This window comes from Pseudomonas nitroreducens, from assembly GCF_014204515.1.
GTDB lineage: Bacteria > Pseudomonadota > Gammaproteobacteria > Pseudomonadales > Pseudomonadaceae > Pseudomonas > Pseudomonas nitritireducens_A.
The window spans coordinates 374,216-429,896 of sequence record NZ_JACHLI010000001.1 but is presented as its reverse complement, the minus strand read 5'-3'; the positions used below and the strand labels follow the sequence as shown (position 1 = coordinate 429,896).

62 protein-coding genes (2 of these 62 cut by a window edge) are annotated in these 55,681 nt (G+C 58.2%); 5 read left to right on the top strand and 57 right to left on the bottom strand.

All coding sequences use genetic code 11. The features are described 5' to 3' along the window. The 16 genes from HNP46_RS02665 to HNP46_RS02590 all read right to left on the bottom strand — a co-directional run. A protein-coding gene (locus tag HNP46_RS02665) for a hypothetical protein (protein WP_184585965.1) crosses the window boundary here: on the bottom strand, positions 1 to 340 show its 5' portion. 29 nt of this gene lie to the left of the window's left edge; 340 of the gene's 369 nt are visible here — the first part of the coding sequence; its start codon is at positions 338 to 340; the stop codon falls past the left edge of the window. 245 nt (positions 341 to 585) lie between these two features. Continuing rightward, positions 586 to 1,236: a hypothetical protein gene (locus tag HNP46_RS02660; protein ID WP_184585964.1), complete on the bottom strand. Its 651-nt coding sequence runs from the start codon at positions 1,234 to 1,236 to the stop codon at positions 586 to 588. Between the two features lie 114 nt (positions 1,237 to 1,350). Then, complete coding sequence (locus HNP46_RS02655; RefSeq protein ID WP_184585963.1) at positions 1,351 to 1,995, bottom strand: hypothetical protein; 645 nt, start codon at positions 1,993 to 1,995, stop codon at positions 1,351 to 1,353. A gap of 157 nt (positions 1,996 to 2,152) precedes the next feature. Then, positions 2,153 to 3,895: a hypothetical protein gene (locus HNP46_RS02650; protein WP_184585962.1), complete on the bottom strand. Its 1,743-nt coding sequence runs from the start codon at positions 3,893 to 3,895 to the stop codon at positions 2,153 to 2,155. A 31-nt stretch (positions 3,896 to 3,926) separates the two neighbouring features. Beyond that, entirely contained in the window at positions 3,927 to 5,633 is a 1,707-nt protein-coding gene (locus HNP46_RS02645; protein WP_184585961.1) for a hypothetical protein, read from the bottom strand. 50 nt (positions 5,634 to 5,683) lie between these two features. Then, positions 5,684 to 7,384, bottom strand: coding sequence for a hypothetical protein (locus HNP46_RS02640; RefSeq protein WP_184585960.1), 1,701 nt, complete (start codon positions 7,382 to 7,384; stop codon positions 5,684 to 5,686). A 35-nt stretch (positions 7,385 to 7,419) separates the two neighbouring features. Continuing rightward, positions 7,420 to 7,707: a hypothetical protein gene (locus tag HNP46_RS02635; protein ID WP_184585959.1), complete on the bottom strand. Its 288-nt coding sequence runs from the start codon at positions 7,705 to 7,707 to the stop codon at positions 7,420 to 7,422. 36 nt (positions 7,708 to 7,743) lie between these two features. Then, on the bottom strand, positions 7,744 to 8,196 hold the full coding sequence (locus tag HNP46_RS02630) for a helix-turn-helix domain-containing protein (RefSeq protein ID WP_184585958.1): 453 nt from the start codon (positions 8,194 to 8,196) through the stop codon (positions 7,744 to 7,746). Further along, complete coding sequence (locus tag HNP46_RS02625) at positions 8,193 to 9,500, bottom strand: type II toxin-antitoxin system HipA family toxin (protein WP_184585957.1); 1,308 nt, start codon at positions 9,498 to 9,500, stop codon at positions 8,193 to 8,195. Before HNP46_RS02625 ends, HNP46_RS02630 begins: the two co-directional genes overlap by 4 nt. 76 nt (positions 9,501 to 9,576) lie before the next feature. Beyond that, positions 9,577 to 9,975, bottom strand: a complete 399-nt coding sequence (locus tag HNP46_RS02620) for a hypothetical protein (RefSeq protein ID WP_184585956.1) — start codon at positions 9,973 to 9,975, stop codon at positions 9,577 to 9,579. 72 nt (positions 9,976 to 10,047) lie between these two features. Then, the gene (locus tag HNP46_RS02615; protein WP_184585955.1) at positions 10,048 to 10,350 is read right to left on the bottom strand and encodes a hypothetical protein; all 303 of its coding nucleotides are present in this window, start codon (positions 10,348 to 10,350) and stop codon (positions 10,048 to 10,050) included. Next, a complete protein-coding gene (locus HNP46_RS02610) occupies positions 10,347 to 10,736 on the bottom strand; it encodes a hypothetical protein (protein WP_184585954.1) in 390 nt (129 codons plus the stop codon). Before HNP46_RS02610 ends, HNP46_RS02615 begins: the two co-directional genes overlap by 4 nt. After that, entirely contained in the window at positions 10,733 to 11,143 is a 411-nt protein-coding gene (locus tag HNP46_RS02605) for a hypothetical protein (RefSeq protein WP_184585953.1), read from the bottom strand. The genes HNP46_RS02610 and HNP46_RS02605 overlap by 4 nt, the downstream gene beginning before the upstream one ends. 488 nt (positions 11,144 to 11,631) lie before the next feature. After that, on the bottom strand, positions 11,632 to 12,063 hold the full coding sequence (locus tag HNP46_RS02600) for a hypothetical protein (RefSeq protein ID WP_184585952.1): 432 nt from the start codon (positions 12,061 to 12,063) through the stop codon (positions 11,632 to 11,634). A gap of 420 nt (positions 12,064 to 12,483) precedes the next feature. Continuing rightward, positions 12,484 to 12,900 carry a hypothetical protein gene (locus HNP46_RS02595; protein WP_184585951.1) on the bottom strand — a complete coding sequence of 139 codons (417 nt, stop codon included), beginning with the start codon at positions 12,898 to 12,900 and terminating at the stop codon, positions 12,484 to 12,486. Positions 12,901 to 13,534: 634 nt separating this feature from the next. Further along, positions 13,535 to 13,756: a hypothetical protein gene (locus tag HNP46_RS02590; RefSeq protein WP_221454578.1), complete on the bottom strand. Its 222-nt coding sequence runs from the start codon at positions 13,754 to 13,756 to the stop codon at positions 13,535 to 13,537. Between the two features lie 242 nt (positions 13,757 to 13,998). Between HNP46_RS02590 and HNP46_RS02585 the strand changes: the two genes are divergently transcribed. Beyond that, entirely contained in the window at positions 13,999 to 14,604 is a 606-nt protein-coding gene (locus tag HNP46_RS02585; RefSeq protein ID WP_184585949.1) for a hypothetical protein, read from the top strand. On the opposite strand, the gene HNP46_RS02580 is transcribed toward HNP46_RS02585, so the two are convergent. From HNP46_RS02580 to HNP46_RS02560, 5 genes are read right to left on the bottom strand one after another with little or no spacing between them, the layout of a single operon-like run. After that, positions 14,597 to 15,118 (bottom strand): hypothetical protein, encoded by a 522-nt coding sequence (locus HNP46_RS02580; protein WP_184585948.1) that lies wholly within the window; start codon positions 15,116 to 15,118, stop codon positions 14,597 to 14,599. The genes HNP46_RS02585 and HNP46_RS02580 overlap by 8 nt on opposite strands. A gap of 33 nt (positions 15,119 to 15,151) precedes the next feature. Beyond that, positions 15,152 to 15,418, bottom strand: coding sequence for a hypothetical protein (locus HNP46_RS02575; RefSeq protein ID WP_184585947.1), 267 nt, complete (start codon positions 15,416 to 15,418; stop codon positions 15,152 to 15,154). A 10-nt stretch (positions 15,419 to 15,428) separates the two neighbouring features. Next, positions 15,429 to 15,635, bottom strand: coding sequence for a hypothetical protein (locus tag HNP46_RS02570; RefSeq protein ID WP_184585946.1), 207 nt, complete (start codon positions 15,633 to 15,635; stop codon positions 15,429 to 15,431). 44 nt (positions 15,636 to 15,679) lie between these two features. Beyond that, positions 15,680 to 16,255 (bottom strand): hypothetical protein, encoded by a 576-nt coding sequence (locus tag HNP46_RS02565; RefSeq protein ID WP_184585945.1) that lies wholly within the window; start codon positions 16,253 to 16,255, stop codon positions 15,680 to 15,682. 39 nt (positions 16,256 to 16,294) lie between these two features. Next, on the bottom strand, positions 16,295 to 16,636 hold the full coding sequence (locus HNP46_RS02560) for a hypothetical protein (protein ID WP_184585944.1): 342 nt from the start codon (positions 16,634 to 16,636) through the stop codon (positions 16,295 to 16,297). 163 nt (positions 16,637 to 16,799) lie between these two features. On the opposite strand from HNP46_RS02560, the gene HNP46_RS02555 reads away from it, so the two are divergent. From HNP46_RS02555 to HNP46_RS02545, 3 genes are all read left to right on the top strand, one after another. Beyond that, on the top strand, positions 16,800 to 17,486 hold the full coding sequence (locus HNP46_RS02555) for a hypothetical protein (protein WP_184585943.1): 687 nt from the start codon (positions 16,800 to 16,802) through the stop codon (positions 17,484 to 17,486). Then, positions 17,483 to 17,887 (top strand): hypothetical protein, encoded by a 405-nt coding sequence (locus HNP46_RS02550; protein ID WP_184585942.1) that lies wholly within the window; start codon positions 17,483 to 17,485, stop codon positions 17,885 to 17,887. Before HNP46_RS02555 ends, HNP46_RS02550 begins: the two co-directional genes overlap by 4 nt. A 63-nt stretch (positions 17,888 to 17,950) precedes the next feature. Then, complete coding sequence (locus HNP46_RS02545) at positions 17,951 to 18,328, top strand: C2H2-type zinc finger protein (protein WP_260403058.1); 378 nt, start codon at positions 17,951 to 17,953, stop codon at positions 18,326 to 18,328. A gap of 47 nt (positions 18,329 to 18,375) precedes the next feature. Here the strand turns inward: HNP46_RS02545 and HNP46_RS02540 are convergent, their stop codons facing one another. Beyond that, a complete protein-coding gene (locus HNP46_RS02540) occupies positions 18,376 to 20,025 on the bottom strand; it encodes a hypothetical protein (RefSeq protein WP_184585940.1) in 1,650 nt (549 codons plus the stop codon). A gap of 120 nt (positions 20,026 to 20,145) precedes the next feature. Here HNP46_RS02540 and HNP46_RS02535 point away from each other — a divergent pair, with 120 nt between their 5' ends. Then, the gene (locus tag HNP46_RS02535; protein ID WP_184585939.1) at positions 20,146 to 20,583 is read left to right on the top strand and encodes a hypothetical protein; all 438 of its coding nucleotides are present in this window, start codon (positions 20,146 to 20,148) and stop codon (positions 20,581 to 20,583) included. A 4-nt stretch (positions 20,584 to 20,587) separates the two neighbouring features. Here the strand turns inward: HNP46_RS02535 and HNP46_RS02530 are convergent, their stop codons facing one another. From HNP46_RS02530 to HNP46_RS02360, 35 genes are all read right to left on the bottom strand, one after another. Continuing rightward, on the bottom strand, positions 20,588 to 20,857 hold the full coding sequence (locus tag HNP46_RS02530; protein ID WP_184585938.1) for a hypothetical protein: 270 nt from the start codon (positions 20,855 to 20,857) through the stop codon (positions 20,588 to 20,590). 26 nt (positions 20,858 to 20,883) lie between these two features. Beyond that, a complete protein-coding gene (locus tag HNP46_RS02525) occupies positions 20,884 to 22,491 on the bottom strand; it encodes a hypothetical protein (RefSeq protein ID WP_184585937.1) in 1,608 nt (535 codons plus the stop codon). 75 nt (positions 22,492 to 22,566) lie between these two features. After that, entirely contained in the window at positions 22,567 to 24,195 is a 1,629-nt protein-coding gene (locus tag HNP46_RS02520) for a hypothetical protein (RefSeq protein WP_184585936.1), read from the bottom strand. Positions 24,196 to 24,230: 35 nt separating this feature from the next. After that, the gene (locus HNP46_RS02515) at positions 24,231 to 25,826 is read right to left on the bottom strand and encodes a hypothetical protein (protein ID WP_184585935.1); all 1,596 of its coding nucleotides are present in this window, start codon (positions 25,824 to 25,826) and stop codon (positions 24,231 to 24,233) included. Positions 25,827 to 25,894: 68 nt separating this feature from the next. Next, on the bottom strand, positions 25,895 to 27,562 hold the full coding sequence (locus tag HNP46_RS02510) for a hypothetical protein (protein WP_184585934.1): 1,668 nt from the start codon (positions 27,560 to 27,562) through the stop codon (positions 25,895 to 25,897). 41 nt (positions 27,563 to 27,603) lie between these two features. Further along, the gene (locus tag HNP46_RS02505) at positions 27,604 to 29,226 is read right to left on the bottom strand and encodes a hypothetical protein (RefSeq protein WP_184585933.1); all 1,623 of its coding nucleotides are present in this window, start codon (positions 29,224 to 29,226) and stop codon (positions 27,604 to 27,606) included. Positions 29,227 to 29,327: 101 nt separating this feature from the next. Beyond that, a complete protein-coding gene (locus HNP46_RS02500) occupies positions 29,328 to 29,741 on the bottom strand; it encodes a hypothetical protein (RefSeq protein ID WP_184585932.1) in 414 nt (137 codons plus the stop codon). Positions 29,742 to 29,839: 98 nt separating this feature from the next. After that, a complete protein-coding gene (locus tag HNP46_RS02495; protein WP_184585931.1) occupies positions 29,840 to 31,384 on the bottom strand; it encodes a hypothetical protein in 1,545 nt (514 codons plus the stop codon). After that, positions 31,384 to 32,949 carry a hypothetical protein gene (locus tag HNP46_RS02490; RefSeq protein WP_184585930.1) on the bottom strand — a complete coding sequence of 522 codons (1,566 nt, stop codon included), beginning with the start codon at positions 32,947 to 32,949 and terminating at the stop codon, positions 31,384 to 31,386. The genes HNP46_RS02495 and HNP46_RS02490 overlap by 1 nt, the downstream gene beginning before the upstream one ends. 128 nt (positions 32,950 to 33,077) lie before the next feature. Next, the gene (locus HNP46_RS02485) at positions 33,078 to 34,640 is read right to left on the bottom strand and encodes a hypothetical protein (protein WP_184585929.1); all 1,563 of its coding nucleotides are present in this window, start codon (positions 34,638 to 34,640) and stop codon (positions 33,078 to 33,080) included. 65 nt (positions 34,641 to 34,705) lie between these two features. Continuing rightward, positions 34,706 to 36,328: a hypothetical protein gene (locus HNP46_RS02480; protein WP_184585928.1), complete on the bottom strand. Its 1,623-nt coding sequence runs from the start codon at positions 36,326 to 36,328 to the stop codon at positions 34,706 to 34,708. A gap of 13 nt (positions 36,329 to 36,341) precedes the next feature. Continuing rightward, positions 36,342 to 37,946 (bottom strand): hypothetical protein, encoded by a 1,605-nt coding sequence (locus HNP46_RS02475; RefSeq protein WP_184585927.1) that lies wholly within the window; start codon positions 37,944 to 37,946, stop codon positions 36,342 to 36,344. A gap of 108 nt (positions 37,947 to 38,054) precedes the next feature. Further along, positions 38,055 to 39,710, bottom strand: a complete 1,656-nt coding sequence (locus HNP46_RS02470; RefSeq protein WP_184585926.1) for a hypothetical protein — start codon at positions 39,708 to 39,710, stop codon at positions 38,055 to 38,057. Positions 39,711 to 39,760: 50 nt separating this feature from the next. Next, positions 39,761 to 41,602 carry a hypothetical protein gene (locus HNP46_RS02465; RefSeq protein WP_184585925.1) on the bottom strand — a complete coding sequence of 614 codons (1,842 nt, stop codon included), beginning with the start codon at positions 41,600 to 41,602 and terminating at the stop codon, positions 39,761 to 39,763. Positions 41,603 to 41,641: 39 nt separating this feature from the next. Then, positions 41,642 to 43,390, bottom strand: coding sequence for a hypothetical protein (locus HNP46_RS02460; RefSeq protein WP_184585924.1), 1,749 nt, complete (start codon positions 43,388 to 43,390; stop codon positions 41,642 to 41,644). Between the two features lie 63 nt (positions 43,391 to 43,453). Next, the gene (locus HNP46_RS02455; RefSeq protein WP_184585923.1) at positions 43,454 to 43,636 is read right to left on the bottom strand and encodes a hypothetical protein; all 183 of its coding nucleotides are present in this window, start codon (positions 43,634 to 43,636) and stop codon (positions 43,454 to 43,456) included. A gap of 288 nt (positions 43,637 to 43,924) precedes the next feature. Next, positions 43,925 to 44,158 (bottom strand): Arc family DNA-binding protein, encoded by a 234-nt coding sequence (locus tag HNP46_RS02450; protein ID WP_184585922.1) that lies wholly within the window; start codon positions 44,156 to 44,158, stop codon positions 43,925 to 43,927. A 21-nt stretch (positions 44,159 to 44,179) separates the two neighbouring features. Beyond that, a complete protein-coding gene (locus HNP46_RS02445) occupies positions 44,180 to 44,440 on the bottom strand; it encodes a hypothetical protein (protein WP_311771788.1) in 261 nt (86 codons plus the stop codon). Continuing rightward, positions 44,437 to 44,700: a hypothetical protein gene (locus tag HNP46_RS02440; RefSeq protein WP_184585921.1), complete on the bottom strand. Its 264-nt coding sequence runs from the start codon at positions 44,698 to 44,700 to the stop codon at positions 44,437 to 44,439. Before HNP46_RS02440 ends, HNP46_RS02445 begins: the two co-directional genes overlap by 4 nt. Positions 44,701 to 44,834: 134 nt before the next feature. After that, positions 44,835 to 45,038: a hypothetical protein gene (locus tag HNP46_RS02435; RefSeq protein ID WP_184585920.1), complete on the bottom strand. Its 204-nt coding sequence runs from the start codon at positions 45,036 to 45,038 to the stop codon at positions 44,835 to 44,837. A gap of 57 nt (positions 45,039 to 45,095) precedes the next feature. Next, on the bottom strand, positions 45,096 to 45,686 hold the full coding sequence (locus tag HNP46_RS02430; protein WP_184585919.1) for a hypothetical protein: 591 nt from the start codon (positions 45,684 to 45,686) through the stop codon (positions 45,096 to 45,098). A 94-nt stretch (positions 45,687 to 45,780) separates the two neighbouring features. Next, positions 45,781 to 46,044 (bottom strand): hypothetical protein, encoded by a 264-nt coding sequence (locus tag HNP46_RS02425; RefSeq protein ID WP_184585918.1) that lies wholly within the window; start codon positions 46,042 to 46,044, stop codon positions 45,781 to 45,783. Between the two features lie 54 nt (positions 46,045 to 46,098). Then, positions 46,099 to 46,470: a hypothetical protein gene (locus tag HNP46_RS02420; RefSeq protein WP_184585917.1), complete on the bottom strand. Its 372-nt coding sequence runs from the start codon at positions 46,468 to 46,470 to the stop codon at positions 46,099 to 46,101. Positions 46,471 to 46,504: 34 nt separating this feature from the next. After that, positions 46,505 to 47,077: a hypothetical protein gene (locus HNP46_RS02415; protein WP_184585916.1), complete on the bottom strand. Its 573-nt coding sequence runs from the start codon at positions 47,075 to 47,077 to the stop codon at positions 46,505 to 46,507. Continuing rightward, positions 47,077 to 47,280 (bottom strand): hypothetical protein, encoded by a 204-nt coding sequence (locus HNP46_RS35660; RefSeq protein WP_221454575.1) that lies wholly within the window; start codon positions 47,278 to 47,280, stop codon positions 47,077 to 47,079. The genes HNP46_RS02415 and HNP46_RS35660 overlap by 1 nt, the downstream gene beginning before the upstream one ends. Before the next feature lie 127 nt (positions 47,281 to 47,407). Beyond that, positions 47,408 to 47,929, bottom strand: a complete 522-nt coding sequence (locus HNP46_RS02405) for a hypothetical protein (protein WP_184585914.1) — start codon at positions 47,927 to 47,929, stop codon at positions 47,408 to 47,410. A 3-nt stretch (positions 47,930 to 47,932) separates the two neighbouring features. Next, positions 47,933 to 48,493, bottom strand: coding sequence for a hypothetical protein (locus tag HNP46_RS02400; protein ID WP_184585913.1), 561 nt, complete (start codon positions 48,491 to 48,493; stop codon positions 47,933 to 47,935). 72 nt (positions 48,494 to 48,565) lie between these two features. After that, the gene (locus HNP46_RS02395) at positions 48,566 to 48,763 is read right to left on the bottom strand and encodes a hypothetical protein (RefSeq protein WP_184585912.1); all 198 of its coding nucleotides are present in this window, start codon (positions 48,761 to 48,763) and stop codon (positions 48,566 to 48,568) included. A 32-nt stretch (positions 48,764 to 48,795) separates the two neighbouring features. Continuing rightward, positions 48,796 to 49,014: a hypothetical protein gene (locus tag HNP46_RS02390; protein WP_184585911.1), complete on the bottom strand. Its 219-nt coding sequence runs from the start codon at positions 49,012 to 49,014 to the stop codon at positions 48,796 to 48,798. Positions 49,015 to 49,035: 21 nt separating this feature from the next. Beyond that, a complete protein-coding gene (locus HNP46_RS02385) occupies positions 49,036 to 49,404 on the bottom strand; it encodes a VapC toxin family PIN domain ribonuclease (RefSeq protein ID WP_184585910.1) in 369 nt (122 codons plus the stop codon). Further along, positions 49,401 to 49,607, bottom strand: coding sequence for a type II toxin-antitoxin system VapB family antitoxin (locus HNP46_RS02380; protein ID WP_184585909.1), 207 nt, complete (start codon positions 49,605 to 49,607; stop codon positions 49,401 to 49,403). The genes HNP46_RS02385 and HNP46_RS02380 overlap by 4 nt, the downstream gene beginning before the upstream one ends. 67 nt (positions 49,608 to 49,674) lie before the next feature. Beyond that, positions 49,675 to 51,444, bottom strand: coding sequence for a hypothetical protein (locus HNP46_RS02375; protein WP_184585908.1), 1,770 nt, complete (start codon positions 51,442 to 51,444; stop codon positions 49,675 to 49,677). 3 nt (positions 51,445 to 51,447) lie between these two features. After that, positions 51,448 to 52,974 (bottom strand): hypothetical protein, encoded by a 1,527-nt coding sequence (locus HNP46_RS02370; protein WP_184585907.1) that lies wholly within the window; start codon positions 52,972 to 52,974, stop codon positions 51,448 to 51,450. A 3-nt stretch (positions 52,975 to 52,977) separates the two neighbouring features. Beyond that, complete coding sequence (locus HNP46_RS02365; RefSeq protein WP_184585906.1) at positions 52,978 to 54,564, bottom strand: hypothetical protein; 1,587 nt, start codon at positions 54,562 to 54,564, stop codon at positions 52,978 to 52,980. 5 nt (positions 54,565 to 54,569) lie between these two features. After that, positions 54,570 to 55,681, bottom strand: the 3' portion of a protein-coding gene (locus HNP46_RS02360) for a hypothetical protein (protein WP_184585905.1). The gene runs 523 nt beyond the window's last position; the window shows 1,112 of its 1,635 coding nt (coding positions 524–1,635); its start codon lies off the right edge, out of view — the gene reads right to left on this strand; its stop codon occupies positions 54,570 to 54,572.

Genomic DNA, 55,681 nt, shown 5'->3' with positions numbered 1-55,681 from the left:
ACCAGTCCCACCAGCGCTTGAGCTGATCGAGAGCCTCTACGTTCCTGGGAATCTTGGCCGCCGGCAACTGAGCCCTGGTCGCGGTGAAGTCCTGCTCGTGCTCGCCGGCAAGGCGCCAATGAGTCACTCCGGTGATGCCGAGCTGCAGGCTCTTGCTCCACCAGGTAGGCCCGGAATAGTCGAATCCACAGACGAACATGTCTCCGCAGTACGATGGGCTGTAGACCACATACCGGAGTTGCTCGTAGACGTCATTCCAGGGTAGCGCGTCAGTGCAGGCAACCCAGTCGGTGCCAAGCGCCAGCACCAGGGAGCCAGGCGCCACGTCTGCCATAAGCACAGGCGCACTCTTCGTCACGCGTCTCCGGCCTCTTTTCGCAGCTGCCGGCGCAGCCTCTCCATCGCCGAATCCGGTGTCGGGCCTACAAACTCTTTCCGCTGCCTGGTGGCAGCCTCGCGCTCGAGCTGCTCACGATCAAGTTCAGCTGGGCAGCGGTGAGAACGGGCAAGAGCTGAGTTCCACAGCTCAGCACAGTCTGGGCACTCTTTCAGGATTGGATCGGCCATAGACGCAGACCTCCGGTCTCAATGCACTTCGTAGGGCGGACGATGCTGAGCAATCATTGAACCACGCGCCAGCAGTACCATGTGCGCGACAGCCAGGGATGAGTTCTGACCAATTGCCAGCGGCCAGCTCTCGTCTTCGCCCTGGAATGCTTTGATGTCCTCCTGCAGCTGCTTGATCAGCGCCGAGGTGTTGCCTGTCGAGTAGGCATGATCCAGGCGCATCTGGAACATGCCGAAGCTGCTCGGTTGCTCGATGGCGCCAAAGACACTGTTCGATAGACTCCGGGCGATGGAGAAAAAGGCCACCCCCAGCCAATCGTAGATTCGGTCGCCATCCTTCAGACTCAACACGAAGTCAGTCATCTGACCTTCCGCTTCCCACGGAACGGTGTCCTCGATGAGCTCTTCGTAGCAGGCGATAGCATCATTCAGCCGAAGACTGTTGATACCCGCGAGTGCTGAACCAGCGACGAAGCTGGAAACTTCCTTTGATTGCATGCAGGCAGCGGTGATGGCCTTGGCCCAGGCCAGAGGAGTCTGACGCTCTTCTTCCTCTACGAGCGCCAGGTAGCCATCCATCAAATCAGGATGAAAAATCACAGGATGAACCAGCTCTAGCAGAGTCTGGAGCTCATCCTCATAGCACTGCAGCGTTTCGTTGTAGCTCATCCCCGTCTCCTGACATTGGACACAAACACCACGCAGGCGAATGGTCGCATACCGTTCCCGGCCGACACCACCCTCCTCTGAAATGACAATGGCACATTCATCTGAAGGCCCCGGCTACGGAATCTCGAAGTACCGCGCGTCCGGACAGAGAGCGGTCATCGTGGAGAGACCAATCGGCGCGTTCTTGCCAATGGCTTTTGCGAAGCTGTCGTGACCAGACACGTACTCCCGCACACCCTTCGTCAGAAGCTGGATGAGCCTGTCGCCATTGGCCGAGATCAGCGCCCTCTCCACCTTCCGTGTGAAGCTCACGTAGTCGTCATCGCCGTATTTTGTCGTGACGGCAAAGGAGCGCAGCAAGCAGAAGACGGCCAGGCCCAGGATCTTGACGTCGCCCTTATTTGTCTCCAGATAGTTGTTGAAGCGCACCAACAAGGTCTTGGTGGACTGGGGGAGATCGGCCCCCATGCGGTCAACATCTTCCATGTGGTGTTGGCTGATTGAGAGGGACAGCGCTGCATTGCACTCCACAACCACGTTACCCATGAACCTCGAGAGCGGCACAGAGGCGGCCAAAGCCGTGGCAAGCTTGGTCGACCATTTCTTCGGATCAGGAACAGGCAGTGGCGCCTGGGTCGAACCCGGCGGCGGGTTGAGCGAGCCATAGGTCTCGACCAACGCCCTATGGAAGATCACCTCAGCGGCCTCCTCGAGGCTCTGCTGCATCTCCTCCTTCGACCAAAGCAATACTCCAGCCATCTGCGCTCCTTCGTCTCTAGACAACAAGGGGCGGATACTCCCAGAGCCGGCGGCTTTTTGCCACGCCTGGCACCCGCGCCATAGCAAATTGCGATGATGCAAATGTAGGCCTATAGGCATACAGCCAGCGCCGATATGTCGGCCTATAGGCCGACAGTCAGAAGTCCAGCACGTCGGCAGCTAGCTGGGTCAGCACGTCCTCAGGTACCTGGTCGTGGTAGTCCAGGAGTGGCCCGGCGCCGAACACAGCCAGGAGCTGGCGCCAGTCTTCCTCAACAGCAACAACCGACAACAGCTCTTCAGGGCCAAGGTGGAGTGCCACACTCGCGTATCCAATCCATGAGCAAGCCCCTGCTAGATGAGGCTTCACGGGTCTCTCATGACTGCACAGCCCCCGGAGCACACGAAGCGGCCCAGTCGTCGAAGGCACACCGTTGATCAGGATTGGGCCATCCGCCTTTGAAACAGCCAGGCAGCCAATCTGGATCAGGTCTTGAATCCGATCCTCGGCATCATTGGTCATCACCTCCAGTGAGGCGAAAACTGGCAAGCCATCCTGGCGATTATCGAAGTCGTTGTACCCCAGGAGTACCGAGTCGACCTGTGCTATGGCCCCCGAAAGGTCTACACCGAACTTCTTCAGTGAAATCACATCGGAAACCGACAGCTCTTGCTGTATCACCCGGTTAACCATGGACTGCAGAACCACCTGAGGCATTTTCGGCCTGCTGAACTCGACCGGAGCATCATTCCAGTAGAAGCTTGTCAGAAACCGCTCAACCGTATCGTGCGTGTCCTTTAGCCGGAACCTGTCCTGCTTTACCAGATCGTTTCCGAGTGCAGGGACAAGTCGACATGCCGTCATGCACACGGGGAAGTAATTGATCAGCCCAGTTGCCCCCTCGGACGTCCCCTCACTGGTTGTGCCTTCCAGGCGCCCCAAACCTCCCAGGAACGAAAGGGCCGTTCGGCAGAGAGTCAGCCCGACAGGCCAGTTAAAACCAATCCGAACAAGATCAGGGATGAAGGTATCGAAGAGCAAGCAATCAACCACATCCTGGTCTCGCCCAATGCACTGCACACCACAGTGGATGTAGGTGAAACTCTCGACGGCTTTCTGGCACCACTTTTCAAATGGAAGCCCTTCCCTATCTCCCTCAGAGGCTCCAGCCTCCTCCAAACGCGCCATTGGCAGAAAATCATACCCACCATCATGGTAAGTACCCTCGAGCACGACGCCGGGCAGCAATCGCCCGCTGAACACCTTCTGGTAGGGAAGCAGTGATTCAGGGTACCGCTGAATCATCTCCGGTGTGGCCCAGCAGAGCATGGGTTCGTAATAGCCCCAGTCGGCCCCCTGAGAAAGATCGAGCAAGACATCAAGCGCCTCTACTGTCCCAACCCCTCCGTCACGCACCACGGGAAGACTGATCCCTCGGGCCAAATGCCGGGAATCCATTGGGGCATGATGAGCAAGGTTGTCAGCACTCCGGCCGAACAAGAATGTGCACCAGGGGCTATTGATCGAAAGCTCGCTACCTCGCCTGCGAAGCAGCCCTAAGATCTCTTTAAGCTCCATAGGGGAACGCAGAGAGCCAAGGTTATGGTCTATCTCGCCATTGTGAATCTTCTGAGCCCCCATAGGAGTTACGTACCAGGCCAAGCTCTGCCTACGCTCCTGACGGTACTCGATCTCTACAGGTATTCCCTCAAGCCTACGGCAGCACTCACGAAGGATGTCGACTTGGCCACGGGCAGCTGATATCACCAGGGTATGGGCGATCTCCATAGGACTTAACGTGTCCAAAATCTGAAGGTATGTCCCGGTAAGGTGACAGTCAGTGAATGGCGCGAACATAAACTGCTTCGCCTTAACCCACGCGTCAGATGATGCTGTCATCGAACTTAACCTTTAAGTCTTAAATGTAGGGCTAGAGGTTAAAGGTGTCTGCAGCCATAACCGTCTGCAGGGATTCAGGCAGGTTGGAGACAAACGGAAGAAGCGGTTCGCTTCCGAAGACCACGTAGGCTGAATGCCATTCCTCAGGGGCCTTGAGCAAAGGCAGTAGGGTATCGAATCCGTGTGAGCGCATCAGGGCCCCCACGACGACCGCTTTAGCTGCCCGTGACTCCACCCTTCCGTCCAGGTACATCGCCACCATCAGAGCAAGCAGGTCAGGCAGACTCAAGTCAGAGCTTACACCTTCGATGTTCAACACTCCGGTCGCTCGCTTCAGCAAGGCATCAACCTCATCCATGCCACAGGCCATGGTGTGAGGGATATTCCCAAACATAAGATCGGTTCCAGGACAGAACGTCATCTCAGATTTCTGCCTGTCCTGCTGACTGGGGCCCTGGAAGTACTTTTGGATCAGAAACTCAGTGTTCGGAGTGCCGATCACGTTACGAAGCAGGTGGGCTTGCCACTCACTGATTTGCCCCTGCCGCTGGAGTGCCAGCTGATAGGTCTCGTAAAAGTGGGAAGGGAGCGAAAAAGCTAACCAGTTTTCCTGTCGAAGCCCGACGCTAACCTCATAGAGCTCTTTCATGAACGTAGGAGCTGCCGTGCGCCAGGGATGGAACTGATTGATGGCGTCATTCTGAAAGTGCTTCATCTTGGGGTCGCGCGACTTGGCAGCCAAGATAGCCAGCGGAGCGTATAACCTGACCTTTTCAACCACGTGCTTAAGCTTTTTCGGTCTGTCGGCGGCAAACCGCTCCAAGTACTGCACCTTGGTACGGCACAGGACGGTGCCAGCTTGCTGAGCCACCAGCTGCTCCCCTCTTCTTTGGGCCGGGGTCAGGAAGGTATCAATGAGGACTTTGTCGATGATGTCTGGGGAACGACCTTCAGGCTCCAGCCCAATCTTGAAAAAATCGATCTGGCTGAACTCCCGAAGCATCCACTCCTCGAAATTCAGGCCGCTCTCGCGGAAGGCTGGCGACTCCTTGCAAAGAGACGCTACTGGGCGCATCCCGTTGCCACCGTCGCAGTCGAAGAACGTCCTGTACGGGAGCAGCTCGCCGCCGGACTCAGCGATCATCTCTGGGTCGGCCAGGCAGAGGATGTCCTCGAACCATTCAGCAGACGCCCCAGGAGCTTTGCCACGACGTTTTAGCGCCCGCAGCAGCTCCGAGTTGCCGATGGTCTTGTCGGCGCGCAGATGAGGCAGCAGGAGGCCTTCCGGGTTGAGCACGGAGTAAGTCTGCATGAAGCCGTCGCCGGCCTGGCGGAACAGGAAAGACCAAGGGCCCTCATCTAGGATCTGGACGCCAGTGTCCTGCTGGATCATGCACAGCGTTTCCATGGCAGCCGGGCCATCAACGGTGAAGAACGGCCTGTAAGCGGCTGCGCGAAGCGTGGTTTCGCCGTGTATGGAGCTGCAGTAGGTCTTCCCATCCCTGTGCTCCAGACGAACCTGCGCCCCATCAAGGCGTATGCGGATCAGCTCCAGGACAGCGGTATCACCAATTGTCGCGGTGAAGACATAGGCTGCAGCCAAACCTTCGGGCTCCACATTCGCCAAGGTCGAGTAGATAGGCACCTTGGGATTCTCCCAGCCGGAGCTTAGAGCGTGATTGACGCGCTCGCTCTCGCTCTTGAGGAAGGCATCGAGGCCTGGGAGGTTGTAGCTCATGCTGGAAGTCCTACGCCGGAAAGGCAGTGAATTTGTCCGAAATTGCGAACTTATATGACTAGTAGATCAGCTGCCATCTGGGTCTGAATGGCATCAGGCAGGTTGGCAACAAACGGGATTAGGGGCTCGGAACCGAACAAGGCGAACACCACATGCCAGAGAGCATCTGTCTTCGGCCCGGCCATCAGCTCATCAGGGCCAAGGCGGCGAAGCAAGGCACCAGCGCTAGCCACGCGCCCGGTTGGTTTGCTCAGCTCGCCGGCCGCGTGAGCCTCCAGGAGAATGGACAGCAGCTCTGGGTACTCAGCATCCGACTCGACGCCATCCAGAGATATCCCGCACCAGCCACGATCCAGGAGGCCGTCGACCACCTTCATTCCCCCCGCCATGGTCGCTGGCGCATCGGAGAACACAATGCGTGTCCCAGCGCTGAAGTAAAACTCCTCGGTGACATCAGGAATCCCCGACGCCCAAGAAAATGACTTACCAACGATCAGCTCGGAGCCGTGCATCCCGATGGTTTTCGACAGCAGCTGCGCCTTCCACTCGGGCACCGGGCCGCCCTCAAGCGACCTTTTGTAGGCCCGGTAGAATTCAGTTGGCAATGTGTTCGGAAAGCTTTCCGCCTGTGCCGGGAAAAGCCACCTGGTGTAGAGCATATGCATGTAGTCATCGAACGCCTGGATCGCTAGCTCGCATGGCTGAGGCTTCACGACCCCAGGATCACGGGACTTTGCAGCGAGGATCTTCCTGGGGAAGTACATCTCCAGCTCCAGGTCGTACTGCTTTGCCTCAAGCTCGCACATCCTCCGGAACCCGGCCAGATAGCCCGTAGTGGTTCGACACAGAACCTTCTTGCCGGCACTGGCGCCTGAGTTGAGTTCGAGGTCGAGGTCTCCCCTGCGCTGCGTAGCGGTTAGGAAATTGCTCATGAGCACTTCGTCGATGACGTCACTTTCTCGTCCGACGGGGATAACGCCGTAGCGCACGCCCTTCATCGTGGCAAGCTGTGCGTCAACCCAATCCGGGTATTCCAGGCCGCTGGCGCGGAAGGCCTGCGACTCAGAGGAAAGATCGTCCATATCCCAGAAATTGCTCTCATCCCAGTACTGGAATACGGGCCGGTACGGCTGCAGCATACCCTCAGATCGCTCGACGATCTCGGCGTCGGCAAAGCACAGGATGTCCTCGAACCACTCGGGAGAGGCCCCAGGACGCTCACCACAACGCAAAAGAGCTTCCAGCAGTTCGTTGTACCAAACGACTCCGCTCACGCGCAGATGGGGCAGCCGGGGCCGCCAATCACTGGAGAGTGCTTCCAGCTCCCACGGTGATGCCTGGCCTAGGAAGAGGCTCCATGGGCCCTCATCCAGCAAGTTCACCCCGTTGTCGAACTGGATGGCTCGGAGGATTTCGAGCGCGCCTTCCGTATTGCAGGCGGAGAACAGCCCGAGATCTGCAACGATTGGTACCTCAGCGCCACCCATAGCTGTGCTGGCAAAAAGGCTGGAACCCCTTCGTTCGAGGGTCACCTTTGCGCCGGCCAGCCGCTTACGAAGCGGCCGAAAGAGATGTTGCTCCCCGTACAGGGCAGTACACACGTAGGCGGCCCCCAAGGCCTCCAGCTCGATTGCCGAAACGGCAGCCAACTGCTCCGCGTCAGGCTCTCGCCATTGACCAAAGGTTGCTCGCATAACGCGGGCTATCAGAACGGACTTATAAGCCTGGAGGCCGGGGAAAGATGTGCTCACCGTGTTCTCCGATCAGTTTCTAATGGCGCGGGTCATCAGCAGTCACTCCACTCGCCACGCCGGGCAACAATATCGTCGAAAACGGAAGCCAGGACTTTCTTTGCCTCGGCGGTCTTTTTGCGGTCAATTTCTTCGAGGAAGAAATCATCGCAGTACAGGCAAGCGAGGCCCTCAGCGTTGATCTCGCACTGCAGGTACTTGGCCGCGTTCTTGTCACCCCGGTTTTCGAAGAACTCGTCGAAGCCGTAGTAGCCGCCATCGCCCGGCTTGATGCTCAGCAGGTACTTCCAGGCAGCACTGAGGTTGTAGCGCGAATTCGCCATGTAACGCCGTTCCGTCGATTCGAGTGATGGGCACTGCTACTCAGCGGTGCCACTGTCCTGCTTTTGTTTGGCAGCTGCCGCAGCCTTGGCTCTGACCAGCTTCGGGTTTTTACCGCGTTTAGGTGCCCGGCGGGTAGCCTTAGATTTCTCCAAAGCCTCGTAGCGGGGCTTAGGAATAGTCATGGTGCCGGCAATAGGGATAGTACCTCGTGGCAGCCAAGTCGGCTTTGACGGCCCGAAGTGGATGCCCAGGCCGAAAGGACGAATGACGCGCAGGAGCGTATCCAACCGAGGATTCCCCTTGTCACTCTCGATCTCGTACAGCGCCCTGGTCGACATCTTACAAAGCTCTGCGAAAGTGCCCTGATCCACTCCCAGAACCTCTACGCGCAGACGGCGTATCGTCTCGCCAATACCTGCTCCCATGGCAAGGCCCTGACAGATCTCTTCGATCAGAGTTGCGCGTGCAATTGGGTCAAGCTGTTTCATATCAGGCCCCATTCAGCAAGGCGTGCATCGAGGTTGTTTAGAGGCAAGGACGCGGCGGCGCGGATGCCCTCCGGAATGCCGGCGAGAAGGTCAGGCAACGCGCGAAATTCATGCGCGGCCTGAACCAGGCGACCGTACAGGACATCGGCTTGGGTTAAATCACCAAGCTCTGCGCAAATCATCTCCCACATCGGGGCAGCAACGCGCTCGTAGTGCCACTTGGTCACGCGTGTGACGCCCTCTTCATCCAAGATCATTGGCGCGAGGTCATAAATCGGCGCCAGCCTGAATCTTTCAGCTTCACGGATGATCGCCGTGTTCCGGCCATGGTTGTCGGAGTTGCCCAGGATACGGTTGAGCAGGTCGCGGCGAACGTACTCGAAGATCAGGTCATCAACCTCATCCCCTTGCCCGTTGTTCTGCCAGTGTGCCACCAGCGTCCGGATGACGACCTCGTGCTGCATGTACGCACCAGGAGTAGTCACGTTGCAAACCGAGTACACCGACTCAAGCGGCAAGCGCTCCACCCCGCCGTCAACAACGCGGCGATCAAAGCGCGGCATCCAGAGGCTGGGGTTCCTGCCCTCCTCCAGCGCCAGCCCATCCACCGGTACAGTTTCGAGCCCAAGCTCGGCAATGGCGCGGTAGTAGTGGTACTCGGTGCGCAGAATGTCCTTGTCACGCTCAGTCACTTTGTTGCGGGCAAACTTGATGAGCCAATGGCGTGCCACCTGCTCGTCGGGAATCATCGCATCGGCGTAGAGCGCGCCATCGAGGCCTTCGGTCATCACCAGTTTGGGAGCCTGACCTTGTGCCCCGGTGGCTCCACCGAGTGCTGCGCCAGCTTCGTAAGCGTATTCGAGGAAGGCGTTGGTTCTGTCTACAACCTCCTGGCGTGTGAAGGCCTCCACCAGGCCTGGAGCGAGAGACTCCACAGACTCCTTCACACGCAGGTTCCCGATGGGGGCCGGAGTGCAGCGGCGCAGCAGGAAGAACTCCATGTCCATGCCATCGGGCTTATCCCCGCCAAAACGTGCCTCCAGAGACTTCCTGGCTGCTCCTGCGGGGATGATGTCGTAGACAAAAGCCGGATAACCGAGGGTATCCACGGTGTTGAACGACACCGGCATGTTCAGGGTTAACGCAGGCTCGAAGATCGAATCCGGGAAGTCGAGACCGTACTCGAGCTCGTAACCAACACTTACCCGGCCTTCCTCAACCTTTGCAGGGTTCAGCACGGCCATCTTCGCGGCATCGCGCCATTCACCGCCAACAAAGGCCTGGATCGTGAGAAGCTCGGTCATGGTAAAAAACCAGCAATCAGCTCTTTAATGCTGGTTATTCTATCTCAACCCGACCTAATCAGCAACAAAGCGCGGATTATCGGAAATCGCAGATGTCCTTGGCGATTTCCGAAGGGCGTGGCCCGATGGCGATCAAGAACACCATAAGGAACAGCAGAAGACCACCGAGCATGACGAGCGACCCCACGGCGCGCAGCATCGTCAAGGTGTAGTCAAAGGGAGGCCGGCCCAGCACCAACACGCCGACACTGTAGACGAACTCCCCGATTGCCTGGCCAAGGACATAACCGAACATGGCCAGCATCAAGATCACGACCGGGGCGAACAGCGCAATGCACAGAAGTGCTTCCCCGGAGTCCCTAAACGCCCGGTAGGATTCTTGCTGGCGACGCCAGGACTTCTTCAGCTGAGTGCCCCACCAGGGGAGGAAATTAGCGAGCAGGCGGCGAAGCGATACTGCGTTGCGGGAGCCCATGGAAATCCTCAATCGGCAATAAAGTGCGTGTTGTAACGCAGAAATCGACTGTAACCGGCAATTTAGCTCCGATTACGAATTTCCGGCGGCTTCTCTCTTGGCCTTTGCCGCCGCATGTTCCTTGGCCATTTCGAGGCCAACAAAGAACAGGAACATGCCCCCGGCGCAGACAAACATGCTGTTGATCATGGCCAGCAGGAGCGTGGGGTGGCTCACCGCCCTGCCCGACTCGTTCATGCTCTCGTAGCCTACGATCTCCCACCCAACCTGGCCCATGACCCAGCCAGGCATCAACAGGGCAACGATCAGAAAACCACCAAGCTGGGCCAGCTGGTAAATGACTCGGGCCAGCACGACAAAGAAATTCCAGATCATGGCGCGCTCCTATGGGCAGCCAGGTTGGGTTGAAACGCCTTTTCGCGCCCGGCGGAAAACAACCTGATGGCTCGGAAAATCAGCCAGCCGATCAGCCCGGCCAGTCCAAGCAACGAAAAAATGGCGGTGCCCAGGAAAACCCCTTGGATCAGATGCCCAGGCAGGCCCAGGTGCGCCTGCAGGATCGACAGGTCATTGCCATGCAGCACGGTGATGCCCGAGAGGGAAACCAACCAGCCCACCATGGCGATCACCGCCAGGGTGGCGATAGCACCGCCCACCAGGAGCGCCAGGTACATCACCGCCCTGGCGATGCCATGGGCACCCTGGCGAAAGCGCGTGGACGCCCAGTCCCCAAGATGCCGACGAAGAGGCACCCCGGTCATCGTCTACGCCCTACCAATCCCTTGAGGACGTCGTAACGCCTTGACGGGTCATTGGTGTAGTTGGAGAAGTCGCGATACAGGAAGTAGCCAATGCCGGCGGCCGCAACCAGACAAACAGCCACCACAGCACCATCAGCCATAGCCGGAACGAGTTTTGCGGCCAGCGATGAGTGGAAGTGACTGAAGGCTCCTGGCCTGAAGGTAACGATGGTTTTTCCGAGGTAATGGAGCTGCAGACCCAGGATTAAAAACAGGGTGAGACCAGCTACAAAGCTGACCGCCAGGGACAGGACGGCAATCAGGAGTTGGAACGCCAGACGCACCAGCAGGCACAGACGGCTGGTCATCCAGTCCAGGACTGCGAGAAGCAGTTCAACCATGGCGGAAGCAGCTTGAGCCTTACGCATGCGCGCCTCCAACATCAGTCTCGTCATCTAGTGCCGGCGGCGCCCGGCGAGTGTGCTTTGCCACAGGGGCGCCGATGCTGGCTCGCTGAGAGTACGCATCAGCATTGGTGTGTCCGGCCGCCCATTCGCCCTCAAAAACCAGGCCCTGGCCATTGAAACGAAAGTCGCGCCCATAGAGCGGCGGGCCTTCACACTTCAGCTCTACTGCCGGGCCTCGCTGCGTGATGAACCAGTATATGCACAGGAGCACGGTGACGATTGAGGACAAAACCAGGTGGCCCATGAAGTACGAGGCTACAGCAACTCTGCCTGCATCTGACATCTGTGACCGAAAGGCCTGGATGCCCGTAGGATCGAAGATGCACAGCCCATGTTCGTAGAGGACGGAGCCGAGCGGGTACGAGAAGACCAGGTAGAAGCCCCCCAGGACAGCACACAGTGCTTTCGCATGACATGCACCAGGTCGAGGAACTTAGACTTGAGGTAACTCATGCGCCGGCACCTTCCTTCGAGCCGTAGGAGCAGACCTTTGCTGCGAACCGGCGCAGTGCGCGAATGCACTCGATCAACCTTCCGATGAGCCCTTTGATACCAATGAACAAGGATACACCCATGATCAGGAGGATGAGACCCAGCAACATGATATCTCTGTAGCTTGGGCTGCGGCCTGGGTACAGGAGGTTGAACGGGTAGCCGATCCAAGCGCAGATCCAGCCAATCGCATACGCTGCAACGGCAAGGCCAAGGAACAGCCCGGTGAGGCCTCCTGCAAAAAGCCCTGTCATTTTCACGAAAAACTTCAGCTTTTGCCCAAGCTCGCCTCGCATCTCAGTCACGAGCCATGGGATCAACTTGCGGAAAAACAGCGAAGCAGTGCACTGGTTCGAAGCATTACTGGCCGCTTTTTTCGGATCACTCACCCTGCCGATCTCCTATCGATGATGAATGGATGTCGCCAGCCTATGCCGGCGACAGGTTAATTCGACCCCTTTGGGTCGTAATTGCAGATCGACTCAGCCAAGGCCCTGAGGCCTCGATAGGCACGCCTGGCCAAAGCAGGAACGCCCAAGATCAAACACAGCGCCAGAAAGCAGATCAACATGAAAGGCACCACTCCGTTAGCGATGTCCAGGAACAGACCAGGTATCCAATGCAGGTCGTCATGAGGCGGTAGCTGATCGAGCCAGATGAGGCACTTGCTGGAGCAGTACGAACCGAGTAGGAACAGCAACACCAGGAGACAGGGCTTCCACTTTGCGATGACCTTTCGACAGAGAGGAATCACCACGACTCCAAGTGCCCAAGGCAGCAAATTTCGAGTGAAACGGCCCGGTGTGCACTTAGCTTCGGTCATGGCTCTCGGCTCCAGATTGATCACCACCATCACCAGAACCTACCGGCTCCGCTCCCTCAGGATCGAAAGCGCAAATTTCTCTGATGATCAGATAGAGCAAGTACCAAGGGCCTGCGATAACGACTGCGGCGACAATCAACACCACCACGGCCATCAGCATAAAGCTCCAGCCCAAGCCGTACATCTGAAGCAAAGAACGACTGTTCCAGGTTTCTGGAAGATTTCCAGACAGGCTCCAATCGACAAGCACGAACACCAGGATTGGAATGCAGGCGCTAGTGGTCATGTAGAAAGCAACCCAGAAGATGCCCTTACCTGCCTTGGCCAGGAAGCCAGGCATCACAGCACAAAGCCAGGGCCAGAAATTTCGGGCAATGCGCCCAAGGCTACAGCTGACGGTCATTCACAATCCCCTTGAGGCGCTCCAGGGCAGTCTCTGCCGTGGATACAGTTTTCTGATCTTCGAAGTGGAAGGCGTCCATCATGAGTCGATGGATCTTCCGCCCAACAAAACGCCAGAGGCGCCAACACCAATAGGCAACAGTCCAGGCGCCAAGAGAGAAACCGGCTAGAAAAATGCCAAGAATGGTCGAAGATAATCCGAACCAGTCCATAGGGGTATCACATGACGGGAAGTACCAGCCAGCACAGCTGACAGCCCTGAACACAGTGGCCAGAATGCAGATTAGGAGCCAATCCAGGAAAAGCACTCCAGCCACAAAGGCGAAAGACCTCAAGGCACGCGACCAGAATCGAGTTGAGATCAAGAATTGCAGCAAGCTTGCCTTCACGGTGGGGCATTTCCCCTCGTCACTCCATCGTGAAAGGCTCATCGACAAGCACCCGCAGCTCTATGGCTTCGCTGAAAACAAGGGATCTCACCACTGTTTGATTCCTTGATCATCCCGTACACCAGCGAGAAAGCACCGTACTGAAGGATCACCGCCACAGTGAGCGCGAACAGAGCGCCCATACAGAGGAAGAAACGCCTGATGACCTTGTAGAAGCTGGGCACAGGCCGGCGCCGGCAGGAGCGCTTACGGATTTTCATCGAAGGACACCACCGAGTTGAAAAAGCGAACGACAGCGATTAGGCCGACGAAGATCAAAGCCGCCGTCTCCATCCCTGCGGAGAAAGCAGAAGCAGCGTCAAGGTCGGGACTCAGCATCCCGGCATACATCATGATCTGGCCGAGCGCCCAGGATACGAGCCCAAAAGCTGCGGCTGCCACGTAGAAGACAAACAGCTCCGAGTCCATACACTCCTTGCAGAAGGAAATTCCCCATGGGAAAAGGTTCCTGAAGAACCGTCGCCACACAGATTTCGAAGCGGACATAGAGGACATTCCCTGAACAAGGGCATGCCGGCGAATGGCTTAGCACCCTGAAAAGTGGGCATACCGGATTGCCGGCATCACAATTTCACATATATTGTCACCTTTCATCGGAATCTGGAACCGGATTCCTTTGCACCTAAATTGCTCGTACCAAGGAGTGTGCCTTGCTGTACATCAGCCCTTTCACCAAGAACCTGTACGCAAAGCGCCTGGTAAAGCATGACCTCAGCGGCAACCAGCGAGTGCAGCTTATCTACGCAATCGAGGATCTCGCCGGCCACATCGGCCGGATGGCCAGCGCCATGCGCGTGTCGGCCATTGTGCGTGGCGTCCCCCAGGATGAAAAATGCAGACGCTACAACGGACGCTATGACGGCGTGTTGATCCTCTCACACTACCTGCGCGGCGAGCTCGATGAGGCGCTGCAGGACACCATGTACGGCGGCAACGCGCTCAACACCTACGAGATAGCCGAGAACCCAAAGCTAGTGCGTCTGTCGCCGCAATACTACGAGAGGTTGCTGAAGGAGATTGCGCTAACCGATGAACAGCTCCACGGGCTGGAGAACCAAGTCGAGAGCTGGATCGAAACGGGCAGCAGACACCTGAAGGCCATCGAAGTCGAGATGACCAAGGCGCCAGCGCAGGAGGGGTATGTGGACGAGATTGTCTACGTCAGCAGCGTCATCACTGGCCTGCACCTGGCACTTCAACTCCTGAACGGAACGCTACAGAGCATCTATCCAGAGCCGGAAGGCAACCTTAGCTAGCTGCCTTCAGCTCCCCTGCACTGCAGCGAAGGGTGCGTCGCGCGGCGTCGACGTTGGCCTTGAGCGTGTTTCGATCATGGGTGATGCCGATGTACTGGATCAGCTCATCGAACGGCAGCGCGGCCTCCCAGGCGATAAGCTCGGGATCAGACATTTGACCTGCCGCATCTACCAGCTGTACGAGCTTGGGCATGAGCCGGCGGTAGGATTCATGATCGCGCATGTCCCGCTCGCGCTCGGTGATGTCGCCGTGCATCGAGTACGGAGAGACAACCGGCCCGGCCACGGGCTGATCCATCGCCTGCTCCAGGGCGATCTTCATCACCATGTCGCGGGCGGCGTTGAAGTGGCCATCCAGGGCCGAGAACGGTTTGCACAGGTTGGCCAGCTCATTGAGCTTGCCGGCCTTTTTCATCTTGGCGCGCTGGCGCCAGTGAAGGACATCGCCGGCAAGTTCCGAGATGTTGGCCAGGGCGAACGCATGGGCTGCCCGGTAGTCGACGCTGGGGATCATTGGAAATAGGTTTTCCTGAATGCGCGCGGGCGGCTATTCGCCGCGTGTGAGTCCATCGCTCTCGATCTTGTAAGCACCAGCGCCACCGTCGAGGTTGAAGGCGTTGATGTCGGCGAGGATCAGGCGCGAGATCATGTCGTCGCCATGGATCGGCCGCAGAGACGACCCATCGCCGCCGCCGAAGACCTGGATGCCATCCTTGTTCATCTCCGCAAGAAGCTTCTCGAGCCGCTTCCGGTAGCGTTCGACCACCTTCGGGTCGATACCCGCTTCAGCGCACTCTGCGGTGTAGTCTGACATCATCTACTCCTCAGGCCGGGGCTGCGGCCTTGGGTTTCTTCGAGCGAACAACGTAGACACCGTCCACGTTAAAGAAGGCAACATCGAGGCCTTGAGCTTTGAGGCCGTCAGCGTGCGCGATGGCCTGGGCGGCGGCGGAGCTCTCGCCGGCAATGCTGGCGATCCGGGCAACCGCTGCGCGGGTTATTTCCTTGCCTTGCAGTTCTTGTTTGGTCATCACTTTGCTATCTCCGTGTGGGGCAGACACCCTGCCCGCCTGGATTAGTGGGCCTGGGGCAGGCCGGTAGTTGTTGCCGCTTCGGGCAACGCATCGGGGTCGGAGACAACGAAGTTGGAGTCAAAGACGGCCGAGACGCTCAGGTTCCAGAAATCATCTTCCTTCGCCAGGTAACCATCCTCGAAGGGCCATTCGATGGTCGGCAGCGAAGGTACTTGCTTGGCGTACTTCAAATCCAGATGCGAACAGACGTGGCCGTCCTTGTCGAGCCAGAGTAGTCGCCAGCCAGTGGGCTCAACCGCGACTGCAAGGCATGAATAGCCGGGAACATAGGGCGGCCACACCCAGTCGCGTTTCAGGTGCAGAGCGCTATAGCTGTGGTCGTGAACCCAGAGGCCGCCCTCGACCTTGCGGAAGGGCTGAACTTCAGCCAGGGCTTCGAGCGTCTCAATAATCAGCTCGATGGGAGCGTCCAAGCTTGCTTCGAGCAGGTACTCGCGCACCTCCTCCAGGGACACCGGGCGGATACGGCTGCGCAGGCAGTCCGTGATCTCCGAGAAGACCTCGTGGGTGTCAGTGCACTGGAAAGGCTCAGGCTTGGCGATGATTGCGGTCGACATTGACGTAGCGTCCTTGCTTGGGAGGCAGGATTGAAAGATTCAGACCTGCACTTCGATTTCAACATTGAAGCCCGGCAGCTGGGGCGCGGCATCATCGAGGGCCTTCAAGACCCGGTTGCGCAGCTCATCAGCCGTGCAGCCTTCCTCTGTCAGATCTCCCTGACTGATGACGACCTTGATCAGCATGCCGTTACCGGTGCCGACCGCGAAACACTCGGGGTTGTTCCAGGCATCAACTGCGAGTTCTACAGTGTCAGCCGCCGGGCCGTCACAGCCACAGGTATCGCAGCATACGTAGAAGTTGTCCTGGTCATTGCTGGAAATCCCGAACTTGGAGCCCTTGCAGTACAGACAGTTGCGCAGATTGTATTTTTTGGTCATCTCGGGCTCCTGCCCTGCATGCGATTCGATGAACACAGTGTATCACTTTGACATGATGGAGCAAGGGGTATTTGTGCCGCTACGCGCAATTATTTTGCGATGACGCTGCCAATCGGAGGTGCGTTCTGGCAAGATGCCGCCTCGATTCTCCAGGTGCTCCATCATGTTCGAAGACCAAACCGGGACGATGCTCAAAGACATCAACCCTGAAGAGGTAATGACCCTCGCTCGCGAAGCGCTGGATGGCATGCGCCTGAAAGTCATGCCAGCGGCTTTCTACCGCCAATTCTCGCAGCAATCTCGGTCGGTCTTCTGCGCGGGTATTGGTCTCTACGGTCTGCCGACATTCGAACTCCTAGACGTGATCAACGAGCTGATCATGGAAGTCAGCCCGAGCCGCAACGCAATCGAGATCGGCGCCGGAAACGGCGTGCTCGGACGCGGTCTTGGTATCCCCATGACGGACAACTACCAACAGGAGAATCAAGAGCTGATCGACCTGTATCAGTCGGAAAACTTGGCCCCAGTCACCTATAGCCCCGACGTGATCCGTATCGACGGCAACAAGGCCGTGAAGGAAATGCGCCCGGACGTAGTTGTCGCCTCCTGGGTAACCCACCGGTGGGATGAGCGCCGGCCTGAGCATAAAGGCAACATCATCGGTGTGGACGAAGAAGAACTCCTGACCGGCGTCAAGCGCTACATCATGCTGGGTAACAGCGGCGTGCACGCGATAAAACCGATTATGGCGCGCGTGGATCGCGTGATCGAAGGTGACTTCATCTTCGGCCGCAGCCTGCAGTATCCCGACAAACACGCCCTATTCGTCTGGGAAGGCAGCCGCACATGAGCCCCTGCCCTATCTGCCTGCGCAACTACGATCACAGGGATTCGACTGAGCTGTTCGACCACCGGCAGTACCATAGGCTATTGGCCTGCGGTGGCGTTCCTATTGAGATCGCGGAATTCCAGACACAATATCGTGACTTCAAAACCAAGGGTATCGCCGGGATTCTTGCGCTCCGCGAACGAGTGAATCCGGACATTGTCCGCTTGGCGGCAGCTTACGCCTGGTGGGATATCGCCCTGAGCGCCGGCATAGACCAGGAAGAGTTCACGCGCTTCATGACTGCACACCTGGAGCTGGCGCGCGCATTGACCGGAGAAGGCGACGAGAAGAGTGCTCGCGACAGGGTTCGGGAGTGGGCGCGTTTTGTTCCACCCGTGGAGTCCCCAAAATCTCTACACTGAGACTGTCGTTCCATCTCGATCTGGGTGTAGGCTCGCCGTTCCCTGTTCAGAGAGATCAACAGCATGGCTACCTGCAAGATCTGCAACATGACCTATGCCGAGGACGTCGCTGACGACGTCCGTCTGCATAAAGCCGAGCACCGAAAGCTTGCCGCCGGTAAGTTGCCCCTGAAGATCCGAGAGTTCCTGAAGAGCTTCGGCTGGGCAATAGCGCACAACGACGGCGGCCTGGAACGCCTAAAAGACAATTTCGACCCAGAGATCGGAAGGCTCGCCGTTGCCTTCTCCTGGTGGAACCGCGCCAGCGCTCAGGGTGCCCCAAAGAAAGACTTCGACCGCTTCATGGCGTCTCACCTGGCATTCGCCGAATCATTGGTCACAGGAGTCGGCGAAAAGGAAGCCTCTCGCGCCATCAAAGAATGGGAAAAGTTCGCCGGGTAACGATGGGAAAAGCCGGCCAAAGGCCGGCCTTCTCCAATCGCCTCGACCTAGAGGTCGAAGGAAGTCAGCGCCAAGCGCGTTGCGTCTCTATCCGGGGCATGGTTCATGTAGCTGCTGTCCAGCAGTCCTGCTTCGACGGCACCCACGATCAGCCCCTTGTTGGCCATGCAGATTTCCTGCACCAACTCTGCCGGGGCCTCAGCGGCCACCACCTGGTAAACAGCCAGAGGCAGCTCTTCGATCTCCGTATTGAAATGATTGGTCAGCTTTACGCGCTTCCAGTCCGATGCTTTCATCGCAGAACCAGGTTTCGCATGGAGCGCCACGATTGCCGACTCCGCAACCACGTGAATTGCAGTGCGATGAGCGATTTCAGCCTTGGTCATGCTGGCCAGGGGAGGAAGATTCTTGATCAGGTTCTGCGACTGCGCACCAGCCAGGATCTTCTTCCCGTGACGCAGCACATGGGTGCGCAGAATCCTTTCGCTCTCCTCCTGCACAGTACTGAAGGCTCCTGTCTCCTCGCCTACCTGTAGAGCATAAACCAGTTTGGACAGGCCATCCTTGAAGCTGTAACCATTGCCAATGGACGGCACCGGGGCGTGGATTTCATTGCGCTGCAGGGCGCAACGGGCCAGGAGGTAGGAGAAAGAGATGGTCTTTCCCTCGAGGGTGGTGTTGCTCAGACTCTTGATACTCTTGAGTCTGGCCAGTCCAATCGGAGACTTGGCGATTCGGGCGACGAACTTGTCCAGTTCGGGGATGACCGTGGATTCGATGGCCCACTCCCACTCCTCATCGGTCTTGACCCAGTCGCCGGCCAGGATCAGCTCGATCAACCTCGTATTCCGGGCCTTCATGAACGCTTCGTCGTCGAGCCCGTTAATGAACTCCAGCACCTTCTCTGGGAAAGTGCGCAGCGCAGATCGGACAGCGTCGACCTTGTCCACGGTAACGCCGCGCAGGATCGGGTCTTTGAAGAGGTGATCGTCCAGCAGCTGGTTGGCAATGCCCTTGAGCTGCTCGTGATCTTTGTAAGCAAACAGGACGCCCTCACAAGTGGCGGCATCGAACCTGAAGTTCTCGCTCACGAAGCGCAGGATGGCCTCAATGACATTGCATTGGCCGGGGGTGGGTCGCTTGGGTAGCGAACCGATCACGTTATTGCCAATGGACAAGTCCCTGAGCGCAGCCTCAGAGAGGAACATCTTGAGGTTGGTCAGGGAAGTCTTGAGACCGGCCCATACATCGGCCAGGTCGGTGTCCCTGATGGTCGCCATCGGGCGCATAGCTTCTTCGATGGAGTCCAGCTCGAACTCCAGGCCGTAGACGTCGCGGGCGCGAACGAGAATGTCGATGAAGTGCTGGTGGATCAGCAGCGTCTCCGGAGCTGGCGCCAGCACGTTGTCTCGCACTTCGGTCACGAAGCGCAGATCGACGAGCAACGACTTGGCCGTCTGCTTGTCGACGATGCTCAGCCCCTCTTCCAGGAGCTGGACATTGAGGAACTCCGCCGAAGCGTTGATAAGGGCGCGCGCCAGTGGCTCCTTCTGGCTTTGCCTGGCCATCTGGCGCATCTCTTCAATCTTTTCCAGATGCTCGGCGTTGAGCGTATCGGAGGCGCCGACGTTGACCAGCAGCTCCTGAATCTCGTAGTCGAAGTCGTAGTCGTCGTCGGGAATGGTAATGCCGGTCATCAGTGTTCTCCTGGATACCCCTATCCTGGCCCAGGAGCACTATTTGCGGCAAATTGCGTGAGGCTATGCAAGAATCCAGAGCACTCGGCCAGCTGGCCACCAGACCTGCAAGGAGTAGGCATGTACGAAGACGAAATGGATCAAGAAGCCAAGGAACTTGAGCTCCTGGAGAAGATCGCCAGCGCGAAGCTCGATGAGCTCAGGGAAGTCCCGAAGGGTGCTCAGTTTGGTCGCCGACTAGAGCTAGGCGCGACGAGCAACGTAGACATTGAACAAGCCATCAAGGCGCAGCTGGTCGACATAGGCCGGCGCATGGGCCCGGACTTCCTGATCAACACGCCGGCCGTGGCCTTGGAGCAGTTCTCGATCCAGGCCATCGTGCGTGACGAAGACACCGCCGGCCTGCTCAAGAGCCTGGTCAACAGCTTCATGCTCGCCTACCTGACACCCGAGACCACTGAGCGCGCCGTGGCCCACCTGCAGGGTCTGGAAGCACTGCGCCTGGAAGTCGCAAAAACGCGCCAGGCGCGGCACGGTGAAGGCCCCTCGGTGCACTGAGGCGCTACTTCTGGAAGAGCTGGCGCCAGAAAGCCATGAGCGCCAGCTTCAGCCGGCGCCTTAACCGTGCTGCCGGAGGCGCCTCCCATAGCGGGGACTTCCTATCGGGGGCGTTGTCGCTCAGGTCGTGGAGCGTGGCGCAGTTTCCGCAACTGATGAGCACCGCCGGGAACAGTTCGCCCCGGATGTCGTGCCCGGTAGGGTCGATAACGTGGCTGAACATGTCCTTACAGCCGCAGTTTCCGCAGATCAGGTGCAGTCTGGCTCGCGCCATGGTTCACTCCTTTGGCCGGCGGCCGGTCACAGTTCCAGAACTTTCATCATCAGGGCCGTGCAGCCCGGATCACTGGCGTTGTTCAAGTACTCAGGGCCCAGCAACTGCAGGTCGATGGCACCGATGATGAGATCCTTGTTGTTGAGGCACATTTCGTGGATCAGCTCCTGTGGTGCCTGGCTGAGCACTAGCTTCACCGCTTCAGGGGCGCCGTCAGGAGTGAAAATCTGCTCAAACAGCGGGTCATCTAGGCCGATGGTGTGGTTCACACCATGGAATACCCGATAGGTCGACCAGTAGATGCAGACCCGCTCCACCATCTCACTGAGCCCAATCGCGTCCCTCTCCGGCCAGCCGTAGGCGGCAGCTAGCTTGGGGTAGACCCTGCCACACGACGGCACCAGGTTGCTACGGATTAGCTCCAGGTACTGGGGCCGCTGTTCATCCAGCGCCCTCGTTGGGTCGTACTGGCTGTAGACCTGGGCCAGGCGATCCACACTGCCCATCTCCAGGACTTTCGGCAAAGGCTCGACCAGGCCCAATTCCGACAAGTAGCGGTGCCCCAGCAGAAACGCATACGAGAAGCTCAAATCGTAGAGATTGCGACCGCCGATCTCCTTGATTCGTCCAAGGCGATCCCTCATGAACTGATCCTGCGCAAGAAGCAGGCAGAACTTCTGCAGCAACCCCGGCACCTTCATGTTCTCGGGCCTACCCAGGTGTGAGAAGTACAACCAGTCTCGGCTAAACACCACCCGTAGGAGCGAATCACTGATGATCTGGCGTAAGTCCCCGATGCCCGGCTTCAGGAGATAGGCCAGCACCTCTTCTGGGCGCTTGCGAAGAATCCGCTCGAATCCCTCCTCTTCAAAGGGAAGCAGGCCGTTGCGGATCATCCGGGTGAAGTCTTCATAGCCACCTGGGCACAGATGCTCGCAGACCTCCTCCAGACCGGCAACCGCGCGCAGCTCCATGAGCTTTTCCCGGCAGCGTTCTTCATTGAAGTTGAGCGTATCGTGGACGTACCAGAGGAGTCTGCAGGCAAAAGGAGCCTGCTCTGGCTTCAAGGTTTTCGGCAAGCCCAGGATCAGCGCATCACCAATCACCGGCAGGATGAAGGCCTTCTCGGAGATGATTTTCTCCAGTAGCGCTAGACGCCCCAGGAGTCGGGCCTGGAAGCCTTCCAGTGTAGCCCCACCCCACCGTACATCTTCGAGGACGCTGAGCGCGGCCCAGATGCAGTCGCTCTCGAAGGAGGCGCCATGGTGACGCGCAGCGCTACGTAGGAGCGAAACGAAGCGCTCATCCGTGACGTCGCTGCCGGAGAAGGTGCGGTACTTGTCGAAGACCATATCCCGGAAGGCACCGATCACCGCCGGCCTCAGCAACACCTCAGACGAGACGCGGATGCCGAAGATGGCCATGCACAGATCAAACAGCCTCGGGCAGTTAGCCTGAGTCACGAAGAGGAACATCGGCTGGGCGAGATCAGGCCTGCGTTTCGCAGGCACCTGGGCGATGAGCGCCTTCACCTTAGCGAGCTCCGCGTCATCCAGCGGCCGGCCATAGCGCTCATGGAGATAGTCCTGCAGGCGAGCTATCGCCGGGTGATCAGCAACAACATCAGTGGTCATGACGAACGTCCGGAATAGTCAGGATTCCCATGGTGCCACCAACCCCCTTTAGTGACAAATTGTCAATTTCAGAGCCTAAACCTCTAGGGTTTGGCTCATCAGCAGTGTCGCACCTTCGTCGGTCGCCTCGCAGATGTAGGACTCCGGCAGCAGTTTCAGGTCGATAGCCGGCGCGAAAAGGCGCCTGTCAAAACGGCATATCTCAAGGATCAGTTCCTCAGGCGCCTCCTTTGCCAAAAGCTCCCGAGGCGAGATGTAATCCAAGAGGCGCGTTCCGGGTTGATTCATGGCCTTTTCGAGGTCATCAGGCACACCGAATTGGTAGTGCGCTGTCACTTGCAGCCACCGAGTGACCACGACGCGCTGACGCATTTCATGGTCAGTGATGGTCTCTGCCCCCGGCCAAGAGAGCTTCGGCGCCATAATCTGATAGCCCACCAGGCAGTCATCGTGGATAGCGGCCTTCAACTTCGCCATGTGACTGGCGCGCGAGTCAGCAAACAACCCATGGGGGTCGGGCAGGAGCAGCACATCCGCCAAAGAGCTGAGGAAACCGGGATGGGTTAGTCGAGGAAGCTCGAAAATCACACCGGCAGTTGCCAGGGAGGCGTTTGAGAGCAAAAAGCTGACCGAGAATTTGTCATCCTCCAAGCTTTCACCAGAGAACTCCTTGATTCGGGCCAGCCGACCGGCCATGAAGGGATCTCGGGTGATGAGCTGGCAGAAGCGATCCAGCATGAAACGCACATGCTGATATTCTGGGTCGTCGATACCATGAATGCAGCGCATCCAGGGCCCGGTCAGAACTACTCTGAGCAGGCTTTCAGTGATGGCCTTGTGGAATGCGTCCTGGCCGATCCTGAGCAAGCAGCTGAGCACCTCAACCGGATTATCGCTCAAGTACTTCAATAACTTATCTTCATCACAAGGCAGCATTCCCTGCGTTAGGATGGTGAAGTAGCTATCGTCGGGCTCAGGCTGCAACTTACGCGCAAGGGCACTGAGCTCTGAATTATTTCTCAGTTCATGAAGGTGCTCGCGGCATCGCTCCCGATTGAAATAGAGATTGTCGACTACGTATTGGAGAAGCGTCCGCTGGCACTCGATGATCTTTTCGTGGTCAGAAGGCCGTACCCGCAGCAACACAGCATCACCAACCAACTCATCTCGAAATTGGTCACGCGATACCGTATCTCGGAAGACGTTCAACAGATTCGGCATGCGCACCTGCATGTCCAGCCAGGCCACACTGCTTCCTGTGGGAGTGATTACAGTAGCGGCAGGACGTATCAGACGAAGCAGTGCCTCCAGGCAATCGCGTTCGAACGGCATACCGTGGACATCGCTACCGCGTCTCACCATGCGAACGAACTCGGGCTGAATCTCAGGATCGCAATCCGTTGACACCGAAGCCAGGTACAGGCTGTCGCGCATAGCGATCAGTAGCTCTGGCTCCAGCATCAGCTCCTCGGATTCACCCTCCCCTAGGAACATAGCCGCAGTCCCGGCCAGCCGGGGACACAACGACTTGCAAGCACCTAGCAAGACCTTCCTCGCTGCCTGTCGATGGAGGTCAGCCGGCAGGCCCTGCATGAAGCTGTATAGCCCCAGCAGCTGCTCGTCGGTCGGCAGCAGGCCCTTGATCTCAGCGAGGAGGCTATCGAGGGTGGCGAGGCTTGTTTCGCGCTGGGCGGAGGTGGTCATCGGTAGTTCCTTGGTTGAACTTGGGCCGGCGCCGATCAGAGGCCCAGGTTGTCCTTCATCAGGAAGGTAGCCGCGCGATCCGAGGCTTCGCCGACGTAGGTGTCCGGCAGCAGGCCCATCTTGATAGCGCCAGCGAACAGATCGAAGTCAGCCCGGCACAGATTCAGCACCAACTGGTGCCCAGCAAGCTTGGAGATCGCCATACGAGGCTCTTCAAATTGCAGGCTGATGGGAATGTCCATGCCGCCGTACTTGTTCTCGCTTTCCAGCTCCCGCGCCGTTGCTGCGGTCATGGCCAACTGCAGACAAACGCGCTCGATTACCTCGCGTTTCGGGATACTGTCGACTTCTGGCCAGCCGCAGGACTCTTTGAGGTAGCCGTAGGCCTCAAAGGCAGGCGCTTCCAGGTACTCAGCAATCCGAGCCGTCAGACTCCGGCGCTGATTGTCCAGAATGCCATGGGGGTCATTCAAGACAAGCGCAGCGGCAACTTCTTCAATGCGCTCGATGTCGTGGCTGATGTAGGGCATGTCATCCAACATGCCGCATTCCGCCAGCAAGAACCTCGACACTAGGAACGCAGGGGTTATCTGGAGGTTCTCCACGTTTTCCGAGGCAAGCCTCAGCTCTTCGAGCCGGCTGGAAATGAACGGCACCGTGGCCATCAGGCGGATGAGGTTCTCCAGGTTCCGCACTGCCGCAACGTAGGAGGCGGTGGCCAGAGTACCCTCGTAGCCAAGCCAGTCGCCTGCCAGTACCACTTCGAGCAGGGTGTCGGTTAGCACGCTGGGGAGCTCGGAGACCTTCTTCGACGCCAGGTGCCATAGAACCGCATCAGGCCGCAACCTCATTGCGCCGAGCAGCGTCTGGGAATCCTGAGGGATCACGCCATTGTCGACCAGGGCGACATAGCCGTTGGTTCCGTCAGGAAGCAGAGCGTTGGCAGCCTCCTCGAGCCATTTGTTGCTCCGCATGCTGATGATCGTGGCCTGACAACGAGGCATGTCGAATTTGAGGTTGTCGCGAACGTACTCCAGCACACCAACCAGTGGAACGGAGTTCTCTTTGTTCGACGACGCAGGCAGCCCAAGGATGACCGCATCCCCTACCATCTCGCGCTTAAGCGCCAGCGGGGTAACAACCTTGCTCAGTTGCACCAGGCACTGCAGGAGATTGGCCGCATAGTCTTTCCGGACAAGCACATTGTGCCGGCTGATGCAGTGGATCATCTGCTCGATGCAGAAAGACTCCAGCGAGAGCCCGTACTTCTCCACCCCCTTGCAGACAATCTCCAGGAACGGCTCCGGCGCCTGCTTGCCCGGCCCGATACCACGGAACTCCCGGAAAATCCGGGTCACGACTCTGGCCAAGACCTTTTGATCCATCAGGTACTCAGCGACCTGTTCCTCGGAGCCGAAGTGCTTGGATGCGTGAAGCATCGGAACGCTGAGGTTGTGGAGCGCGGTTTCCAGGATGAAGAAAAGCTTCAGGGGGCGCTCACTATCAGGAGTGCGGGCCGCAATCTCTGCTATCCCGGCGTCCAATGCTTCAGACGGCGCCTGTAGGTTTTGAGTTTGGAGGAAGGCCCCGAGCGAGATGCTAGAAGGGGTGTGATTCGATTTGGTCGGCATGCTCTACGTCCGTGAGTAGCGATAGTGCCATTATGTCATGACGCACATTTGTCGGCAAATTGCAGGGGCTAGATTTCCATCACTGACATCATATCGTTCGTCCAGAACAGGTCGGCCTGCTCATGCCGATAGGACTCGTCCAGGACACCGCACTCCAGCGCACCTGCGGCCAGGTAGGCATTGCGAAGCCCTAGCTCCAGGCGCAGCTCCTCAGGGGCCGTCAGAGCAACCCCTTCGCGCACCATCTTGTTCTTGAACATACTCGCGGTGCCGCCACCCAGGATTTGCCCGACGGGGATGGCCTCCATGAGCGGCAGGTGCTTCATGTAGTTGACGTGGTCGCTCTTGAGGGTCTTTTCCAGCTTGTCGCGCGCGCAGATCTCGCAAGAAACTTGCACTGCCACCCGCTGGACAAGCTGGCGCGCGGTAAGCGTCTCAGGCTTGGGCCAGGAAGCGAAGTAGCCTGAGTTTAGCGCCGCCTGGTAAATCTCCTGAGCACGGGGCAGTAGAGCGTTGCACAGGGATTCGATTGCTTCCTCGGCTTCTTCCTGCAACACGCCATCCATCCTGGCCCTGCTGATAGCGAGGATCAGGTTGATGCAGTTGCCCTCCTCGCTGGCCACGGCCGCAGGGAAGGCCGAGTTCACCCCGGCTTCGCGGAGCGCCTGGCGCCCCATCAGGTAAGAACCGCTGCAGGCCACCTCTGTAGCCAGACGCGGCGAAATGGTCGGCACCGCAAGGATCAGGTGTTTCATGAAAGGGTTAGCTACAAGGCGCTTGGCGATATCGTTCAGCAACTGCTGCACAAGCGGGTCTTTCGTGTGCCCCCACCCGACATTAGCAGCGGCCCAGTTTCCAGCCAGGATCAGCTGCAAAAGCTCGATGTTGAAGACCCGGTGGAAGTCACGATCCTTGAGCTTGTTGAGGAACATCAGGACTTCGGACGGATCTCTCCTGAGCGCAGTCAGAACATTGTCCGCCCGGCTCCTGAGGAGCCCATTGAGGATGTCGGCCCGGTACAGGGCGGTGAAGCTCAGATCGCTACAGACTTCACTGAGATCGCTGTACGTCTTGCTCAGGTACTCGAAACGCTCCTGACACTGGTGCGCGTCGTAGGAGAAGTTGTCCAACACCAGTTCGAGGAGATCGCTCACTGCGTGGACGTTGAAATCGTCGACGTTCTGGAGGGAGAGGATGATCGAGGTGCCAATAACGGGGTCATTGAGGGTCTCCCCCAGAACCATCTGTTTGAGAGCAAACGTCGAGCGCTCGAGTTTCTCAACCACCTCGACCATGTTCTTCCCAGACCGAATGGCAGGGAGAATGGATAGAAATTCAGAGATCGCCACCTGCTCGAAGGCGTAGCCATAAGACCGTACCGCGTTGGTCATCAGATCGAGGAAGCCCTGCCCCACTCCACCGATTCGATCCTTCGCCTGCTCGAACATCGCGTTGCGCACAGCAACCAGCAGCTCCGGGTCGCCGCACAGCGCAGCTAAGTCCTTCCTCTCAAGAGCACTCAGCGCCAGATCAAGCAGTTGGGGGTTAAGGTTCTCAGCTGAGGCCATAGCCAGCAGCTTAGCGGCGCGCTTGGAGTCTTCCTCGTTGAGCGTTAGCACCAACGACTTGCAGGACATGACCTCCTCAAAGGGCAGCTCCTGTTTGCGCCTGAGCGGCTCTAGCACTCGATCCAGGGTCTCGATGCTGTGCTGGCTGAGGTGTTCGAACGAATCCACGGAGTGCCCTTAAAAATGCATTAGAGCCGGCTCTTCCGGCATCACATGTCCAGTTCAGCGGCGAGGAGGCGCGTCTGGGCCGCCTCCGGCACGCTCGAAATCTCGGAGCCATCCACCAGGCCGACCCTGATGGAACCAGCAAGGCGCTCGGGTGTGGAGCGGCAAACCAGCTCGTGAACGTCGGCCGGGACACGAGCCGCTACCAGGGAGAAGGCATGGTAGTTGGCCAGGGTTTCCGCGACATCGCCATGGGTCAGATAGACAGGGATGTGTTCCATGTCTTCTTGGGAGAGCGACCCGGTAGCCGTAAGGGTCTCAAGAATGCCAATCTCCACCTGAATCTGAAGCGCAAACAGATCAAGCAAGCGTTCCCGGTCGGCTACACAGTCCGTATCGGTCGACGGCCATCCAGCCGGAAGCAGGCCGCCCTTTTCCAGACCAAAGCATTTCGCCGCAGCCAGGGCGCGCAGGCGATCACGGATGATCGCCATGACCTCGCCGTCCAGATCAGCGAAGTACCGAGTGCCGGCGTCTGCCAGAAATAGCTTGGTCAAGGAATCGATGCCTGTGTTGGACATCGAACTGGCGGAAGGCAATGGAGCCGTGAAGTACGGTTTGGCGAAACGGTACAGTAGCAGCCAGGGCCCATGAATGCTTTCAGGGCACTTCACATGATCCTTGAGGCGCTTGCGGTAGATCGGATTGTCCAACAGGCGTTGGACAAAAGCCTGGAACTCGGCGACCAGAGCCTTATCGCCCAGGCGGTCAAAGTTCTTCTCCGCCGAAATCCAGTCATCCTGCAGCACGAGCTCCAGGAGATCGTCAGTACAGGCCCGGTCGAACGCAGCCCCGCTCAGCCCGTTGATGAACCGCAACACCTCAAGGGGGTTGAAGGTCATCGCTGCAGCAAAGGAATGCAGGCCATCACGGCTCAGGCCGTTGGCCACGTACTCCCGATACCCTGATTCCTCCAGCAAGCCTTTGACAGAGTCGGCCAGGGCGGTTTCCGTGCCAATCTCCTCTAAAATCTGCCGGCAGCGGCCCTTGTCGAACCGCAGGTAGCTCTTAACCAGCGCCAGCGCCTCAGCCATCTGCGGTCGGTTGTCCAATGTGATGGTGTTGACCTTGGGCAGACGCTGGATGAACTTCGTGCCGACCGAAGTATCGGTGAAAACACCCTCGGAAACGAACTGTTTTGCGAGCAAAAGAGAGGTCTTGGCGTCCTTGAGGCCCCGCTCGAACGGTATATCCCCCTCCTTCACACGCGTCATGGGGCGCAGCGCAGCCTCCATGCTGTCCTGTTCGAACGCATACCCGTAGAGGTTGGCCGCTCGCTGCAGGGCCTGGATGAAGATCGGTGCAGCGTCGCCATCTGCGAACACGTTGTCACGAATCTCCATCAGAAGCCCAAGGTCACTCAGGCGCTCACGCGAAGCCTCGACCCCTGCCCACTCTATAGCTCGCTCCAGTAGCGCCGCGTTGAGGCTTGCGGCAGCAACCTCGAAGGCTCGCTCAACAGCGCCAGGGCGCTCACCCTCAGCAAGCTCCTCCCAGCGCGCCTGGAGGCGATTGCTGAAGGCAGGGCCCGACAGTTCATTGCCATACGCCCTGTAGAGGACATCGTTGAAGGCCATGATCTGCGGGGATGAGGGGAGACTGCTCACGCTGACTTCTCTTTTTAGGTGTAATTGCGAGCGATATTACTGGCTCAGCACTACTCATCAGTAGACCAGGGAAGCCACTATCTCCTCAAGCTAAAAGGGCTCTACTTTGCCTGCCCATAGTCGTCGCAACTGAGCAGGATCGACTGCGCCTTGTCCTCGCCCTCGTCATCCACGATCAGCACCCGGAACTCACCGCCAGCCTGCAGGAACGAGCGGATGTAGCTTGCCTCGCACCAAAGGCCTTTGTAGGCCTTGGCCCACTTGGCGAAGGATTCAGGTTGCATCATGCTGATGCTGCCCTGCATTTCTACCCGATAGGTCAACCTCCACTGGTCAACCGTGATCTTTCGCTCCCCGCTGTCCTGAATAGCGATAGAATTGAACTGCTCAGCCAGGCCATCGGCCTGCTCGCACGCAGCCTTGCGATCATTCGGGCAGGCCGGCTGCTTCAGGGAAAAATAGGCTACCACCGCCAGCGAGGCTGCAACGGCAAGCCCCAGTGCGATTCGTTTCATGGACAACTTCCTGGTTGGAGCCCAGTGGCTCAGAGCTGGCTAGTAGAACAGGCGCCGGCAGCCTGCTCAAGCAGGAATATCGATGAAAATGCTGACCTTCAGAGATCAAAGACCGAAGCCATCAGCCGGCTCTGCGACTCCTCAGGCAACGCGCTGATCTCTGAGCCATCTATCCATCCCAGCTTGAATGCGCCGGCCAGGTAGTTATCACTGGAGCGGAATACCTTCTCCTTGATCTCTGGCGCTACGTCCAGGGTCATGGCACTGCAGACCTTCAGATTGATGTTGTCGAGGTTCCTCTTGCGACTCTCCACCAGCTGGCAGAGCGGTAGCTCGAACTCGTTCTGATTCAGGTCTCCAACACCGAACTCATGGAGTTTCATGAAGGAACCTTCGACCACACGCTGTACGGCAAGCACACCCAGCGCGTCTTGCTTGGCCATACCCTCTACCCCCACCAACACAGTACCCTGCAGCTGATCCACGACTACCCCGATCTCATCGAGTTGATTGGCGATGTAGCGTCCCATGGAGGCTTGCATGTCCGTGTAGATGGACGAAAGCAGGCCGGCAGCCTGGTCGGCCACTCGGAAATCAGCGAGCAAGTCAGCAGAGGAGCCCGCTAGCACAATAGCCGGCGCCACGTAGAGGTGCACACCACTGTCCCGAGCGAAGGCGTAGGTAAGCAGATGGCCACCGTAGAGGTTCCTGTTCGCGACAAGCTCAGGGTTCTTCCTTGCCCTGTAAAGCAGGACAGGGTCAGCGACGATTCGGTTCACTAGGGCCCGGTGCCCTTCCAAGAAGCCTGGCTTGGCTATCAGGGCCTGATATGCATCCAGGGTGAACCACTTCGCGCCGAGTACGTAGGACATCAGCGTGTCAGTCATTGCGCGGTGGAAATCCGAACCGTCCAGGCTTTGGAGGAAGTCGTAGCAAAACGCTGTGTCCTTCGAAAGTGCGGCCTTCAAGACTAGCTCGTCGCCGGCACCAGCCCCAGCGAGGACGCATTCAGAAAACTCTGCTCGTTCGAGATGCGGAATGAGGTAGTTGTCGAGGGTTTCGTACCCCTTGGAAACAGCTTTCAGGCTCTCTTTCCACTTCGCTAATGGGAAGTTGAGCTCCTCGAACAGGAGTTTGAAGGCGATCAGGGTTTCATCTACATCGGCGCCCCGGTGCAGCAACTTGGCCAGGCAATCCCCGATGTAGGGGTTCGCGAGCACTGCCGACGACAAGAATTGACGCGCACGCGCCAGGCGAGCCGGGAATGTAGCCGCAATAGGCCCAACCCCGCCCAGCGGAGTCTTCCGCTTGCGCTGCAGCAAAGGCTCAACCAATTCCGCCACACAGGATTGCTGGAAAGCGACCGGATAGGCGCGCATCCCCCGCTGCAGCACATCAACGAAGACCGGTGCCACCGGCTCCTGGCTGGCAAGCACTGAGTTCAGGCACTGGTGCAGCAGCCCGAGATCCTCAAGACGCTGACGCGCCAGTTCCGGGCCTTCCGCCTGGATGCATGCCTCCAGGAGTTGCTGATCCAGCACACGGAACGCCTCGGTGTAGCCGGCAAGTAGCTGTTCTTCCGTCGGGTCACCGGTCAGGATGGCCAGGCGAATCGCGTCAACATCAGGCACGTCGGTCATCATCAGATATCCATCATCGAGGTCATAAGCCTCGTTTGGTCACGGTCAGAGAGCTCATGAAGATTTTCAGACCCGATCAAGCCCAGGTACAAGGCGCCGGCATGGTAGGCATCGCAGTGCTTGGCCAAGCCCTGCGCCATCTCCTTGGTCGCGGAGAGCGCAATACCCTGGCAGACCTTTCGATTGATCGAGCTGAGCACAGCTTTCTGCGACAGCCGATGAGACAGCGGCAGCTCTTTGAGCTGACTGGGCTGGAGGTTGTCTTGCAACCCGTGTAGGTCGCGGTAGCCCCACTCGATAGTGAACTGCAGGGCAACAGCCGCCAGCTCCTGCTTATCGGAGGCGAGTTTCACATTCGGGCCACAAGTGGCCAGGTAGGGCCAATCTGCAATCTCTGCTGACATCAGCTGGCGCCGGAGAACCCTGCGCTGGATTTCGAAGAGCTTGTCCTTTACCGAATCGAAGAGCCCCTTCTCTTTGTCTTCAAGAAGAAGGTCAGTTACGCGCTCGACCTCGAGCATGGAACCCATGGCGTGGGAGAGCTCGAGTTCAAATCCACAATGCTTGGCAAAGACATGAGTGAACATCAGCCCCGCCGTCGGCATGGAACTCCTGGACTGCAGAGTCATCTCCTTGATGCGATCAGCCATAAGCGGGCATGAGACCAGCCGGCGAACGAATTCCTCATGCCCTTGCTGGTAGCCCAGGTCGTTGGCCAGGTGCTGATACTGGCCGGTAGAAAGCCATCGCGCCTCGAGCAGGATAAGGAGGCAGTCGTCCGTCATGGCCTGAATGAACTGGTCGTCTGGCAGGCCATTCACGAATTCGTAGAACTCTCCCGCGCGTTCTTTGAGCTCATCCTGGATATGGGTGCAGCCATCACGTGCGAGACCGGCAAGGAAGTAGTCCTGATAGGTCTTCCGATCCTTCGACCTAAAGCGTCCAACCAGCTCATGGAGCTCAGGGCTGTTCTTCGCAATGACGTTCAACTTGCCATCCCAAAGCGACTTGTCGTAACCCATGTGCGGCAACAAGAAGGACAGGACTTTCAGGTTATCCGCGTTGTAGGTCGAGTAGTCCTCGCTATCCAGAGCGGAGATGATCATGCCGCCGAAGTATGGCCTCTTCAGTGTCTCCGGAGAGATGAACTCACGGCAGCATTCGAGCATCCGAACCAGGGGCTCAGTAAGAATGCCAATCCCGCCCATCTGCCTACTGCGGACATGGTTTGCTGTGTCTCGCAAGACATAGGCCATGCTGTCCTGCTCGAACACCAGCCGATAGGACGCACTGACGCGCTTGAGGACGTCGAAGAACATCGCCGGCACGTCACCCTCCTCTTCCAGCACCGCAGTCCGGAATCGCTTCAGCAGCAGGAGGTTGTCCAGGCGATCACGTGCAGCCTGTGGGCCATCACGCTCGATGCAACGCACCAGCAGATCCTCGGAGAGCATCTTTGCAGCCAGCTCGTAGGCATCGTCCATCTGCCAGTCCTCGAGGAGGCCGTCGACGATAGCGTTGTGAAGCCTGTGCTGCCCCAAATCGAGGTCGGAGAACTGAAGAGTCACCAAGGTATCCTTTTGTACTGATCGTTGCGTGGCGGCCGCCGCAGGGGCTATACCGCCACCATCTCATTGGTTTCCAAGGCCAGGTCGCAACCCGAACTCGCCTTTCACCCCCAGCGACGGCCGGGGCGTCACATATCCAGCACGTTGATCATGAACTTCGTCTGGCCCTTGTCGGAGAGCTCGGCGAAGTTGTCCATCGAGAACAGGCCGGCGTGCATGGCCCCCTCCTTGTACTCGTCGCTGTGGCGCGCCATCGCATCACGCGTAGCCTGAGGGACACCCAGCACCAGGGCCTTCATGATGGGCCCCTCGAAGCTAGGAAGCTCGCCGGCAGCGCTCAATTTGGCGGTTAATGGGAGCTGCACCCTGGAAAGGAGTTCGTCCAGGTCACCAGCCCCCTCGAAATCACGGCGGCCCCTCTCAAATTCCCATTGCAGCGCGAGAGCGTCAGCCTTGTCATCATCATTCTTCAGCAGCTCATCAGGCACACACGTCACCTGATAGGGCGCGCACTCGATGTTGATATTGCGCACTAGGTAATGCACATGGTTGCGCAGAATCGCACGCAGAGAGTCGGAGACTTCGCTGAAGAGCCCATGGTCTTTGTCAGCAATCATCAGCTTGGCGAGGGTTCCTGTCTCGTTACTGTCGCCCCAGTAGTAAGGCAGATTCATCCTCACCCCGACGCGCCTGGCGTACACATGAGTAAACAGTAATCCCGTTGAGGCCGAGGCTTTCTCCCAGAGGGGTTTGATCTCTTTGACCCTGTCGACGTAGATAGGATTCTGGAACAGCCGGCGGACAAACGCCTCGTGACCCTCCTGGAAGCCCTTGTGCTGCGAGAGCATGGGATACGCATCCGAGTCCACCCAGCGGGCCAGCAACATCAGCGTCAGGCAATCATCGGTCATCGCGCGATGAAAGTCCTGCTCTGGCAGGTGGTTCAGGAAGGCATACACCGCGCCTGGGTCGGCCTGGATGTCACCCTTCACCTTACTCACGTCCTTGGCCATCAGACCGGCCAGGAAGATCTTCTCGAAGCTGGGAACACCAACGATGGGATTCACCAGCTCGTAGATCCTGGGATCGTTCTGCCCGATCTTCTTCAGCACACCTCGGTACTCATCAAGGTCAAAGGCAAGGTGCTCTACCACCAGCTTGATCGCCTTGTAGTTCTCTTCGTTAGCCCGTTCCGTCTTGGACTCATCAAGGGACTGCAGGATGACGTTTCCGATGTACGGATTCTTGAAGCACTCCTCCGACACAAAGGCTTTGCAGGTCAGCATCCTGGGCACCAGGTTGGCAGCCCATACACCGATCCCTCTCTGGTTGCTGTTGATCCGAGCCAGGACGGGCCGGAGCAGCATGGCGATGGTCTCCTGCTCGAACGCACAGCGATAGGTGACGCCGACGCGGCGCAAGACATCGATGAACATCTGCGGCACCGGGCCAGCCTCAGCCTCCGCCAACACCGTCGCGCGGAACTCTTTAAGCATCCGCAGGCTGCCCAGGCGCTCTCGGGCCGCTTCCGGCCCATCCAGCTCGATACAGCGCGCCAGCAAGTCCTCAGACAGCATTTCCAGCGCCAGCCTGTAGCCCAGCGTCAGGTCTCCCGCCAGAGGCTCGCCGGCAGTCAGTCGCGTGTAAAGGCTCTGTTGGGCCCCTGTGAGTTCGGAAATCTTTATGGCCACATCGGTATCCGTTATGTCTGATCGTTGCGTAGCAGAAGCCCCAGGGCCGTTCCCGCTGCCGTTTGTTACATGTCGAAGGTGCTGATCATCAACTTGGTTTGGTTCTGGTCACCGGCCAGGTGAATGTGCGACTCGTCCAGGTACTTGGCGTAGATGGCGCCAGCTACGTTGTCCGGGTTGGCCGTCAGCACTTGCTGGCGCAGGGCATCAGGCGCCAGCTTCCAGAGAGCGTCGTAGATCTCTTTGGGGCGATCCACCTTCACACGGTAGCTGCACACATCCCGAACCGGGGTTTGCGCCCTTGTGTAATCTCCGGACTCACCGTCTTCAGACAGCGAATCCTGGAGTTCAACGAACGCGTCTTCTGCATACACCTGGCACACGAAGTAAAAGGCCTGATCAGTCAGCGTCAGATCGCCCTCGGGGAACCCGCATTGAGCACGCTTCTCCGGGGTGAAGGTTCCGAAGACCACCTTGAGCATGGGCTCAATGGACAAGGCCAGGTACTCGATCAGCTCGTCCTTGGACTTACTCAGGTAGTTCTTACCGATGTCGGCCGACACGATATCCGCCAGCTTGTTCTGGAATGTGCTGTTCTGGTCAGTGTCGGGAAGCGCGAATTTAAGCCCGTGATCCGTCGCCATTTCACGAACCAGGAGCAGAGAAACCGTCGGCGCCTGGCTCTTCGAAATCGAGATCTGGTCGCGGATTCTCAACTTAAGGAGTTCGTCTGTCAGGCAACGGTCGACGAAGGCACGAAGCTGGCTCTGAACGATAGGATCACCGGCAACCTGAAAGTTCCTTTTGGCATCAATCCAGCGCCCTGCCAGCACAGAAGACAGGAGGATATCGTTTGCCGCTCGGCAAAAATCCCGATCTGAAAGTCCATTTAGGAAGGAAAGCACCTCTACCGGCTGCATGCTCAGCTCCAGTTCAAACCCAGAACGAGTGTCATTGACTATGCCGGCCAACACCGACTCCTTGAAGCTAGATGTAGGCAACAGCTGTTTAACCACCTCCATTGTCTCGAGGTCGCGGCCGCCGTAGGTCAGTAGGCGTTGTGCATACCGCTCAACATCGAACTTTAGATGGTCGCGTACACACTCAAGTCGGCGCCGAATGCATCTGGTGTGCCCTGCTTCCGAGGTGAGCGGGTGCTTCTCGAAAACACTCAGGAGAACGCTTCCCAGATAGGGATCATTCATCGTCTCTGTTGAGACGTATTGCTTGAGGAGCTTCAGCCTGGAATCGACAGCATCTACCGCGTCGCTCTGGGTTTGGGAATCTCTAAGGGGGCTCAACGCCGCCTCTACAGAATCACGCTCGAAGGCATACCCGTAGTGCTCTACAGCCCGCTTGAGGATCTCAACGAAATACGGGTGCAATGACTCCTGCTCAGCAGCCTTTTCCCGAAGCGACTGCAGGAAGCTCAGGTCGAGAAGGAACCGACCGGAGTCCTCGGTTCCGATGATCGCGATAGCCTGCTCCAGGACATTCGGATTACAGCTCATGAAGACTGCACGACACCACTCCCGAACACACTTCTCATGCGGAATTTCCCGGAGCAGTTGCCAGGCTGCAGCTGCCTTGTGCTGGCGCTCCTCTGTGACAACGCCCTCCCTCATCGTGTAGAGGGTGTTGCAGAAGTCGTTCTCGGCCTGTTCGTGTACGGAGTATCCGGGGTTCATCGTGCACTACTCCTCAGAGGTCGAAGGTCGAGGCCATGAGCTTGGTCTGCAGCGCTTCGGTGGTCTTGTCCATGTGGCTTGGATCAATCAGCTTTGCGTGGATGGCTGATGCCACGCTAAACGGGTTTGCTGTGCTGATGCGCTCAATCAGATCAGACGGTGAGTAGGACACCAAAGCATCAACGATCACGTCCTCAATATCATCCAAAAAGGTTTCATCTGTTTGGTTATGGATGGGCAATCTGGAGTAGCTGTAGCTGCCGTCATGGTTGTTGAGAGCAAACGTCGCGCGCTCGATCTTGAGCTGAATGGCAGTCTCCAGGCCTTTCTGGAAATAGCCGGGATCACCAGCAGAAAGGCCGAATTCAGGGCGGCGATCCACGTCTAGTTTTTCGAAGAGCGAACGCGCCAAATGGCGCATACACGTTGTGAGATAGTCGACCATGGAGTGATGCTGGGAGCCCAGGTACTGGGTCTCACGGTCAGCAAGCAGTATCGCAGCCACCGCGTCCTCTGCTGTCGTATCAAGCGACACTTGCTCAACCATCGGCAGCTCAACCCCCTGTTCCTGCAACATGCCTCTGGCCATGAAATAGGGCACCGTTGCGCAAGGGCTTACGCCAACGCCCTTCAGCTGCCTTAGCCTGGCCAGCAGGACGGAATCACTGCACAAGCGTTCGATGAATAGCTGAAGCCCCCGTACAACCTCCGGCTCCCCTGCCGATGGGAAGTTTCCATCAGCCGTAATCCAATCCTGGCCAAGAACCACCTGAAGGAGCTCGTTGGTCATCGCTGCATGGAAGCTGATGCCATCAAGACCGTTAATGTGGGACAGGGTCGAAGCTGGCGCCTCGGATAGGGCTTTCTTCAGCAGAGACTTGTCATCGGACGTAATGCCGGCGCGTATCTGCGCCTCAGCGCAGGTCAAAGGCAACATCAGGCGAACCTCAGCCGCAGTCTCGGGGGTCTCATAGGCGATATCACGCAATTTCGAGGCAAACCGAGCCGAGTCGAATCTGAAGTTCTCGCGAACCATGCGAAGTGCTTGCGGCATGCACTCGTCGTTTTCATTGAGCTGCAGCGAGCCCAGGATGGCATTGCCGATGAATTCCCCTTCCAAGACCTCTTTGGATACAACATCCTTGAGGAACTTCAGCGCCGAGGTGGTTTCCGCGATGCACTCATTGAGCTTGCGCCTGATCCTGAATTGAGCCGAACGCTTGAACCTCGAAATGCTGTCTTCGATGCAGTCGAGTTCGAAGCTGATGCCATAGAGGGCCGTAGCGCGTTTGAGTAGGTCGACGAAGAACTCTCTACGCTCACCGCCTTCAATCATCCGACGCCGGGCCAGCCTCAGGTAATCCAGGTCGAACAGGAAGGGACTGGCGCGCTCCGGGGTGAGTAGTTCGATCACCAGCTCAATCATCTCGGGCTGATCCATGTGGCGGCTGCCCCGCTCCACCAGCTCCGCCAACAGCTCGTCACTCACGACATCGCAGACGATGGGCCAGGCGTGGCGCAAGCGGTCAGCACGTCTGATGTTCAGAGACTCTTCTTCGAGCTTCTTCAGCACCGACTTGAAGTTTATGAGTTCGTGCAGGACAGGATCAAAAGACATGGCATTCCCCGGTTTCCATCAGGATACCGGGCGAGCGGGAGTGTGCGGTAGTCAGAATGGCGACCGGGCACTGAAGCAGCCTTTACTCTGAAATTGCAGATTCCAAGGTCAGAGATCGAATCCTTCCGACATGAATCTGGTCTGGTTCGCCTCGCTCGTGAGGTGCATGAGACTCACGTCCAGGATGCCCTTGCGAATCGCACCAGCGACGTTATCAGGATTCGCCGTGCAGATGGCCTGCACGAGCGCCGGATCGGCTGATTCGATCAAGGCATTGACGACATCAATCGCACCACCGGTCATTGCGAGCAAGTTGTCCGGGAACAGTGTATGCACTGGGAGATTGGCAACTGGGCTCTCGGGATCTACGCACCTCAGCTTGGCGTTGTACCCATATGCAGTGCGGGTTGCTGTCTCGATGGCGAACTGAATAGCAAGGTACGTTGCTAGCTCGGCGCCCTCCGCCTGCAAGTTGGTCATGCCGCAAGACAGCATCACCTCAGCGGGCAGTAGCTTCGGCAACTGCGAGGCAGGGCCAATCAGGTTTTTGGCAACAACATCCCTGATTTCCAGTGCCTGGCTGGCTAGCGGGCCCCTGAAACCACTTCTCTTCACCAGGCGAATCATGTCCGCTTCTACGCTAGCGGAATTCATGAAGTGCATACGCTCAGGCAGAGGGAAAGATACTCCCCCTGCCGGATGAAGCTCAGCTACAAGCTCCCTGGCGAGGAAGTAGGCTGGTTTTGCCGGTGGCCTCTGGATGAGATCAGGATGACGGAGCACCCTGTGACGCAGGACAGGGTTGTCCAGAAGCCTACTCAGGATCTGTTTCAGCTCCTGACGCACATTGGGATCGCACGCAACGTCGAAACTCTCATCAAACCCTATCCACTCGCCAGTCAGCAGAACCTGCAGGCAATCCAGGTTCATGGCTCGGGTGAACTCAATATCCCCCATCTGGTTGATCGAGGCCAGGGCCTTATCAGGTTGCTTTATCAGCAAGGCCTGCACAGCATGCTTGTCCTGGGTGCCAATGCCGCTTCGGATCAGCTCAAGGGTGTTGAAGGAGGTGTTTTCCGGCAGCATCTGGCCAACTGCTTCAGCCAGCTCTTTGCTCTGCTTTGCCAAGGCCAGCAATGTAGGGCCGCTTCGCTGAGGATCGAACTTCAGATGCTCGTGCACAAACTGCAGCAGGAATGGCAGATCGCCAAGAAGACCTGCCCCGTTCGACGGTAGCGAAGCGATCACCCGGTCACCGAGGCGTGGGTCATCCAAAACCTGGCTGGAAAGTACCTGGCGAGCGACGTTGATCCCTGCCCGTAGAGAGTCATAGGCGTCACGCAGGGAGCTTCGATTGATTGCGTGAGCCTGCAGCGCGCCAAAGGCATGCTCAATGATGAACATCTCGAAGCTATGCCCATAGTGCTTGCAGGCCATTTTGAGAAGATCCGCAAAGGCCCTAGGCAAAGGGTCTGATCGATTCGCCCACGTACCGTCGAGAACCCTGGTTAGGAAGTCCAGATCGAGGATGCAGGCCTTGGAATGGTCTTTACCGGCCATTCCTATCATCAGCGCCAGCAGATCTGGGTCACGGTGGTCGCCAGCGCGCCTCTCGACCTCAGCAAACGCATTGGCCGGCTTTTCCTCAAGCGAGTCCCAGGCGGAGCGGATGTCGGCAAGCAGCTGCGCCGGTACTGGCCGATCCTTCAGACGTCCGATGAGTTCGTCGAGGTGGTCGTGTGCTGCGGTTTCGATATCGGCCATGAAGATTCCCCTTTCTGCCAGATTACCGGGGCAGCAACCGGGCAAGAAAGCTACAGGAGCTCGGACACCATCATCTTCGTCGCCGTGGTGTCATCCACTCGGTCGATGTAGGGCACCAGGGCTTGGTTACCGAAGACCTGGCGCAGCAGCTCCCAGTCCTCTGAAGAGGCGACAAGGTCAAGGAACGCCTGTATACCGGCCCACAGCATGAGTGCAGCCACTGAGCGCGACTTCACGTCATCCAGGTCGAGGCCAACGCGGGGATTGGCGGTCAACTTGGCCAGGCCGTAAGTGATCGAGGCTGGCGCGATGGACTCAACCTTCTCCTGCAGCTGCACCTGCAGCTCAGCGAACTCACGCATCAGGCTCGCTGGCGCCATCAACGTCGAATACCCTTCGACGGTCACCGGCAACTCACACCGCGCCAGGAGCTCCAGAAGAGCAGCAGCATCATCCGACTTGATGCTCCAGGCTCCACGGAGCTTGAAGGCCGTGCCGGCAGGGAAAGGCCGCTCCCCATGCAGAGAGTCCCTGATCCTTACCAGGTCGCAGGTAATTCTGCCGAGGCTGTACCGTTTCAGGATGGACAAGCTGACCGTGAGGTCTTCCATGGAAAGCCCCAGGCGCTGGATGAAGATCACCAAATCCAACGTAACCGGGCCCACCCCCTCATCGCGAATAATGGCATCCAGCAGCCCCTTCCCGTACATGGTCAGCAGCCCAGGCCAGGTGCTCTGGTTCGTGGCGACCGTGCGCAGGAAGCCGCATAGATGCTTTGACTGAAAAGGTTTCAGGTAGCCCTCGATCTCGTACTTACTACCCGGCACCTTGGCCGCCAGCAGGTCAATTGGCAAGTAGTTGGCAAAGGCCTCTTCAGTATTCTTCACGCACCAGGATCTAAGCCACTTCTGCCCTTCCAGGAACTGGCGGGTAGTGCGGCAAAGCACCATGCCTTCCGGCCAATCGAAGCCCAGACGCTGAGCAGAGTTAAGGAAGTAGCCGAGCAGCAGCTCATCGGTCACGTCGGCGCCAGGACGGGTGGCCAGAACTCCGATCTCAACCTGGTGGATAGCCGGCATCAGAACGCCGGCTTCGAACAGCTTACGGTACTCGACGATGGGCATCCGCTGGCTCAGGCCGTCAGGGTAGCCGGAGACGTGGAGCACAACGTCGTGCACTGCCTGGTAAGGGAACAGATCAGCCCAGTTTTGCTCGACCATCTCAGGCGTTGCCCAGCACAGCACGTCGTCGTACCAGGAGCGATGACGCCCTTTCGCGTAGGCCAGCTTGTCTAGGACGTTGACAACGTCCGGGTACTCCAAGCCTTCGGCCGTCAGGATGGGCAGATGAAAGTCGTAGTGATTCGTGTACTCGGTGCGGCTGATCTGCCAGGGTTTGAGCAAATCACTGTCGAGCAGCTCAAACCAGCGGGTCTTCGGGTCGGCCAAGCTCTCCGGACTGAAGTCCAGGCTCCCTTCCAGATCCTGGATCAGCGTCAGGATTTCGCAGAGGTTGCTCTTGCGCTGCAACAAACCGCCTTTCGTACCAAAGTGCGCAGCCAGATCAGGCTTGCCTGGCTCTACGCCGGCCGGGTCGAGCCGATACAACCGAGGGTACGGGTGCCGATTTACCAGCGCCCGGCACAGCCACACATCGCCGTGCCAGGCGGCATACGTGAAAAGCATCCCCGCATAGCGCGGACTGATGGTATCAACCAGATCAAGCTGTGGCTGTGTCAGCACAAAGTCGGTCGGAGGCTCGGAGCCGGCGTGGCGGAACGTGATCGATTTGGCCCGAGCACGAATGAGCACATCGAAGGCTTCAGGCTGTTCAGAGAAGAGCTCCCTGAGCCCTCTCTCTTTCTCAGTTAGCGGTGCGAGTAAACCGAGCATTGAATTCTCCAGGCAGTGCCCACCAGGGCTCGCTTTGGACTAGATGTCGACCACGTCCACCATGTTGGCGGTGATGGCCGAGTCAGGCATCCTGTCGAAGTACGGCACCAAAGCCTGAGGCCCGAAGACGCGCCTAAGTGCATTCCAGTGGGCGTCTCTGGATGCTGATTTCACACACTTATCGATCCCTGCGTGCAGAATCAGCAAATCTGCAGACTCGGTAGGGAACCATGCAAATGGGCCAGATGAAGCCGCTGCCATACTCGCCCAAAGCTCTGCCCCATCAAGTCCAGTCCTCACTCCATCTATCTGCACAGGGTGATCACAGCGGGCCAGGATTGGCGTGAGCTGTGTAGCCGAGTAGTTGACCACGTTATCAACCTGTTCCAGGGAAAGACGGCAGTCCCGGTCAAAAATCTTGAGCCCTTCAGGCAATGACTCCAGATACTGGATGTTGTCAGGGTGATCTTTCAGCAACATGTTCTGACCAAGCCGAATACTCACCCTCTGCATAGACGTGCTGAGCCCCATGCTTTTGATCATGTGGCATGTCCGGACATTGATGGATTTTCTGAGACCGCCCAGCATCTGACAAAGCAAGGCTTCCCCGAGAATCGCTTTGGCAGAACCCCAATTTGACGGATGCTGAGCAAGCTCCCGGAGGAGTTCTTGAGGCTCCATGGAAACGGACTCGCCCGTGAAAGGCCGTGATTGCTTGCGCTGAGCGTCAAGCTTTTCAAGCATCAGCTCGAGCGGTACGTATCCTCTAACCTGCGAGAACGAACAACCGTCCCCCTTCGAACCATCTTTCTTGAATCGACCCAGGAATTTGGTGGATGTCCTGCAGAGAACATACCCATCTGCCTGCCGGAGTCCCAACAACTGCGCCCCAGGCATAAAGGCCGAAAGGAGCAAGGTATCGATCCGACTCGCAATCGGAGCACCGCCATCGGTGGAGCCAAATGTGCTGATGCTCAGAGCATTGAAGGGCTGAACATCTTCACCCTTCAACAAGGCATCCTCGAGATGTGCCTTGTACTCTTCGACCGGCCAAGTTGATTTTTCGGCCATCACAACATTACAGGACTGGTGCAGGGGGTGCAGGTGACGTCGGTAGCGCTGAAGCATCTCAGGCGCAACCCAGCATAGGGTGTCCTCGTACCAGGAGAGGTCGCCGGAGAAAGCTCTTCCCAATGACTCCAGGCCGTAAAGCAACCCCGGATACTCAACACGCCTATCAACCAGGCGTGGCAGCATTACCGGGCAACTCAGGTTGATGAAAGGCTCCTTCAGCTTCTGGAGCTTGTCGAAGTCCAGCAGGTCTAACCAACGGGATTGCGTTCGGAAAAAGCTTTTGCGCCCAAAAATAAATGGGCTGTCGACCCTTTGGATCACATTGACGAGACGTGCGTACTCATTGCGGCTGTGGCAGAACCGCAGTTTGTCGCGGAGTACATAGGGAAGAATCGCCCGGCGTCGGCCTAGTTTGGTGTATGGCGTCCCCAGCGACAATGAATCTGGGAGCGGAGCCTCAAGGCCCGCCGTCCTGCGATCCAACTCCTCGCAGAGCTCAACATCTCCTTGCCAGCCCATGTAGGTAAATAACAGACCTCGGTCTTCAGTCGACATCTGCTCGACTAGAGCGAGCTCGTCACCATTAAGCTCCACCGCTGACTTAGCTGCACGTAACCGGCCACGGCGCTTGCTGATCAGCTGAAGGACATAGTCCTTGCCGATAAAGAGCTCTTCGAGGGTGTTCTTACCAACGATGGTGTAGCCAGGGAGCATGGGATGTTCCTTGAGCACAGGGAATAGCGCTCCCCTACCGGGAGCGAGTGGCGAGAAGGGTGATCAGTGCCAGACGTTGTTGCCGTCCTGGTGGCAGATGCAGCGGCATTGCTCGATGCGCTTTACGGCCTCATCCGAGCGGTAAGGCGGCTTGCAGGAGGCTACTGCCTTCTCCAGGCGCGGTTTGTCGAGCTCACCCGTGACCGAGATGAACTTCTGCATGGATGCAAAGCAGCACGCAATCATCGCTTCCTCCTGTCCATTGGCTGACGTAGAAAGCAGCGATTTTGCGGGAAATTGCAGAGGAAAACCAGGCAGGACGGTATGCGGCCGGCTTACTCGAAGGCGATGCGCCCACCGCCGTCAGAGTGGCACGGGCAGCCGCACGTGCGGATTTTGCGGATAGCCGAGGAGCTCTGGCCACGATCCTTGGCGGACTTCAGGACAAGCTCCAGGCGGAGCTGGTCAGTGTGGTGCTTGTTGGAGCGGAATCGCTCTCCGTGGACTGGGCAGCAGGACATGAGGAAACCTCGGTTAAGGCGTCACGCCGAGGTGAGCGCAAAGAGCGTCGAGCTTTGCCCGGTCGCTCGCAGAGAAAGTGCCGTCAGCGGGCTCGAAGGTGCTGCGCAGACGCTGGATAATTTCAGCGTTCATCGATGTAGAGCCTTGCTCGGCGCTCTCGGAAAGTAGTGCATGCAAATCCTTGGGGATTCGCAGGGTAATGCGCTCGTAGTCGAGCGGCGTAGCTGTCGAAGCTTCAGGTGTCATGCAGGTGATCCTGGAAGTGGCTCAGAACGGACAGGGGCGGCCGCCATTCGGCGACGAGCGCCAGTGAGTCGGCTCATAGCCCATGCCGCGAGCGATGGAACGTGCGTGGGCCGGGCAAGTGGCGTTGCCCAGGTCGACATGATCGCAGCCACCGTCGACTTTGAGGCGCAGGTAGTAAGCCTTTTCAGGCCGGCTGGCGCGCAGCTCAGTGTCCACGACGATCATCTGAGCCGGGAGATCGGAATCATCCAGCTGTTCAGCTACGGTGTTGTGGACGTTCACAGAGCACCTTCTGGGATCAGCGACGGGGTGGCAGCGTGGGTGAACATGTAGTGCTTGGGCTCGAAGCCCATGGCCTTGAACTTGGAGACGGCGCCCGGCAGGGTGCTCTCGTTCTCCAGGCGGACGATGTCGACGCCGTTGTTCGGCAGCTTGATGCGCAGATGAATGCCATTGCCGCAGTGCTTATCCGCGACTTCGCGATCCATCACGATGATCAGGTCGGGGAGATTGGCGGGAGGGGTGGCGTCGATGATATTCATCGTGATGTCCTTTTCGTTTATCATGATGCCATTGTGTCATGACGCGCAATGTTTTGCAAGAACAAGGGCGAGAATAATCTCGCCCTCTACCCTTCTCTTCCCAGCGCCGGACGAACTTGCCGGCGTGCCCAGGATCAAATCGCGCGCACCACGCACTCAGTATCGCTGATCTTCTCTACCGAGAAGGTCTGATCACATTCATAGCAGTCTTCCTTGTATTCGGATGCCGGGCCGATCTGGCCCGGCACAGTGTAGCTCTCTACAGCCTCTTCTAGCTGTACGCCGCAATGAGGGCAATTCGGTACTACACCGATGGCCACGTTCTGCTCTTTCGACATGCGTTCCGTTCCTCGGGCATCTGTTGGCGCCGGCCTCGACGGAGGCGAGGCGGTTGATCAAGAGAGCTGCGCGAGCAGCCCTTCCCACTTGTCTTTCGCACGGATCAGTCCGGCGTGCAGTTTGGTTCCAGCCTCCGCATGCTGATCCAGCCGCTCGTACACTTCACGCAGGCGCGCTTCGATTTCGGCGCGCCCATTGGAGCCGACTCGAGTGTTCCAAGCGCGACGTGCTGCGTTGTCTGCTACGTCCAAGTCGAGCATTCCGTTGACTTCGTTCCCGGAGCGACCAACCCCAGGGCCACGAGCACCACAGCCGCACTGGACGAAACGATACCGACCGTCCGTTTCAACGCTCAGGCACCGGAAGTCACCGCAGTGGAGGCAGTGGGCATAGTCGGTATCGGGGAAGATAGTGCCGTCCACTACCGCTTGCTTGCCGGTGTCGGCCGAAACCGGGGCAACCGACTTGCGCATGACGTCTTCGAATGCCGACTGGTTCGGCATCGGGTACACGACCAGGTTCTGCTCAGGCGAGAGCTCAGCAATGCGCTGCAGCATTTTCGGCAGGGCCTCATCGGACAGCTTGATGCCGCAGGTCGTGCCCTCTACCTCTACCATGATCAGTATCTTGGTGATGGTCTGTTCCATCTTAGTTTCCTTGTCGGAACCAGTCCGCTTTAATTCGATTAATTATGCCGCTATGCGCAATGTTTTGCAACGTCAGAACAGAGGGAAATACCCTCTATTTGCTGCCAAAATGCTGGTGAAGGATGTAGAAATCCTGCGTTTCTGGCTTGTCGATAGGCCAGGTCGCGACCGTGCACTTGAACGACAGCGAAGTGGAGTCGTTTTTCACGTTCTGAGCACCGGCAAGTAAGGCGTAATCGGTCGCCCATTTGTAGACACTGGGCATGTCGAAGGCACTATTGCACTGCTTGATGAACAGCATCTTGCCCTGGTCATCCCCGTCGTTGGAGACGAAGGTCAATTCGAACAGTCCACGCATTGGATGCGCCTCTTTTGTGGTGGTCGTGGAAGGATAGCCAGAATGCCGGCAGTGTCAGGCGGTTACCAGCTTGTAAAGACCTACCCAGTACTCTATTTCCTTCAACAAGCTTTTGGGCAGCAGCTTGCCGTCGTCGGCGAAGGACTTGATCGTCAGGTTGATGTCCTTGATCTGGTCGAGGATCTCGGGAACGCCGTCGGAGCCGTCGCGCACGTTCCAAGCCCGGCGGGCTGCGTTATCGTAGGCGTCCACATCGAGGTGGCCGTCGATAACGAAGTCAGAACGAAGAACCTTCCCGCCCTCGGCGCCGCACCAGCAGCGCACGTAGCCGTGAACACCATCAGAGACCAGGCCCTGCCCTTCAGCGAGTCCGCACTCCAGGCAATGGGCGTAGCGATGGTCAGGGAAAAACGTAGTGCGAGTCATTTGCGAATTCCTTTTCCCGTAAATTGCATGCGACTCAGGCCTCTTTCGGCGCCAGCGGCATGATGGGCTCATCCTTCAATGCCTCGAACATGGCTTCATAGCCATCGGCACAGAGGCGCTGGTTGTCGAGCAAAGTGGCCATGTTGTAGGCGATTTCCACGCTATGGCGCAGTTCTTTGGGCATCAACACAAAGCCTTCCGGCAAGGTGTACGCCGAGTCACCAGTCAGCGGCCAGACGCGAAGAATCTTGTCGCCATGGTATTCGATCAAGGGCCGGCCGTTTTCGTCATCGACCCAGCGTCCATCCCTCTGGAGCTCAGCGATTGTGTGGATGTAGTCGCCATCTGCGAAAGCGCTGTAGTGCAGCACAGCGTAGCGTCCCGGCTCCATGGTACCGGTGAGAGCCTGCTGTGCAGCCGGCGAAGCCATGCGGCGTTCCAGGTCTTCCACCTGGAGCTTGAGCGATGCGACCTGGCTCTTGAGCTCATCGCGTTCGTCACGCATGTGGCTGTGGCTACCGACGCAGACATCGGGGGCAGCCATCAGCTCGCCGCAGCGCTCAGCACTGACGTGGCGGTACACCACGGTGAAATAGTGTTCTTCCATCAATCCTTTTCCTGATCGGGCGGCGGAACCACGTACTTGCGATAGTCCTCACCGGTAATGATGTGCACAAGCAGTCCCCGGCCATTAGCCCGGAACATTCCTTTTGGGAGAAATTTCCGCTCAAACATCCCATGCCAGTCACCATACATGGTCAGCTCTCCGTTTTTGAGCATCGGAGGCGCGCAGGCGCTGCAGAGGTTCATTCCCCTTCGCTCAGGGGCATAGTTCCAGTCGTAAAGCCCTGGGAAGAACCTGACGTCGGGAGACACACAGGTGGAGTTTTCGGCGCATCCACACGCATCGCATTGAAAGTACGGCATGAGCCGTATTTTAGAAGAAGCCCATCGGCACTGTAACTTGGCTCTTAGGCGCTTCAGACGGGCGGCCAGCGGCACATTGCTGGCAGCGTTTTCGTGCCGGCGAAGCCTTGGCCTGGCCCCTGACAATTTCGGTGTGTCCACACTCCAGATGGAGCTCATGGGCCCCGCTGGGCAGCAGGCCACGCTCGGTGACCGCCCGCAACGGCGCCGGCCGGTCATAGACGATGTAGCCGCGTTGCTTGAAAGCCTCGATGAGTTTGCTCGTAAAGTCATCGGACACAGCCTGGGAGTCACCATTGCAGGGCCAGTACATGCCCGTGAGGATCAGCGCCAGCGAATCCGACACGTCCCCACGCGGGAGGGTGGCCAGGCCTCCGTCCTTCGAGAAGCGCGCCTCACGGACGGTCTCGCCCAGGCCGCGCGCTCGCAGGTTCTTCTCGCACTCTTTCCAGAGCGCCTCGCACTGATCCATGGAGAGGTTGAGACCAAACTTCTGGTTCACCACCTTGGCAATTACGTCACGGCCGGCCATGTCCTAACCCTTCGCGGATTCGTAGTTGGTAGCTTCGGACAACTCACGAAGCACGTCGATCTGCCCCTGGACGTCGGCGCCCGAGCCCCAGAGGTTGAGCAGGATGCGCACAGCACCTTGGAAGTCTTCCAGGTCAGTGCCCTTCTTCTCCAGCTCGGCGTCGCGCTCTTTGAGCTGCCGGCGAAGATTGGCAATGATTTCGTTGCGGTGTGCCACGGCGCCGTCGGCAATCTCCAGGCGCTCCCCCATGGGGCACAGAGGGTTCTTCCACAGCTCGGTGTCGAGGGTCTTGCTGCCTTCCCAGTTGGGGAGCTTCTCGACCAGGGGTTCTCTGGAGACGGAGGCGAGGGTCATCCGCAGGCCGGCGATAACGTTCTCGTTCATGTGCTTGCCCAGGCGGATGCCTTCATTGAAGACGTGCATGAAGCCTGCACAGAGCTCCTGAGCGATTTCACGGCTCGGGAATTGGGCCTTCTCGAAGGTCATCAGAGGACTGCCGTCCATGGTGAACGCCCAACGGGTTCCCTGATCTTCCAGGTCGATGCTGATGATTTCGTTATCCATGGAACGGTGTCCTTTCTTAAGGGGCTGGTGGGCGCAGGGATCATACCGGCGCCTATGAATTAGAAGCAGTGCTTACTCGGCAGCGGCCGGAGGGCCGAAGCGCGGCTCAGGGCCTTCACCGACGTAGACGAAATCCTTCTGCACGTGGTCATAGAGGTAGCCGTGCTTGTAGGCTTCCTCGCGCACCTTGGAAACCTTGTCTGCCATCGACTTGTGCGACTGGCCGATGATCACACGGCACTTTGCCTTAACCCATTCCGGAAGCTGCATCGCATATCTCCTTGCGCTGGCGCAGTCAGCGGTTACTCCGCACCCCAGCGGTGGTCGCATTCAGTGCAGCGATACTCCAGCTCGGCGCCGACGAGACCATTGTCTTCGATGCCGTCGTGGTCGCATTCTGGGCACTTCGAACCAGCGGCGACGGCCACCTTACCCGCCAGTGCTGCAAGGCGCTCCTGCTTTTGGGCCGGGGCCAGGTTGGAGGTCATGATCTCTACAGCTTTCACATCCGTCGCGTTCATCTGTCTGTCTCGTCTTGGGGCTTACGCCCGGTAGTACACGCCAAGGCTCTTCGCGAGCTCGGCAAGGTGTGTTCTGTGCGTCCAGTAGACCGCACCAGGGGTCAGGATTGTCGAGCAGAGCAGCGTCACCTCGTTGAGGTCACAGCCCTTCCCTTCCAGCCCATGTATCCGGATGAACTGCTCGACTTCGATGCGGGTCGCCTGGTTGGCTTGGCGCAAGGCCTTGAGGTCAGACAGCGTAGTGCTGCGATCCGGGAGCTCCATGCAGGCCAGCTCACCAATCACTACCGGGTGGGTCACCACCTGATCGAAGGTCAACAGCACAGCCAGGGTGTCGTTCTGCTCCCTGAAGTGAGCAGCCCATACCGAGGTATCGACCAGGACACTCACGGGGCAATGCTCCCAGGAACACGGCGCGGGACATCCACAGCATCCGGTGCAACGCCTCCTAAGGCCGCCAGACGCTTGGCGGACTCGACCCGGACGAACGTCTCCAAGGCGACGCGGAACACGTCTGCTGCTGGGATTTCTTCGCCCAGGAAGGCCTTGGCGGTGTTGAAGAGTTCGTCTTCGACAGTGACTGTGGTGCGCATGAAGCAGCTCTCATCAAATTTGATGCAAGACTACATCACAATCAGCATCATGTCAAAGTGTCATGAATCAAAGTTCAAAGGCCATCGTCATGCGCTGCGTCTGCACAGACTCCGGCGCCAGGTGCATGACGGGAGCCATGAGTTCATCACCGAACACCCGGTACATCATCTTCCAATTGGTAGCGGTGCGCACATCAGGCAACAAGGCCTCGATACCTCGGTGCTGGGCAATGCCCTCCAGGCAGAGGTTCTTATTCGTGTGCAGTGACCGCTCAGTCCTGGCCTTCGAGAGGGTCTTCACCAGGTCGGCATTCGACAGCATAAACTCGTCATCGCCGACGAGAAGCGAGCTCTCTCCCATTTGCGAGAGCTGTGCGCCGGCCTGGCGCAGCATTGGGAATCCGGACTCCCTTCCTAGCGTGGCCACCACCGAGAGCAGCTGTATCCTGGTTCCTGGCGAAAATCGGATGCCCGCCTTGAACAGCAGGTCGACATCAGCCTCGCTGAGCTTGAACTTCAACCCGTCGAGACTCAGACCCAGTTGCTTGGCAATCAAGAGGGTCTCTTTTGCATCGACATGGTATTTGGATTCCTGCCGGTAGGCATCGGATACAACAAACTCCAGGAACTCAGCCGGCAGCTCCTTCATGGCAGCCTCGGCGACGTCCAGGTTGCTAGCCATCAGGCTCAACAGTTCACGAGGCTCCGTGCGCACGGCTTTGAATGCGTTCGCAAGGTCGAAAGCCCGGTGCGCTTTCTCAGTAGCACCGTAGAGGCTGCACGCGAGATGCGGCGGGAAGTAACCCTCCAGGGCCTTGACGATGTGGGCGGTGCGCGCCGGCTCCGGCTCATTCATGGGGAAAGCAGCCAAGTCGGAGACTTTAACCCGGCAAAGCAGCATCCCTGAGTTGAAACCAAACCCCATCGCTGCTGCTTTCGGCGCTAGCGCCTCTACAACCGGAGCATCCAGCAGCTCCATTCCGTCACCCAGGCCGGCCATTTCAAGGAAGAACCTCTTGATGCGCAGCGGACGGCTGGGGTCTATCGGCCACTGCCCGCCAGTGTAGGTGTGGTTCATGAAGTCGGTCTGGTGGAAAGACTGGGCCAGGTACTTCCCCATCGGCTGGGTTGAGAACATGACAGACACCCCCATTCGCGCCCGATCTGCCTCATCAACCGCGCGGCGCTCGAACTCGACCATGAGATCCGATCCGAATGGGGTCAGGATTTCCAGGTGCTGCTCAAGCATCCTGGACGTTGCCCAGACCAACGCATGGTCATAAAGGGCCGGCAGCGCGCGGGTGGCAGCCAGGCGCTGCAGACCGAGAAGCAACTCCGGACGCTCGATGGCGCCGTCGTTGAGCACAGGTAGATCATCAATCTTCCAGTCTGGAATCCCAGCTACAAGGTGTTCACGGGCCGAGAGGCCATTATCGACATCGAACAGCACCTGGTGCAGCAGAGCAGCCCCGCGATCATCTCCATCCAGCGCCAGCTTCAGTAGCTCCAGCAACTCAAGTACATGACCAGGGCTCCTGACCATCAAAAGCGGCTGTGGGAAAGTGATTTCCACAACCTCTACGCCTCTCATGATCTGAAGCCAAGTTCCCCTACCGACCACGTTAAGTTTGAACGGGCCATGAAGATCCCAACAAGCCTTCGCCACCTGTAAATCACCGGCAATTACCGAGTACAGGAATACTCCTGGCACTGATTCTTTCTCGAGGCCCATTATCTCATCAAACAAATCCCCACTTACCGCAGAGTCCGCAGTTTGTACGCGGTGACGCTCGAAGAGCAGCTGGTACAGGTTGTTAGGGAAGCTGAAAGAAGCCATAGATCAGATATCCAGGGTTAGAACCATCCGTTGGGTCACGGTGGCGTCAGGTACTTGGTCAAGGTAGGGCTGCATGCCTTCGTCGCCGAAGGTCAAAAACAAGGCATCCCAAGCGGCTTTGCCATCGGCAACCGGTACCAGGCTCTCCGCCCCGATGTTGCGCAGGTTGGCCTGGTGCAGAGCGCTAGGGTTCCCGTAAGTGGTGTTCTTTTTGAGGAAATTGCTGAACTCCGACAAAGCGGCCTTGGGATCTGCACTGACACGAATGCCGTCAACGTGAGTTCCGGGATGAATCAGGCGCAGGATATCCTGGAACACGGCAATCCGCTTCTGCAGGGTGTCGAATTTCTCGGGGGCATCCAGCTTTACGTCGACACGAGAACAAGCGAGCAGAGGCCTGCTGGCGGCAAGGTACTCACCCACTTCTGCTTCGGTTATCTGGTAGCGCATATCGACGTGGCCGGCACCCAGGCGCTGACAGACCAGCGCCTCTTTCAGGCCGATCACGCTAGCACCGTGTGCGGAAATTTCGACGACCTTGCGCGCGAGCATCGACAAGTCATCAGCCTTGACCTCTGCAACCGCCAGGGCCTCGTACTCTGGAAGCTCGGCCAGGCTGGCAATGAACCGTCCGGCGCTTTGGTAGCCGCTGAACACCGTCGGCGCGTTGATGCGCCTCATCTCGTGGTCTGGCTGCATCGCTGCGAGCACGCCCATGGGGAAATACCTGCAGGCCTGCGCCTTTACCTGCGCCAGCAGATCAAGGCAAACCGGCTCGCACTGGAACGACGTCAGGAAGGAAGCTTTGGTGTAGCAGAGGCGAGCGCCGGCCGGGAAGCCAAGCCCTGCCCTGATCGGAACATCCCCGAACGCATCCAGAACGGCCTTGGCCAGGTGCCGCTTGTGGCCCTGCATCTGCAACGCCAGCAGTACATCCTGATCATTTGACGAATTGCTGATCAGACGCCTGGGGCCGTATGGGTGCAGATCATCAGGATGCGCGGAGATCATCTCATCAGAAGCCCAGCACAACAGGTAGTCGGCGGCCTCCGCCCAGTGCAGCGACTGCTGCTCAACCAGGGCGATGGCCAGGGACGGATTGCGCAGCTCCCCTTTGGTCAGGAACGGCAGGGATTTGCGTCCAAACTCCCCTGCCCATCCGCTCACCTTAGCGATCCGGGTTTGCTTAGTCGTCAGGGCCAGTAACTCATTGAAGGCAGGGTCAAACTTCCCGTTCCGATATAGGCCGAGACACGACAAGTAATCGAGCCAGGCAGCGGCGTCCTTTTCGTCCTCAAGCTGGCTCAGACCCAGGCCATAGAGATGCGTGCAGTCGAACTTCTTCTTGCTCCCTTGTGCCCGCACAAGGTACATCGGCTCGCGCCCGGCCGGAGAAGCGCGCTTGATAAGTTCGATGACCGGATGAGATGACGGCTGGCGCGCCAACCCCTCGACGTGATCCTCAATGGCCTTGATCTCGCCAAGGACGAGTGCCGTTACCAGGGTCAGGTAGTCTCGATCCCAAGCCATAGGTCAAAAATCCAGGGTCTGCAGCATGCGGTTCGTCATGGTCGCGTCCGGCGCCCGGTGCATGTGCTCGCGCATGGCGTCATCGCCGAACAGCTCGAACAGGAAGTCCCAGTGCCGGCGCTTGGTGGCGCCATCCACCATCAAGTCGGCGCCCAGGTGCTCCATCCAGCAGGCCATCGCCAAGGGGATGTTCTCGTAAGCAGGGCTCTTCTTCACGTACTTGAAGTAGCCACTCAAGAGCAGCGCCGGGTCTCGCGATAGCAGCATCCCTTCAATCTTCGGAGTGCCCACCATCCGGTTGAAGATCTCCCGGAAGTTAGCCTTGCGCTCATCCAGGTCGGAGCCCGACCGCGCGTACCCACAATCGAGAACGATGTCTCTCACCGCCGGCAGTTCTGGGTTATCTGACATTGGAGGTGTGAACAGGTAGCGTGGCACCTGCATCTGCATCTCAGAGACGTCCAGTCCGAGAGTGTCTCGGAGGTAGCGAACCCCGTAAACATCGAGCGGTGACGTGGAGCCCATTGACTCTTTGATTGCGAGCCTGCCGATAAAGCGGAGCACATCAAGCCCAAGGGTGCGCTGGGCGGGCTCTGAAAGGGCTGGTGTGCCAGCGATCTTGTCGATGAAGCTCTTCGGGAACATCCAATCGGCCGTCCGCTCCGGCACTGCCTCGAGTTTCAATTGCTGTGCCTCCTGGAGTGCAATCATCACGCCCAAAGGGAAGTAGTTCTCAAACCTACAGCGCGCTAATTCCAGCATCTTTTCGTCAAATGCCCTCAGCTCAAAAGATGTGAGGAAGGACGCCTTGGCGTAGCAGAGCTGTGCCCCAGGCGGGTTTCCGAAGCCCATGTTCAGAGGCTCACAGCCAAACATCTGTAACAGCTCGTGCCCAAGTCGTGGATTGACCGCGTGCCGCTTCAGCGAGCAGAGCACGTGGCCATACTCCCGGCCGACCTCGCTAGATTGGATCTCTTCGAGTGGGTAGCAGCTTCGTGGCTGGCTACAGGTTAGCCATCCGCCTTTGCTCGGTGAATAGCGGAAGTCCCGTTCGAAGGGGAACAGCTCTCCGGGGAAGCCGGCGATCATCTCGTCACTGGCCCAACACAGCATGTACTCCGCTTCATCGAAACCGTGCTTCGTAGCGTGCTCGGTCAGCGCTACAGCCAGGTACCCGCCAGACAGCACCCCTTTTGACAGCAAAGGGACGTCCTCGAGGTTCCAGCCGGTGCAGACGGCAGAGAATCGCTTCAGTGTCCCTTCTTTCACGCAGCTCAGGAGTAGATCGAGGAACAACGGATCAAACGAACCACTATCGTAGAGGCCAAGCTTACTTAGGCAATCAAGCCAAAGACGGCCATCTTCGGCAGTTTTGAGGAGCGCGAGACCGACATGCGCTGGTAGGGGTAAAGCGATCTCAGTCGATTCCCCAGCAAGACTGCAACGATACTGCACTGGCACGCCATCACCGCCGTGCCTTGAGAGCATCAGTTTGGGCGATCCGATATCGTCAATGAGCGAGTCCAGATCCTTGGGGCGTCCTACGACCAGGTTGTGCAGGATTGAAGCCGCCGTTTCGAGTGCGCTCATGTCGGCTAGATGTCCATCACGTTCATCATCTGCTGCGTCATCGCAGCGTCCGGGGCTTCCTGCATGTAGGGCCTCATCTTCTCTGCGCCGAAAACGTCGAACAGGGCATCCCACTGCAGCTTGCCACGCGCGGCCGGAACCAGCGTTTCCACGCCTTTGTTCAGCATCCAGGCGATGCACACCAGGGAGCGGTCACTGGACTTGCTCTTCTTCCTCGCCTTGCAGGTCTCAGTCAGCACCAGGCCGGGGCGATCCTCGCTCGAAATCCCGAGCACGCTGATGGAACCCTCGGCCAGGTCGTAGATGTCCTTCAGAGCCTTCAGCTTGACCTGGGGGCCTGGGTCTTTCCTGTCGATTTCGAGGCTTGGATGAACAGCGATGCCAGAAAGCAGCTTGCGCCCTTCCCGCTTAAGCATCTCGATGTCGGCCAAGGTCACTGTGCACTCGAAACGGTCGAATTTGAGTCCAAACTCGTCCTCAAGCAGGAGCATTTCGCCGACGGTGTAGAGGTGGTGAGTGCTTCTGCGCTGCTGGGCGTAATGCTCCAGCACCTCGAAGGGCAGCTCCGTGAAGCAGAAGTCCCGCAGGACATCATCGCTGGCCATCTTCTTGAACAGCTCGCGCACACCCATCCAATCGGCTTTGTCCCGGATCAGATTATTGGCTCGGCCTACGGCCTGGTCGGTCAAAGCGTTCATGACCGAGAGCGGGAAGTAGTTGGCCAACTTGCTCAACGCGAGGTCGACGACTTCATCTCGAACCGGAGCTTGTTCGAAGCCCATGAGGAACGATGCCGTGGTGCGACAAAGCACCCGGTCACCAGCAAACCCAAACCCGTAGGAAACCGTAGGGCCGGCGAATTGCTTCAGCAGCGCTTCATCAAGCTGCGCGGAGTCGCGCCCTGGGATGCGAAGGCCCAGGCGAAGATTTCCCAGGCGATACGCCGGGGACTCCCCGCCCAGACCAGTCATGACGTGCGCCGGCACGCTCCGGATCGGCGGGTAGAAATCGCTGGCCAGCGAGCGCACCCCGCTCTCGTTGAAACTCTGCACCTCCACCGCCAGTGCCTGGAGCTGCTCGAAGGGATGAAGCATGTCCGGGAAGGCCTCGATCATGG

Excerpts from the sequence above, each read along its gene's own strand:
- HNP46_RS02660 (WP_184585964.1), bottom strand. The coding sequence starts at position 1,236 with ATGAGCTACAACGAAACGCTGCAGTGCTATGAGGATGAGCTCCAGACT.
- HNP46_RS02655 (WP_184585963.1), bottom strand. The coding sequence starts at position 1,995 with ATGGCTGGAGTATTGCTTTGGTCGAAGGAGGAGATGCAGCAGAGCCTC.
- HNP46_RS02650 (WP_184585962.1), bottom strand. The coding sequence starts at position 3,895 with ATGACAGCATCATCTGACGCGTGGGTTAAGGCGAAGCAGTTTATGTTC.
- HNP46_RS02645 (WP_184585961.1), bottom strand. The coding sequence starts at position 5,633 with ATGAGCTACAACCTCCCAGGCCTCGATGCCTTCCTCAAGAGCGAGAGC.
- HNP46_RS02635 (WP_184585959.1), bottom strand. The coding sequence starts at position 7,707 with ATGGCGAATTCGCGCTACAACCTCAGTGCTGCCTGGAAGTACCTGCTG.
- HNP46_RS02630 (WP_184585958.1), bottom strand. The coding sequence starts at position 8,196 with ATGAAACAGCTTGACCCAATTGCACGCGCAACTCTGATCGAAGAGATC.
- HNP46_RS02625 (WP_184585957.1), bottom strand. The coding sequence starts at position 9,500 with ATGACCGAGCTTCTCACGATCCAGGCCTTTGTTGGCGGTGAATGGCGC.
- HNP46_RS02620 (WP_184585956.1), bottom strand. The coding sequence starts at position 9,975 with ATGGGCTCCCGCAACGCAGTATCGCTTCGCCGCCTGCTCGCTAATTTC.
- HNP46_RS02615 (WP_184585955.1), bottom strand. The coding sequence starts at position 10,350 with ATGATCTGGAATTTCTTTGTCGTGCTGGCCCGAGTCATTTACCAGCTG.
- HNP46_RS02610 (WP_184585954.1), bottom strand. The coding sequence starts at position 10,736 with ATGACCGGGGTGCCTCTTCGTCGGCATCTTGGGGACTGGGCGTCCACG.
- HNP46_RS02605 (WP_184585953.1), bottom strand. The coding sequence starts at position 11,143 with ATGCGTAAGGCTCAAGCTGCTTCCGCCATGGTTGAACTGCTTCTCGCA.
- HNP46_RS02595 (WP_184585951.1), bottom strand. The coding sequence starts at position 12,900 with ATGACCGTCAGCTGTAGCCTTGGGCGCATTGCCCGAAATTTCTGGCCC.
- HNP46_RS02590 (WP_221454578.1), bottom strand. The coding sequence starts at position 13,756 with ATGGACTCGGAGCTGTTTGTCTTCTACGTGGCAGCCGCAGCTTTTGGG.
- HNP46_RS02580 (WP_184585948.1), bottom strand. The coding sequence starts at position 15,118 with ATGATCCCCAGCGTCGACTACCGGGCAGCCCATGCGTTCGCCCTGGCC.
- HNP46_RS02575 (WP_184585947.1), bottom strand. The coding sequence starts at position 15,418 with ATGTCAGACTACACCGCAGAGTGCGCTGAAGCGGGTATCGACCCGAAG.
- HNP46_RS02570 (WP_184585946.1), bottom strand. The coding sequence starts at position 15,635 with ATGACCAAACAAGAACTGCAAGGCAAGGAAATAACCCGCGCAGCGGTT.
- HNP46_RS02565 (WP_184585945.1), bottom strand. The coding sequence starts at position 16,255 with ATGTCGACCGCAATCATCGCCAAGCCTGAGCCTTTCCAGTGCACTGAC.
- HNP46_RS02560 (WP_184585944.1), bottom strand. The coding sequence starts at position 16,636 with ATGACCAAAAAATACAATCTGCGCAACTGTCTGTACTGCAAGGGCTCC.
- HNP46_RS02555 (WP_184585943.1), top strand. The coding sequence starts at position 16,800 with ATGTTCGAAGACCAAACCGGGACGATGCTCAAAGACATCAACCCTGAA.
- HNP46_RS02550 (WP_184585942.1), top strand. The coding sequence starts at position 17,483 with ATGAGCCCCTGCCCTATCTGCCTGCGCAACTACGATCACAGGGATTCG.
- HNP46_RS02545 (WP_260403058.1), top strand. The coding sequence starts at position 17,951 with ATGGCTACCTGCAAGATCTGCAACATGACCTATGCCGAGGACGTCGCT.
- HNP46_RS02540 (WP_184585940.1), bottom strand. The coding sequence starts at position 20,025 with ATGACCGGCATTACCATTCCCGACGACGACTACGACTTCGACTACGAG.
- HNP46_RS02535 (WP_184585939.1), top strand. The coding sequence starts at position 20,146 with ATGTACGAAGACGAAATGGATCAAGAAGCCAAGGAACTTGAGCTCCTG.
- HNP46_RS02530 (WP_184585938.1), bottom strand. The coding sequence starts at position 20,857 with ATGGCGCGAGCCAGACTGCACCTGATCTGCGGAAACTGCGGCTGTAAG.
- HNP46_RS02525 (WP_184585937.1), bottom strand. The coding sequence starts at position 22,491 with ATGACCACTGATGTTGTTGCTGATCACCCGGCGATAGCTCGCCTGCAG.
- HNP46_RS02520 (WP_184585936.1), bottom strand. The coding sequence starts at position 24,195 with ATGACCACCTCCGCCCAGCGCGAAACAAGCCTCGCCACCCTCGATAGC.
- HNP46_RS02515 (WP_184585935.1), bottom strand. The coding sequence starts at position 25,826 with ATGCCGACCAAATCGAATCACACCCCTTCTAGCATCTCGCTCGGGGCC.
- HNP46_RS02500 (WP_184585932.1), bottom strand. The coding sequence starts at position 29,741 with ATGAAACGAATCGCACTGGGGCTTGCCGTTGCAGCCTCGCTGGCGGTG.
- HNP46_RS02495 (WP_184585931.1), bottom strand. The coding sequence starts at position 31,384 with ATGATGACCGACGTGCCTGATGTTGACGCGATTCGCCTGGCCATCCTG.
- HNP46_RS02480 (WP_184585928.1), bottom strand. The coding sequence starts at position 36,328 with ATGAACCCCGGATACTCCGTACACGAACAGGCCGAGAACGACTTCTGC.
- HNP46_RS02475 (WP_184585927.1), bottom strand. The coding sequence starts at position 37,946 with ATGTCTTTTGATCCTGTCCTGCACGAACTCATAAACTTCAAGTCGGTG.
- HNP46_RS02470 (WP_184585926.1), bottom strand. The coding sequence starts at position 39,710 with ATGGCCGATATCGAAACCGCAGCACACGACCACCTCGACGAACTCATC.
- HNP46_RS02465 (WP_184585925.1), bottom strand. The coding sequence starts at position 41,602 with ATGCTCGGTTTACTCGCACCGCTAACTGAGAAAGAGAGAGGGCTCAGG.
- HNP46_RS02460 (WP_184585924.1), bottom strand. The coding sequence starts at position 43,390 with ATGCTCCCTGGCTACACCATCGTTGGTAAGAACACCCTCGAAGAGCTC.
- HNP46_RS02455 (WP_184585923.1), bottom strand. The coding sequence starts at position 43,636 with ATGATTGCGTGCTGCTTTGCATCCATGCAGAAGTTCATCTCGGTCACG.
- HNP46_RS02450 (WP_184585922.1), bottom strand. The coding sequence starts at position 44,158 with ATGACACCTGAAGCTTCGACAGCTACGCCGCTCGACTACGAGCGCATT.
- HNP46_RS02440 (WP_184585921.1), bottom strand. The coding sequence starts at position 44,700 with ATGAATATCATCGACGCCACCCCTCCCGCCAATCTCCCCGACCTGATC.
- HNP46_RS02435 (WP_184585920.1), bottom strand. The coding sequence starts at position 45,038 with ATGTCGAAAGAGCAGAACGTGGCCATCGGTGTAGTACCGAATTGCCCT.
- HNP46_RS02430 (WP_184585919.1), bottom strand. The coding sequence starts at position 45,686 with ATGGAACAGACCATCACCAAGATACTGATCATGGTAGAGGTAGAGGGC.
- HNP46_RS02425 (WP_184585918.1), bottom strand. The coding sequence starts at position 46,044 with ATGCGTGGACTGTTCGAATTGACCTTCGTCTCCAACGACGGGGATGAC.
- HNP46_RS02420 (WP_184585917.1), bottom strand. The coding sequence starts at position 46,470 with ATGACTCGCACTACGTTTTTCCCTGACCATCGCTACGCCCATTGCCTG.
- HNP46_RS02415 (WP_184585916.1), bottom strand. The coding sequence starts at position 47,077 with ATGGAAGAACACTATTTCACCGTGGTGTACCGCCACGTCAGTGCTGAG.
- HNP46_RS35660 (WP_221454575.1), bottom strand. The coding sequence starts at position 47,280 with ATGAACCTCTGCAGCGCCTGCGCGCCTCCGATGCTCAAAAACGGAGAG.
- HNP46_RS02405 (WP_184585914.1), bottom strand. The coding sequence starts at position 47,929 with ATGGCCGGCCGTGACGTAATTGCCAAGGTGGTGAACCAGAAGTTTGGT.
- HNP46_RS02400 (WP_184585913.1), bottom strand. The coding sequence starts at position 48,493 with ATGGATAACGAAATCATCAGCATCGACCTGGAAGATCAGGGAACCCGT.
- HNP46_RS02395 (WP_184585912.1), bottom strand. The coding sequence starts at position 48,763 with ATGCAGCTTCCGGAATGGGTTAAGGCAAAGTGCCGTGTGATCATCGGC.
- HNP46_RS02390 (WP_184585911.1), bottom strand. The coding sequence starts at position 49,014 with ATGAACGCGACGGATGTGAAAGCTGTAGAGATCATGACCTCCAACCTG.
- HNP46_RS02380 (WP_184585909.1), bottom strand. The coding sequence starts at position 49,607 with ATGCGCACCACAGTCACTGTCGAAGACGAACTCTTCAACACCGCCAAG.
- HNP46_RS02375 (WP_184585908.1), bottom strand. The coding sequence starts at position 51,444 with ATGGCTTCTTTCAGCTTCCCTAACAACCTGTACCAGCTGCTCTTCGAG.
- HNP46_RS02370 (WP_184585907.1), bottom strand. The coding sequence starts at position 52,974 with ATGGCTTGGGATCGAGACTACCTGACCCTGGTAACGGCACTCGTCCTT.
- HNP46_RS02365 (WP_184585906.1), bottom strand. The coding sequence starts at position 54,564 with ATGAGCGCACTCGAAACGGCGGCTTCAATCCTGCACAACCTGGTCGTA.